55 protein-coding genes and 1 pseudogene (2 of these 56 cut by a window edge) are annotated in these 56152 nt (G+C 55.4%); 25 read left to right on the forward strand and 31 right to left on the reverse strand.

Annotated elements, in window-relative coordinates; translation table 11 throughout:
* The 6 genes in view from ACOOFE_RS01110 to pobA are tightly spaced (at most 32 nt apart) and all read right to left on the reverse strand, a layout consistent with a single transcriptional unit that may run on beyond the window.
* Window positions 1-103, reverse strand: the beginning of a protein-coding gene (locus tag ACOOFE_RS01110; protein ID WP_420413283.1) for a 3-keto-5-aminohexanoate cleavage protein. It extends 734 nt beyond the left edge of the window; the window shows 103 of its 837 coding nt (coding positions 1-103); it begins with the start codon at window positions 101-103; its stop codon lies beyond the left edge, outside the window.
* Between the two features lie 7 nt (window positions 104-110).
* Window positions 111-731 (reverse strand): protocatechuate 3,4-dioxygenase subunit alpha, encoded by a 621-nt coding sequence (gene pcaG / locus ACOOFE_RS01115; RefSeq protein ID WP_420413284.1) that lies wholly within the window; start codon window positions 729-731, stop codon window positions 111-113.
* A gap of 2 nt (window positions 732-733) precedes the next feature.
* A complete protein-coding gene (gene pcaH, locus ACOOFE_RS01120) occupies window positions 734-1459 on the reverse strand; it encodes a protocatechuate 3,4-dioxygenase subunit beta (RefSeq protein WP_420413285.1) in 726 nt (241 codons plus the stop codon).
* Window positions 1460-1491: 32 nt separating this feature from the next.
* Window positions 1492-1881: a 4-carboxymuconolactone decarboxylase gene (pcaC, locus tag ACOOFE_RS01125; protein WP_420413286.1), complete on the reverse strand. Its 390-nt coding sequence runs from the start codon at window positions 1879-1881 to the stop codon at window positions 1492-1494.
* Window positions 1874-2665: a 3-oxoadipate enol-lactonase gene (gene pcaD, locus ACOOFE_RS01130; protein WP_420413287.1), complete on the reverse strand. Its 792-nt coding sequence runs from the start codon at window positions 2663-2665 to the stop codon at window positions 1874-1876. Before pcaD ends, pcaC begins: the two co-directional genes overlap by 8 nt.
* Entirely contained in the window at window positions 2665-3834 is a 1170-nt protein-coding gene (gene pobA, locus ACOOFE_RS01135; protein WP_420413288.1) for a 4-hydroxybenzoate 3-monooxygenase, read from the reverse strand. The genes pcaD and pobA overlap by 1 nt, the downstream gene beginning before the upstream one ends.
* A 94-nt stretch (window positions 3835-3928) precedes the next feature.
* Between pobA and pcaQ the strand changes: the two genes are divergently transcribed.
* From pcaQ to ACOOFE_RS01155, 4 genes are all read left to right on the forward strand, one after another.
* Window positions 3929-4849 carry a pca operon transcription factor PcaQ gene (pcaQ, locus tag ACOOFE_RS01140; RefSeq protein WP_141184725.1) on the forward strand — a complete coding sequence of 307 codons (921 nt, stop codon included), beginning with the start codon at window positions 3929-3931 and terminating at the stop codon, window positions 4847-4849.
* A gap of 104 nt (window positions 4850-4953) precedes the next feature.
* Window positions 4954-6606 carry a thiamine pyrophosphate-requiring protein gene (locus ACOOFE_RS01145; protein WP_420415657.1) on the forward strand — a complete coding sequence of 551 codons (1653 nt, stop codon included), beginning with the start codon at window positions 4954-4956 and terminating at the stop codon, window positions 6604-6606.
* A gap of 207 nt (window positions 6607-6813) precedes the next feature.
* Window positions 6814-7635, forward strand: a complete 822-nt coding sequence (locus ACOOFE_RS01150) for a response regulator (protein ID WP_420413289.1) — start codon at window positions 6814-6816, stop codon at window positions 7633-7635.
* Window positions 7636-7827: 192 nt separating this feature from the next.
* Entirely contained in the window at window positions 7828-8643 is an 816-nt protein-coding gene (locus tag ACOOFE_RS01155) for a hypothetical protein (RefSeq protein WP_209010947.1), read from the forward strand.
* A 53-nt stretch (window positions 8644-8696) separates the two neighbouring features.
* On the opposite strand, the gene ACOOFE_RS01160 is transcribed toward ACOOFE_RS01155, so the two are convergent.
* The 9 genes from ACOOFE_RS01160 to ACOOFE_RS01200 are packed head-to-tail and all read right to left on the reverse strand — an operon-like array spanning window position 8697 to window position 17913.
* Entirely contained in the window at window positions 8697-9482 is a 786-nt protein-coding gene (locus ACOOFE_RS01160; RefSeq protein WP_420413290.1) for a crotonase/enoyl-CoA hydratase family protein, read from the reverse strand.
* Window positions 9479-10339 (reverse strand): hydroxymethylglutaryl-CoA lyase, encoded by an 861-nt coding sequence (locus ACOOFE_RS01165; RefSeq protein ID WP_420413291.1) that lies wholly within the window; start codon window positions 10337-10339, stop codon window positions 9479-9481. Before ACOOFE_RS01165 ends, ACOOFE_RS01160 begins: the two co-directional genes overlap by 4 nt.
* 17 nt (window positions 10340-10356) lie before the next feature.
* Window positions 10357-11988, reverse strand: a complete 1632-nt coding sequence (locus ACOOFE_RS01170; protein ID WP_420413292.1) for an acyl-CoA synthetase — start codon at window positions 11986-11988, stop codon at window positions 10357-10359.
* Window positions 11975-13969 (reverse strand): acetyl/propionyl/methylcrotonyl-CoA carboxylase subunit alpha, encoded by a 1995-nt coding sequence (locus ACOOFE_RS01175; protein WP_420413293.1) that lies wholly within the window; start codon window positions 13967-13969, stop codon window positions 11975-11977. Before ACOOFE_RS01175 ends, ACOOFE_RS01170 begins: the two co-directional genes overlap by 14 nt.
* Window positions 13970-14482, reverse strand: a complete 513-nt coding sequence (locus ACOOFE_RS01180) for an O-acetyl-ADP-ribose deacetylase (RefSeq protein ID WP_420413294.1) — start codon at window positions 14480-14482, stop codon at window positions 13970-13972.
* On the reverse strand, window positions 14479-14898 hold the full coding sequence (locus ACOOFE_RS01185) for an ASCH domain-containing protein (protein WP_420413295.1): 420 nt from the start codon (window positions 14896-14898) through the stop codon (window positions 14479-14481). Before ACOOFE_RS01185 ends, ACOOFE_RS01180 begins: the two co-directional genes overlap by 4 nt.
* On the reverse strand, window positions 14895-15668 hold the full coding sequence (locus tag ACOOFE_RS01190) for an alpha/beta fold hydrolase (RefSeq protein ID WP_420413296.1): 774 nt from the start codon (window positions 15666-15668) through the stop codon (window positions 14895-14897). The genes ACOOFE_RS01185 and ACOOFE_RS01190 overlap by 4 nt, the downstream gene beginning before the upstream one ends.
* A 2-nt stretch (window positions 15669-15670) precedes the next feature.
* The gene (locus ACOOFE_RS01195; RefSeq protein WP_420413297.1) at window positions 15671-17278 is read right to left on the reverse strand and encodes a carboxyl transferase domain-containing protein; all 1608 of its coding nucleotides are present in this window, start codon (window positions 17276-17278) and stop codon (window positions 15671-15673) included.
* Complete coding sequence (locus ACOOFE_RS01200; protein WP_420413298.1) at window positions 17275-17913, reverse strand: TetR/AcrR family transcriptional regulator; 639 nt, start codon at window positions 17911-17913, stop codon at window positions 17275-17277. The genes ACOOFE_RS01195 and ACOOFE_RS01200 overlap by 4 nt, the downstream gene beginning before the upstream one ends.
* A gap of 184 nt (window positions 17914-18097) precedes the next feature.
* Here ACOOFE_RS01200 and ppk2 point away from each other — a divergent pair, with 184 nt between their 5' ends.
* Together ppk2 and ACOOFE_RS01210 are read left to right on the forward strand one after the other, a co-directional pair.
* On the forward strand, window positions 18098-19003 hold the full coding sequence (ppk2, locus tag ACOOFE_RS01205; RefSeq protein WP_420413299.1) for a polyphosphate kinase 2: 906 nt from the start codon (window positions 18098-18100) through the stop codon (window positions 19001-19003).
* Between the two features lie 68 nt (window positions 19004-19071).
* Complete coding sequence (locus ACOOFE_RS01210) at window positions 19072-20082, forward strand: Gfo/Idh/MocA family protein (RefSeq protein ID WP_420413300.1); 1011 nt, start codon at window positions 19072-19074, stop codon at window positions 20080-20082.
* 5 nt (window positions 20083-20087) lie between these two features.
* Here ACOOFE_RS01210 and ACOOFE_RS01215 read toward each other — a convergent pair whose 3' ends face one another.
* The gene (locus ACOOFE_RS01215; RefSeq protein ID WP_420413301.1) at window positions 20088-20930 is read right to left on the reverse strand and encodes an MBL fold metallo-hydrolase; all 843 of its coding nucleotides are present in this window, start codon (window positions 20928-20930) and stop codon (window positions 20088-20090) included.
* Window positions 20931-21039: 109 nt separating this feature from the next.
* Between ACOOFE_RS01215 and ACOOFE_RS01220 the strand changes: the two genes are divergently transcribed.
* Complete coding sequence (locus ACOOFE_RS01220) at window positions 21040-21942, forward strand: GlxA family transcriptional regulator (protein WP_420413302.1); 903 nt, start codon at window positions 21040-21042, stop codon at window positions 21940-21942.
* A 50-nt stretch (window positions 21943-21992) separates the two neighbouring features.
* Here ACOOFE_RS01220 and infC read toward each other — a convergent pair whose 3' ends face one another.
* A complete protein-coding gene (gene infC, locus ACOOFE_RS01225; protein ID WP_141184740.1) occupies window positions 21993-22532 on the reverse strand; it encodes a translation initiation factor IF-3 in 540 nt (179 codons plus the stop codon).
* A 310-nt stretch (window positions 22533-22842) separates the two neighbouring features.
* Here infC and ACOOFE_RS01230 point away from each other — a divergent pair, with 310 nt between their 5' ends.
* Entirely contained in the window at window positions 22843-23304 is a 462-nt protein-coding gene (locus ACOOFE_RS01230) for a translation initiation factor IF-3 (protein ID WP_420413303.1), read from the forward strand.
* Here the strand turns inward: ACOOFE_RS01230 and ACOOFE_RS01235 are convergent.
* Entirely contained in the window at window positions 23299-23679 is a 381-nt protein-coding gene (locus ACOOFE_RS01235) for a YkvA family protein (protein WP_420413304.1), read from the reverse strand. The two genes, ACOOFE_RS01230 and ACOOFE_RS01235, sit on opposite strands and share 6 nt — an antisense overlap.
* Before the next feature lie 171 nt (window positions 23680-23850).
* On the opposite strand from ACOOFE_RS01235, the gene ACOOFE_RS01240 reads away from it, so the two are divergent.
* On the forward strand, window positions 23851-24285 hold the full coding sequence (locus tag ACOOFE_RS01240; protein WP_420413305.1) for a DUF4399 domain-containing protein: 435 nt from the start codon (window positions 23851-23853) through the stop codon (window positions 24283-24285).
* A 366-nt stretch (window positions 24286-24651) separates the two neighbouring features.
* Window positions 24652-25866, forward strand: a complete 1215-nt coding sequence (locus ACOOFE_RS01245; RefSeq protein ID WP_420413306.1) for a serine hydrolase domain-containing protein — start codon at window positions 24652-24654, stop codon at window positions 25864-25866.
* A 109-nt stretch (window positions 25867-25975) separates the two neighbouring features.
* Here the strand turns inward: ACOOFE_RS01245 and ACOOFE_RS01250 are convergent, their stop codons facing one another.
* Window positions 25976-27664, reverse strand: coding sequence for an acyl-CoA dehydrogenase family protein (locus ACOOFE_RS01250; protein ID WP_420413307.1), 1689 nt, complete (start codon window positions 27662-27664; stop codon window positions 25976-25978).
* 169 nt (window positions 27665-27833) lie between these two features.
* On the opposite strand from ACOOFE_RS01250, the gene ACOOFE_RS01255 reads away from it, so the two are divergent.
* Window positions 27834-28703 carry a YihY/virulence factor BrkB family protein gene (locus ACOOFE_RS01255; protein ID WP_420415658.1) on the forward strand — a complete coding sequence of 290 codons (870 nt, stop codon included), beginning with the start codon at window positions 27834-27836 and terminating at the stop codon, window positions 28701-28703.
* Here ACOOFE_RS01255 and ACOOFE_RS01260 read toward each other — a convergent pair.
* On the reverse strand, window positions 28700-29575 hold the full coding sequence (locus tag ACOOFE_RS01260) for a DMT family transporter (protein WP_420413308.1): 876 nt from the start codon (window positions 29573-29575) through the stop codon (window positions 28700-28702). The two genes, ACOOFE_RS01255 and ACOOFE_RS01260, sit on opposite strands and share 4 nt — an antisense overlap.
* Window positions 29576-29781: 206 nt before the next feature.
* On the opposite strand from ACOOFE_RS01260, the gene ACOOFE_RS01265 reads away from it, so the two are divergent.
* Window positions 29782-31725: a methyl-accepting chemotaxis protein gene (locus tag ACOOFE_RS01265; RefSeq protein WP_420413309.1), complete on the forward strand. Its 1944-nt coding sequence runs from the start codon at window positions 29782-29784 to the stop codon at window positions 31723-31725.
* Window positions 31726-31842: 117 nt separating this feature from the next.
* Window positions 31843-33027, forward strand: a complete 1185-nt coding sequence (locus tag ACOOFE_RS01270; RefSeq protein ID WP_420413310.1) for an NAD(P)/FAD-dependent oxidoreductase — start codon at window positions 31843-31845, stop codon at window positions 33025-33027.
* A gap of 18 nt (window positions 33028-33045) precedes the next feature.
* On the opposite strand, the gene ACOOFE_RS01275 is transcribed toward ACOOFE_RS01270, so the two are convergent.
* From ACOOFE_RS01275 to secA, 7 genes are all read right to left on the reverse strand, one after another.
* Window positions 33046-33843 carry an alpha/beta fold hydrolase gene (locus tag ACOOFE_RS01275; RefSeq protein WP_420413311.1) on the reverse strand — a complete coding sequence of 266 codons (798 nt, stop codon included), beginning with the start codon at window positions 33841-33843 and terminating at the stop codon, window positions 33046-33048.
* Window positions 33840-35087, reverse strand: a complete 1248-nt coding sequence (locus ACOOFE_RS01280; protein WP_420413312.1) for an adenylate/guanylate cyclase domain-containing protein — start codon at window positions 35085-35087, stop codon at window positions 33840-33842. Before ACOOFE_RS01280 ends, ACOOFE_RS01275 begins: the two co-directional genes overlap by 4 nt.
* 56 nt (window positions 35088-35143) lie before the next feature.
* The gene (locus ACOOFE_RS01285) at window positions 35144-36652 is read right to left on the reverse strand and encodes a glycosyltransferase family 39 protein (RefSeq protein ID WP_420413313.1); all 1509 of its coding nucleotides are present in this window, start codon (window positions 36650-36652) and stop codon (window positions 35144-35146) included.
* 22 nt (window positions 36653-36674) lie between these two features.
* On the reverse strand, window positions 36675-37106 hold the full coding sequence (locus ACOOFE_RS01290; protein ID WP_420413314.1) for a GtrA family protein: 432 nt from the start codon (window positions 37104-37106) through the stop codon (window positions 36675-36677).
* Window positions 37096-38115, reverse strand: a complete 1020-nt coding sequence (locus ACOOFE_RS01295; protein WP_420413315.1) for a glycosyltransferase family 2 protein — start codon at window positions 38113-38115, stop codon at window positions 37096-37098. The genes ACOOFE_RS01290 and ACOOFE_RS01295 overlap by 11 nt, the downstream gene beginning before the upstream one ends.
* 224 nt (window positions 38116-38339) lie before the next feature.
* Complete coding sequence (locus ACOOFE_RS01300; RefSeq protein ID WP_420413316.1) at window positions 38340-40118, reverse strand: B12-binding domain-containing radical SAM protein; 1779 nt, start codon at window positions 40116-40118, stop codon at window positions 38340-38342.
* 271 nt (window positions 40119-40389) lie between these two features.
* The gene (gene secA, locus ACOOFE_RS01305) at window positions 40390-43158 is read right to left on the reverse strand and encodes a preprotein translocase subunit SecA (protein WP_420413317.1); all 2769 of its coding nucleotides are present in this window, start codon (window positions 43156-43158) and stop codon (window positions 40390-40392) included.
* 269 nt (window positions 43159-43427) lie between these two features.
* On the opposite strand from secA, the gene ACOOFE_RS01310 reads away from it, so the two are divergent.
* The 4 genes from ACOOFE_RS01310 to ACOOFE_RS01325 all read left to right on the forward strand — a co-directional run bounded on the left by ACOOFE_RS01310 (window position 43428) and on the right by ACOOFE_RS01325 (window position 46421).
* Window positions 43428-44291, forward strand: coding sequence for a peptidylprolyl isomerase (locus ACOOFE_RS01310; RefSeq protein WP_420413318.1), 864 nt, complete (start codon window positions 43428-43430; stop codon window positions 44289-44291).
* Between the two features lie 161 nt (window positions 44292-44452).
* Window positions 44453-45694 (forward strand): bifunctional glutamate N-acetyltransferase/amino-acid acetyltransferase ArgJ, encoded by a 1242-nt coding sequence (argJ, locus tag ACOOFE_RS01315; protein ID WP_420413319.1) that lies wholly within the window; start codon window positions 44453-44455, stop codon window positions 45692-45694.
* A gap of 83 nt (window positions 45695-45777) precedes the next feature.
* On the forward strand, window positions 45778-46185 hold the full coding sequence (locus ACOOFE_RS01320; protein ID WP_420413320.1) for a (deoxy)nucleoside triphosphate pyrophosphohydrolase: 408 nt from the start codon (window positions 45778-45780) through the stop codon (window positions 46183-46185).
* Between the two features lie 20 nt (window positions 46186-46205).
* Complete coding sequence (locus tag ACOOFE_RS01325) at window positions 46206-46421, forward strand: Flp family type IVb pilin (RefSeq protein WP_420413321.1); 216 nt, start codon at window positions 46206-46208, stop codon at window positions 46419-46421.
* Window positions 46422-46441: 20 nt separating this feature from the next.
* Here ACOOFE_RS01325 and ACOOFE_RS01330 read toward each other — a convergent pair whose 3' ends face one another.
* Complete coding sequence (locus ACOOFE_RS01330; RefSeq protein ID WP_420413322.1) at window positions 46442-47341, reverse strand: class I SAM-dependent methyltransferase; 900 nt, start codon at window positions 47339-47341, stop codon at window positions 46442-46444.
* Between the two features lie 185 nt (window positions 47342-47526).
* Between ACOOFE_RS01330 and ACOOFE_RS01335 the strand changes: the two are divergent.
* From ACOOFE_RS01335 to ACOOFE_RS01355, 5 genes and pseudogenes are all read left to right on the forward strand, one after another.
* Window positions 47527-47622 (forward strand): annotated as a pseudogene (locus ACOOFE_RS01335) (double zinc ribbon domain-containing protein); the annotation flags it as partial.
* A gap of 216 nt (window positions 47623-47838) precedes the next feature.
* Window positions 47839-48264 (forward strand): ComF family protein, encoded by a 426-nt coding sequence (locus tag ACOOFE_RS01340; RefSeq protein ID WP_420415659.1) that lies wholly within the window; start codon window positions 47839-47841, stop codon window positions 48262-48264.
* A gap of 108 nt (window positions 48265-48372) precedes the next feature.
* Window positions 48373-48627, forward strand: a complete 255-nt coding sequence (grxC, locus tag ACOOFE_RS01345) for a glutaredoxin 3 (protein ID WP_420413323.1) — start codon at window positions 48373-48375, stop codon at window positions 48625-48627.
* A 51-nt stretch (window positions 48628-48678) separates the two neighbouring features.
* A complete protein-coding gene (locus ACOOFE_RS01350; RefSeq protein ID WP_420413324.1) occupies window positions 48679-49533 on the forward strand; it encodes a carbon-nitrogen hydrolase family protein in 855 nt (284 codons plus the stop codon).
* A complete protein-coding gene (locus tag ACOOFE_RS01355; RefSeq protein WP_420413325.1) occupies window positions 49530-50063 on the forward strand; it encodes a DUF1178 family protein in 534 nt (177 codons plus the stop codon). Before ACOOFE_RS01350 ends, ACOOFE_RS01355 begins: the two co-directional genes overlap by 4 nt.
* An 84-nt stretch (window positions 50064-50147) precedes the next feature.
* Here the strand turns inward: ACOOFE_RS01355 and ACOOFE_RS01360 are convergent, their stop codons facing one another.
* The 3 genes from ACOOFE_RS01360 to ubiG all read right to left on the reverse strand — a co-directional run bounded on the left by ACOOFE_RS01360 (window position 50148) and on the right by ubiG (window position 52302).
* Window positions 50148-50642: a hypothetical protein gene (locus ACOOFE_RS01360; protein WP_420413326.1), complete on the reverse strand. Its 495-nt coding sequence runs from the start codon at window positions 50640-50642 to the stop codon at window positions 50148-50150.
* 203 nt (window positions 50643-50845) lie between these two features.
* Window positions 50846-51541 (reverse strand): alpha/beta fold hydrolase, encoded by a 696-nt coding sequence (locus ACOOFE_RS01365; RefSeq protein ID WP_420413327.1) that lies wholly within the window; start codon window positions 51539-51541, stop codon window positions 50846-50848.
* On the reverse strand, window positions 51541-52302 hold the full coding sequence (ubiG, locus tag ACOOFE_RS01370) for a bifunctional 2-polyprenyl-6-hydroxyphenol methylase/3-demethylubiquinol 3-O-methyltransferase UbiG (protein WP_420413328.1): 762 nt from the start codon (window positions 52300-52302) through the stop codon (window positions 51541-51543). The genes ACOOFE_RS01365 and ubiG overlap by 1 nt, the downstream gene beginning before the upstream one ends.
* 191 nt (window positions 52303-52493) lie before the next feature.
* Here ubiG and ACOOFE_RS01375 point away from each other — a divergent pair, with 191 nt between their 5' ends.
* From ACOOFE_RS01375 to prfA, 3 genes are all read left to right on the forward strand, one after another.
* Entirely contained in the window at window positions 52494-53744 is a 1251-nt protein-coding gene (locus ACOOFE_RS01375; RefSeq protein WP_420413329.1) for an aspartate kinase, read from the forward strand.
* A 70-nt stretch (window positions 53745-53814) separates the two neighbouring features.
* A complete protein-coding gene (gene ptsP, locus ACOOFE_RS01380) occupies window positions 53815-56082 on the forward strand; it encodes a phosphoenolpyruvate--protein phosphotransferase (protein ID WP_420413330.1) in 2268 nt (755 codons plus the stop codon).
* 54 nt (window positions 56083-56136) lie between these two features.
* Window positions 56137-56152, forward strand: partial view of a peptide chain release factor 1 gene (gene prfA / locus ACOOFE_RS01385; protein WP_420413331.1) — the start only. It continues 1058 nt past the right edge of the window; the window shows 16 of its 1074 coding nt (coding positions 1-16); its start codon is at window positions 56137-56139; its stop codon lies off the right edge, out of view.

Below are 56152 nucleotides of genomic sequence, written 5' to 3' on the forward strand. Positions count from 1 at the left end.
TGCTTTCCAGCTGTTCGGCAACTGTGATCGGCACAGCCGGATTGTCTTTTTGGGTCGGTACTGAGCCGGTGATGGCAACGCAAATAATGCAAGGTTTGGTCATTTTGGCCTCAAATATCAAAAAACACCGTCTCGTCTTCGCCTTGCAGCTTGATATCGAACCGGTAGACAGGTTTACCGTCTTGTTCTGTCCGCGCAGCGATCAGTGTTTGACGGCGCCGTTCCCACTCTATCAGGTTGAGCACGGGATCCGCTGCATTGGAAGCTTCTTCATCGGAAAAATAAAGCCGGGTTTGCAAACCGACATTGATGCCGCGTGCGACGATCCAAAGGCTGATGTGCGGCGCCATGGTGCGGCCATTCTGATCCGTCACGGCGCCCGGTTTGATGGTGTCAAAACCCCAGTCGCCGGTGTTGAAATCCGTGATGATACGGCCCCAGCCGCGAAATCCATCTTCAACAGCACCTGGATGTTCCGGATGCGCGTAAATACCGGCCGCATTCGCTTGCCAGGCTTCCAGCATCACGTCCTTGATGGGGGAACCCATGCCGTCGATCACCCGGCCTTCAATCCGGATGCGCTCGCCCTTGGCATTCGGTCCGGCGATGTCTTTACCGAGTTCCTGTTTGTAGATGTCAAATCCGGCTGCCCCTGGTGCCAGGCCAATATGCACATAGGGTCCTGCGGTCTGGGACGGTGTTTCTTTAAGATAGTCCAGTGTCTGGCGCATAGTCAGTTGCCCTCCGGACGGTTTTCAAACAGTGTCGAGCGTCGACCGCGCAGAACGATGTCGAATTTGTAGGCAATGGTGTCGAGAGGTACGGTCGCATTGAGATCCAGAACGGCCACCAGCTGATCCACGGCATCTGGATCTGGAATGGAGTTCACAATCGGGCATTTGGCGATCAGCGGATCGCCCTCAAAATAACACTGTGTGATCAGCCGCTGAGCGTAGGCTGAGCCGAAGACCGACATATGCACGTGGGCCGGGCGCCAGTTGTTGACCCAATTGCGCCAGGGGTAGGCGCCGGGCTTCACCGTCCGGAAGGCGTAGTAGCCGTTTTCATCCGTAAGGGTACGGCCGCAGCCACCAAAGTTTGGGTCGATCGGCGCCAGATAGGTGTCTTTTTTGTGCCGGTAGCGTCCGCCGGAATTGGCCTGCCAGATTTCCACTAGAGTGTTTGGAACCGGTTTGGCATTTTCATCAAGAACCCGGCCATGCAATATGATGCGTTCACCGATCGGGCTTTCACCAGGTTTTGCGTAGTTCACCAGGAGATCGTTGTCGATCGGGTCGATGTCGTTGTGCCCGAAGACCGGTCCCGTGATTTCGCTGACCGTCGTTTCCAGACTGATCAGTGAATATTGCGGTGACCGGGAGATGCTGGTTTTATAGTCCGGTGTCAGCGCAGGCGGCTGCCATTGCCGGTCGCGCTGAAAGTAGGGGCCTGGTTTCATCAAAGTCTCCCTCGATACAAAGCAGCTGGACTTCAGCGCTTTGTATCCTCCTGTTCCATTTCCGCGTAGGTGTCTTTGGCGATCTTGAGCGCCTGATTGGCTCTTGGAACTCCAGCATAAATCGCGACATGCTGAAAGGCCTCCAGTACGTCTTGCTTGCTGGCGCCGGTGCGGGCTGTTGCCCGGATGTGCATAGCGATTTCTTCAAAATTTCCAAGGGCAGCCAAAAGCGCCAATGTCAGCATGGACCGCTCACGTGCACTGATGCCGTCCGACGCCCAGACTGTTCCCCAGGCCCCTTCCGTGATCAAGGTTTGAAAGGGCGCGTCGAGATCTGTCTTGCTGGCTTCTGCCCGCTCCACATGGGCATCGCCAAGAACCGCCCGGCGAACTTTTAGGCCCTGCTCATACCGGTCAGACATGAGCGCTCTCCTCAAAAAATTTTTGAACATGGGCCGTAAACAGATCTGGCTGTTCGACACAGGGCAGATGACCGGCATCTGGAATTTCAATGAACTGGCTGCCGGCGATCAAATCGGTGGTGGCACGCACCTGTTCCGGCGGACTGGCAAGGTCTTGTGAACCCGCAATCCCAAGTACTGGCAAGGACAGGCTCGCAGTCGTCGCTGAAAGATCGGCTGCGGCAAGGGCCGTACTGCAGCCGATATAGCCCTCTGCGGGCGTGCGCGTCAGCATATGCATCCAGGCCAGGCATTCGTCTGAATGGCGGAATGGGCCGGAAAACCAGCGGTCCATCACAGCATCCGCGAGGCTCTCCAATCCGCCTGTTTGGATGGATTTGATCCGGTCCTGCCACATCTCCGGCGTGCCCATTTTGACCGCTGTACAGGCGAGAACCATGCAGGTCACACGATCTGGATGGCGGTGTGCGAGCAGCTGGCCGATCATGCCGCCAAAGGAGAGACCGATGAAAGCAAAGCGCGTTACGCCAATTTGCTTCAACAAGCCTTCTAGATCATCAACCAGTTCGGTGATGGAGTACGGAGCCGGTGGACAGGACGACAGGCCGTGGCCGCGCTTGTCGAAACGGATGTACCGGTAGCCGTCCTTGGGCAAGCGTTTGATAACGCTGTCCCAAAGCCTCAGGTCTGTTCCGAGGGAATTGGCAAAGACAATTGGTGCACCATCCGGGTCACCATCTTCGCGCCAGTGAATGTCTGCGTTTTTGAGCCTGGCGATCCGCATCAGTAAGGCAGCCCCACATAATTTTCGGCGAACCATCTCTGAGCCGTCTCGTTAAAATGAAGGGATTCGATCTCTGCGCGCTGCATCTTCAAATCAAATTCGGACTGATCCGGGAACCGGTGCAGTAGATTGGTTGTTGCCCAGCTGAAGCGTTCGGCTTTCCAGACCCGTGCCAGCGCTTTTTCAGAATAGGTATCCAGGCCGCGGCTGTCCTTGTCCAAATAGAAGCCGGTGAGCGCATGATAGAGATACTGCACGTCGGAGGCCGCCGTGTTGAGACCTTTGGCCCCGGTCGGCGGGACGATATGAGCAGCATCGCCGCACAAGAACAGCCGGCCCCATCTCATCGGTTCGCTGACAAATGACCGCAGAGGTGCGATCGATTTTTCAATCGAGGAGCCGGTCACCAGTTTTTCGGCAATGTCTTCCGGCAAGCGCCGTTTCAACTCGTCCCAGAACGCGTCATCGCTCCAGTCTTCCGCTTTGTCGCTGAGGTCACATTGAACGTAATATCGGGAGAGATTTTCATTGCGCATGGAGCAAAGCGCAAAACCGCGCGTCGAGTTGGCATAAATCAGTTCATCATGCACCGGCGGCGTTTCAGACAAGATACCGAGCCAGCCGAACGGAAAGACCTTCTCATAGTCCTTGCGGACAGTGTCTGGGATTGTCTGGCGGCTGACGCCGTGAAACCCGTCGCAACCAGCAACGAAGTCACAATCAATCCGGTGTTCTTTGCCATCCTTGAGATAGGTGACATAGGGCGCATCGGTATCCGCATCGTGGATTGAAACGCCGTCGGCCTCGAAGATTGTCTTTGCACCGGCAACCTCCCGGGCGTCATAAAGGTCGCGGGTGACTTCTGTTTGGCCATAAACGATGACATTCCGGCCGATCAGTTTTTCAAAGTCGATCGAAAACAACTCGTTTTCATAAGAAATGCTGGTGCCGCTGTGGACAAAACACTCCTTGTCCATGCGCTCCGATACGCCTGCCTCGCGCATCAGATCAACTAAGCCGGTTTCTAATATTCCCGCCCGGATCCGCGCCAGAACGTAGTCTCTGGTCTTGCGCTCAAGAACAATCGCTTCAATGCCTTTGAGATGAAGAAGTTGTCCCAGCAGGAGCCCGGACGGGCCGCCGCCGACAATGACAACTTGAGTACGCATCTAGACCTCCCGAGATTTTTGAGCATATTGTTTGCCTGAAATGGTGAAGTAAAATGACAAATTGGGTCATTTGATTTCCGATATGGATAAGTAAATGATCGATCGGCGAATAAAGTTCCGGCATATCCAGTGTTTTGTTGAGATCGCGCAAGAGCGCAGTCTCAAGCTGGCTGCCGACAAATTAAACCTCACCCAGCCCGCGATTTCCAAAACGCTGAAGGAGCTGGAAGAGATCATCGGTGCGGTTTTGATGACGCGCAGCCGGGCGGGCATTTCCCTGACGGCTCAAGGCAAAATGTTTTTGCATTTCGCGCAGATTTCGCTCGCCAGCCTGCAGCAGGGTTTGGACGGGGTTGAACAAGCCGGGGAGGAGGCGAAGGCAACGCTGAAAGTCGGCGCTTTGCCAAGTGTTTCAGCCAGTTTCTTGCCGTCCGCCGTGCGCGAGTTCGCTGAGTTGGCGCCGAACGTGATGCTGAAAATCTTGGATGGGCCGCATGGGTACCTCATCGAGCGGCTGCGGCTGGGCGAAATTGACCTTGTGATCGGCCGTCTTGGGCGGCCGGTGACGATGGAGGGGGTCTCCTTCACCCAGCTTTATTCCGAACGGGTCGATTTTGTTGTCCGGGCCGGCCATCCGCTTCTGGAGGCGCCAGACATCAAGCGGATTGGCGAATGGCCGGTACTTTATCCGCCCGAAGGGTCTGCAATCCGACCGCTGGTTGAGCGGTACCTGATTGCCAATGGCGTTGGTGAAATCCCAAACCGGATCGAGACCGTGTCAGGCGCGTTCGGGCGGATCTTCACGCGCCAGTCGGATGCCGTCTGGATTATTTCCTCCGGCGTTGTGCGTAACGAAACCGTGGACGGTAATCTCGTGCGGCTGCCGTTTGACAGCGACATTACAAAAGGCCCGATCGGTCTGATGACCCGGCCAGATACCCAACCGAGCCCGGAAGAGCAGGTGTTCCGCCTTGCCGTGCAATCCGCCATTGAAAAACTGGAATTGACCTCATGAGCGACACCAACGCGACCGTAGCAAACCCTAAAAATCCGACTAACGAAGATGGCGTCCAGACCGGCGCAGCCACTCTAACGTCCGGTGGGGCGCTGCTGAGCCGGATGAAGGCTTTGGGCATTGAGTACATTTTCGCCAATTCCGGCACGGACTTTCCGCCGGTCATCGAAGGTCTGGCCGAAGCGGAAGCGAAAGATATCGACTTGCCGCAAGCGATTGTCATTCCGCATGAAAGCGCGGCCATGGCAATGGCTCACGGCTACTATCTGGGAACGGGCAAGACTGCAGCTGTGATGGCGCACACCAATGTCGGCCTTGCAAATTGTGCAATCGGGGCGATCAACGCGTCCATCGAAAACATTCCGATGATGCTGTTTTCCGGGCGCACGCCAACAACGGAAAAAGGACGGTTTGGCTCGCGCACTGTCCCCATCGGCTGGGGGCAAGAGATGCGGGATCAAACGGCGCTCGTGCGCGAAGCCTGTAAATGGGATTACGAACTCCGGTTCCCGGAACAGGCGATCGAAACGGTGGACCGGGCGAAAGCTTTGGCCGAAACCACGCCGCGCGGCCCGGTGTATGTCAGCTTGCCGCGAGAGGTTTTGTGCGAACCCTGTCCGGCCGGTCAGATTTCATCCCCTGCACTCATGAGCGCACCGAAACCTGGTGTAGATCGTGATGCGTTCCACCAAGCTGCTCAGTGGATTGCCGAAGCAGAGCAGCCAGTCATCTTTGCGCAAAGGGGCGCCGGTGGAGAAAAGGGGTTTGCTGCGCTGGCAGAGATTGCGGAACGCTGGGGTATTCCGGTCTGCCAATATTGGGCGGTACGTCTTGCCATGGATCTCGATCACCCAATGGCAGCTGGGAACAATCCGGCGGATGTATTGGATCAAGCGGATGTGGTGCTTGTCGTTGACAGTCTGGCGCCTTGGTCGCCGGACAAACACACATTGAAACCTGGCTGCAAGGTGATCCATCTCGGGCAGGATCCCTTGTTCAGTAAGGTGCCGGTGCGCAATTTCCAATGTGATCTCGCTCTTGCGTCAGATGTGGAAGCTGGACTTCTTGTTCTCAACGCGGCATTGAATGAGTTTGATGTTCCGGGGCTCGCAAAATCTCGGCAGGATATGTGGGCGGCCGCAAATTCGGAAAAACGGCGGGCGGTTTTATTGGCTGCTGCGAAAGCGGGAGCGGGAGGCATCACAAAGGAGTGGGTGAGCTTGTGTCTGTCCCGTGCCCTGGACGGAAGAAAAGCCTCAATATTGTCAGAACTCGGTTGCCCGCCGGCGCCGATGACCCTCAATCACCCGGCCGCTTGGTATCAGGAGCCGCATGCTGGCGGCCTTGGCTGGTGCTTTCCGGCAGCTTTGGGCATGAAGCTCGGTGATCCGGAGCGTACCGTTGTCGCCACGATGGGGGACGGATCTTATATGTTCTCCAATCCAGTGGTTTGCCATCAAATTGCTGAAGCTTTGGAATTGCCTATTCTGGTCGTCATTTTGAACAATGCGGAGTGGGGGGCTGTGCGCCAATCCGTGCTTGATCATTATCCTGATGGCTACGCCGCGCGGAGCAACCAAATGCCGCTGACCCAGTTGTCGCCTGTACCAGATTTTATGCAGGTAGCCAAAGCTAGCCGCGCCTATGCAGCGAAAGTAACGCAGGCAGATGAAGTGGAAAATGCTTTGCGGGAAGCATTGAGGCATGTCGAAAAAACAAAAAGCCTCGCTTTAATTGACATTTCAATTACTCGCTAAAGTCGCAACGCATAACACTTGGGGCGATGTAAGCGCTTTACCTGAAAAAATCTTAAAAGTTGGGCGTTGAATCATGTATTTTGCTGAGCTAGCTAACTTTTAGTAACCGAAATTATACCAATGGCAAGATAAACAATCAGGAGAGAATACAGAGGGTTTGAGCCTAATACTCAAAAGGGTTCGACCAAGTCCGGCGAGGGGGAAGCCGTGCTACATAAAATAATAAGAGTACTTATCGCCGACGACAGTTCTGTTGCGCGTGAAGTTGTTGCGCAAGGTGTTAAAACTCACCGCAAGGAACGGTATATTGAAGTTGACGTAGTCGACAATGGCCGTGCAGCGCTTGAGACGTTGCGCAAGAAATCAATCGATATTGCATTCATCGACATAAATATGCCGGGGTTGAATGGCCCCGAAGTGGTGTCGGCCATGCAGGAAACGCAATCGAACGAATGTTTGACAGTGGCAATGTCGGGAAGTCTTGATGACAAGCTCGAAGGGGTCCTAAAACGCTTCGGTGCCTACCATTTTCTGCAAAAACCTTTTTTACCCGAAGATGTGGCTGAAATCGTCGGCACCTACCGAATGATGGTGCATGACTATCCAATTCTGATCGTTGATGATTCAGGGACAATGCGCAAAATTACCCGGAAGGTTTTAGAAAGCAGCCGGTTTAATTTTGAGATTACTGAAGCCGATAGCGCCGAAAATGCCCTTAAAAAACTGGCAGGAAGAGAATATGCGATCGTCCTGACTGATTTTCATATGCCCGGCCTGGACGGGTTGGAACTGGCAGGGTCGATACGGGATCTTTCGAGCAAAATCGCGATCTATATGATGTCAACCAACGACACGACCTATTTGGAGCGATCGGCTGCGTTCATCGGAATAAACGGGTTCTTGAAGAAACCCTTTAATGCCGCGGATATCGACACGCTCATGCATGAGTATCTGGAAATCGATAAGCCGAAATTTGGTAAAGTGCGGGATATGTTCAGTTTCGTTTCCCGGGAGCGGAAGGCCTCTTAAGTATCGGCCTTCCTATTCTCCGTACTCCGAAGCATTTTCTTCAAATTAGCTGTGTAATAATTGCCTTCTGATTACATTCATTTTGGATAGTTTTTCCTGCGCCTTGATTAGCGTGCTCCAAGTTGATTCAATGGCAGAATCAGTACTTCCGCGAGTTTATAGCGATTTCGCCCCGGTACGATGGAGCGCGGTGTGGGCAAAACAGCACGACTTGAATATCTAAGGCGTATCTTACCTTTGAGCTTGGCAGTGCTCGGCATTGCTGGCTGGTTCTTTTTCATGACCGTGCTCAGCAGTGTGATGTGTTTGATCGCCGCAGCGGCTATTTATGCAGCTCTGCCCAGCCCCCAACCTGCATCCGGTGCTATTCGGCCTGTTTCCAAACCATCGGTGTTGGTTTTGGATATGATCGGGTTTGGATTTGGGCTTATCTTCCTTCCGCCAGCCATCATAGGCATGGCGACTGCGCATGGCGTACTTGCTGTTCTTGCACTTCTGTGTCTTGTTCCGGCCAGCCTCTCGCTGGTGTTTTTTACCGTGGCTGTGCGCCAGGAAACGTCCTGGGTGCGGTTTTTCGGCAATGGATTTGAATTCACCCAATTCGGCCTGCGGGTTCGTGTTCCCTACAACGAACTGGAAAAAGTCAGCGTGCGGCAGTGGCATGCTTCGGGCGCTGTCGCCTGGTTTCAGTCGACGATTGGGTCCAGCGGCCGGAAAAAAGCCGTTCTGCTGAATGGAGAGCAGACAACAAAAACGCTGGTTTTCCGGCGCAAGGACGGTTCAGTTTTCACGATATCCTCCGAGCTCATTCCCGATTTGCAGCGGGTTCTGATCGGCATGGACCGTGCGGAGATCGAACTGCCGGAAGGCATCAGCGAATGGCAGCGCAAAAAGATTCGCCGCCGCCGCGAGAAGATGTATGCCGAACCACGGCCGGAACCCAAATCAGAGCAGCTTGACGTTGCGCGGATTGCAGCCCTAATCGAGCATGCCCGGCGCAACGCCTAACTCGTCCTCGTAAATTGTGGTCTGGCGCAGAGCCTCATATTGAAATTAGAATCTTAGCTGGCCCAGGCCGGTTTTCTCTTCTCAAAAAACGCTGATGTGCCTTCATTGGCTTCCGGTGTTTCCCAGGTGTCTGCCAGACGTTTGATCGTGTCATCGATGACGGCATCCGTAATCACCGGGCCAAGGGATCTGGCAAGCGCTTTAGAGGCGGCGACAGCTGCCGGAGCTGCGCTCAGATAAGGTTTGATTTCTTTTTCAATCGCCGCATCAAGCTCTTCTGCACTGACCACCTTAGCGGCCAGGTCGAGATCGCGAGCTTCTTCAGCACCAAAGATCCGGGCAGACATAAAGACACGTCGGGCCTTGCCTTCGCCCATGCGAGCCAGGACATAGGGGCTGATGGTAGCCGGAATGAGACCCAAGCGGACTTCGGTCAGACCGAATTTTGCGGTGTTCACCGCGACAACGGTATCGCAGACACTCATCATGCCGGTGCCGCCACCAAAAGCCTGGCCCTGAACCCGACCGATGACCGGTTTGGGCAACTCGTTGAGCGCTTTAAGCATCATGGCAAGTTTTCGGGCTTCGGCCATCCGGGTGGTCCGGTCGGCGGCCATTTGTTCGCGCATCCAGGCAAGATCACCACCAGCGCAGAAACTTTCGCCCGCGCCAGTCAGTACCACGACACGGACGGCATCATCTGATCCGAGTTGTGCGGCCGCTTGGGTGAGTTCGTCGATCATCTTAGCGGACAGGGAATTGTGTTTTTCTGGCCGGTTCAGTGTGAGTGTGGCGACGCCGCGGGCATCGGTTTCAATTGAAATAGTTTCAAAGCTCATGCGGTGTCACTCCGAAGGGATTTGGCGAACTCGGCAAGCTCAGCCAGGTTTTCCAGTTTCAAGCCGGTTTCAAATCCCCGGCGCTGCATTAGGCCGGCAACGGCTTCTGTTGCCACGTTGCCCTTTGCGCCCGGCGCATACGGGCAGCCGCCGAGACCAGCAATCGTGCTGTCGAACGTGCGAAGACCCTTGTCCAGACTGACTTCGATGTTCTCTAGTGCCCGGCCCTTGGTGTCGTGATAGTGCCCGGCGACTTTTTCCGCTGGCACCACGTCCAAAACTGCGTCGAGCATCCGGCCGATGGTTTCCGGTGTTCCGGCCCCAATCGTGTCACCGAGGGAGATTTCATAGCAGCCGAGGTCAAACAGGATCTTGGCAACTTCTGCGACCTTCTCCGGCGGTGTCGGACCATCATACGGGCAATCGGTGACGCAAGAGACATAGCCGCGCACCGGCATTTCATCCTGCCTGGCTTTGTCCATCAGTGGTTTGAACCGCTCGATGCTTTCAGCAACAGAACAATTGATGTTCTTTTTCGAAAAACCTTCCGATGCAGACCCGAAAATGGCGACCTCGTCGGCGGAGACTTTTAACGCGGCCGTATAGCCCTTCACGTTGGGTGTCAGAACGGAGTAAATGACGGCCGGGTGGCGGTAGATGCCTTCCATCACCTCTTGCGCGTCGGCCATTTGCGGCACCCATTTCGGGCTGACAAAACTGGTGACTTCAATCTTGCGGAAACCGCAATCCGACAAACGGTCGACAAGTGCAATCTTGTCTTCGGTCGGGACAAACCGCTTTTCATTCTGCAGCCCGTCGCGCGGGCCCATTTCGAAGATGGTAACAAAGTCAGACATATCTTTGGGGTCTTTCTTCAAACGTCGTCGACGGCACGGTCACGGAGTTCGCGGCGGATCACCTTGCCAGTGGTGGTCATCGGCAGGGCATCGACGAATTCGATTTCCCGGGGGTATTCATGAGCAGCGAGGCGGATCTTGACGAAGCCGGCAATCTCCTTCGCAAGATCGTCGGACGGTTCCACGTCTTGCTTTAGGATGATGTAAGCCTTGACGATTTCCGTACGCTGAGCGTCGGGCTTGCCGATCACCCCAGCCATGGCAACGGCCGGATGTTTGATCAGGCAGTCTTCGATTTCGCCGGGACCAATCCGGTAGCCGGAGGAGGTGATGACATCGTCATCCCGGCCAACAAAGCGGATCCAGCCGTCGTCGTCCATTTCGCCGGTGTCACCGGTCAATAGCCAGTCGCCCGCGAACTTTTTCTGCGTAGCTTCTGGATTGTTCCAGTACTGCAGGAACATCACAGGATCCGGACGTTTCACAGCGATGTTGCCGAAGGTCCCATTTGGCAAAACCTCTCCAGAGTCGGAGACAATTGCCAGTTCATGTCCGGGAACAGCCTTGCCCATGATGCCGGGGCGGGCGTCCATAATTTCAGAGCAGCTGGATACGATCATGTTGCATTCGGTCTGGCCGTAAAACTCATTGATCGTCTGGCCAAACGTCTTTTGACCCCAGGCGATCAGTTCCGCGCCAAGCGTTTCGCCGCCGGAGGCAACGGTGCGCATGTTCAGCTGCCAGCGGTTTTCCGGGTCTTCGATCTGGCGCATCATTTTGAGCGCCGTTGGCGGGATAAAAGCGTTGCGGATCTTCTGGTCTTGCAGGAGCTGGAAGGCCGCTTCCGCCGTAAATTTCTTGAACCTGCAAGCAACGACGGGAACGCCGAGGAAAAGCGCCGGCATCAACACGTCCAGAAGGCCGCCGATCCAGGCCCAGTCCGCAGGCGTCCAGATGCGGTCGCCCTCTTGGCCAAGAAAATCATGGCTCATTTCAACGCCCGGCAAGTGACCAAGCAGCACACGGTGGCCGTGAAGAGCGCCTTTCGGCTGACCAGTAGTACCCGAAGTGTAGATAATAATCGCCGGATCATCAGGCGCTGTATCAACTGGATCGAACGTCTCTTCGTGAGCCTCCATGGAGGACCAGAGATCGTCTGCCCCACAATGCGCGCCATCTGCGCAAAAGACAGTTGTCAGCTCCGGCAAGCTGCCATGGATCTTCTCGATTTTTGCAGCGCCACTTTCATCGGTAATGACCGCTTTGGCACCAGAATCTTTAAGCCGGTACTCCAGCGCCTCTTCACCAAAGAGCGTGAACAGTGGAATAGAAATTCCGCCGAGCTTTAAGGCGGCGATATGAGCGAAAGCCGTCTCGGGCCGCTGCGGCATCAAGATGCCGACACGGTCGCCTTGCTGGATACCGCGGCTTTTCAAAAGATTGGCCAGCTGGTTAGAAAGGCGTTTCAAGGCGCCATAGGAATAGGACGTTGCCGGGGCGCCTTCCTCCGCATAGATCAACGCTTCGCGGCGCGGGTCTTTGTCCGCCCAGGCATCACAGACAGCAACGCCAATGTTGAACCGCTCCGGGATCTGCCAGGAAAACCTCTTGGTCAGCTCCTCATAGCTGGTGGCCTCAGGCAGCAGCATCGGTTTCCTCCGCCAGCACGAGGAGGATAGTACCGTCGGTGACCTGTTCGCCTTCGCTGACAAACACTTCGCCAATGACGCCGTCGCGTGGAGCCTTCAAAGTGTGTTCCATTTTCATGGCTTCCAGGATGATCAGCGGCTGATCTTTTGTGACCGCATCCCCGGCCGTAGCGGTGAGCACTTTCACAAGACCCGGCATTGGCGCGATCAGTTGATCGCCTGCACCCGCAGCTTCTTCATCGGAGCTCAACGTATCCGGCAGGCCGACGGTGAACGTGTGGCCATTCATAAACACCGTCAGTCCCTTGCCATCTTCGACTACCGCGCCGGATGCCCGGTGGCCGTTGCTGTCGTAGGTGAGTGTGTTGCCATCCACCTGGACCAGGCTGAAGTCCTTGGGGCCGCTTTCCAGATGAACCGTAAAGCGGTTGTTGCCTTGGGCATGAACTTCAACATCCTGGCGTTCCCCGCCAATCTCCAGAAGGGCAAATTGGCGGGAAGCGCTCCAGATCCGCCAGCCGGCCAGAGATTCGAATGGGTCGGATCCGTCTACCGGACGGGTCAGGCCAAGGGCGGTCAGAGCTGCAAGCGCAATCGCGTCTTCGGGCATCGCCGGTTCCGCGATCAACTCGTCCAAATCCCGGTCAATGAGGCCGGTGTCGACGTCGCCCTTGGAAAACCCGTCATGGCGGCAGAGCGCTGCCAGGAAGTCCGCATTGGTGACACAGCCGGCAACTTCCGTTGCCTCCAAACTTGCCAGCAGCTTGCCGAGCGCGGCGTCGCGAGAGGGCCCATGGACAATGACCTTGGCGATCATCGGATCATAGAAAGGCGAAATCTCATCTCCAGCCCGGACGCCGCTATCGACACGGGCCTGGGTTTCCGGAAGTACCAGGTGCTCCAAAGTGCCGATGGCGGGTAGGAAACCTTTCGGCGCGTCTTCTGCATAGAGGCGGGCCTCAAATGCCCAGCCATCAAAAGAAAGCTGATCCTGCGTCTTGGGCAGAGGTTCGCCGGAGGCAACACGGAGCTGCCATTCGACGAGATCTTCGCCGGTGATGAGTTCGGTGACCGGGTGTTCCACCTGCAGGCGAGTGTTCATTTCCATGAAATAGAACCGGTCGGCGCGCAGCCCTTCGGAAACGTCAACGATGAACTCGATGGTGCCGGCCCCGGAATAGTTGATCGCCTTGGCGGCCTTTACCGCAGCATCGCCCATGGCTTTTCGCATGTCTTCGGGCATGTCGGGGGCTGGCGCTTCTTCGATCACCTTCTGGTGGCGGCGCTGCAGCGAGCAGTCGCGTTCGAACAGATGGACGGCATTACCATGGTTGTCGCCAAAAACCTGGATCTCGATGTGGCGTGGCTTGGCGACGTATTTCTCGATGAGAACCTGACCGTCACCAAAACTCGCTTCACCTTCGCGCTGGGCGGATTTGAGCGCTGAAATGAAATCTTCCGCCCGTTCCACCTTGCGCATGCCTTTGCCACCGCCGCCGGCGCGCGCCTTGATCAAGACCGGATAACCGATCTTGCCGGCCTGGATCTGTAGAAACCCAGGATCCTGAGTCTCGCGGTGATAGCCGGGAACGACCGGAACACCCGCCTTTTCCATCAAGGCTTTTGCGGCATCTTTCAGGCCCATCGCCCGGATGGCATCGGCGCTCGGTCCGATGAAGGCAATTCCGGCAGCGTCCAACGCATCGACGAAGTCCGGGTTTTCCGAGAGAAAACCATAGCCCGGGTGGACGGCTTCCGCGCCGCTTTGTTTGCAGACCTCAATGATCTTGGCAACTTGCAGATAACTCTCGGAAACCGGCGCCGGGCCAATGCGGTAGGCCTCGTCTGCCATCGCCACGTGTTTGGCGTTGGCGTCCGCATCCGAATAAACGGCAACAGTTTTGACGCCAAGCTTTCTGGCGGTTTCCATCACGCGGCAGGCGATCTCGCCACGGTTGGCAATGAGGATTTTCTTGAACATTCAGGTGTCCTCCCCGAGGGCGGCTGTAAGATGGTGTTCACTGGCCGCATCGAAAGCGACCAATGTGACCAATTCAATTGTCTGGAGTTGTGCCGTGGTGCGGCGGATGGTGGTCACAGCGATTTTGGCCGCGCTGTCGGCGGGATATCCGTAGATGCCGGTTGAAATGGCCGGAAAGGCAAAGGTGCGGCAGTTGTGGCTAACGCCGAGCATGAGGGCGGTTTCATAGCAGCTTGCCAAGAGATCAGCTTCACCCGCAGAACCGCCGCGCCAGATGGGGCCGACCGTGTGCACAATGAACCTGCAAGGGAGCCGGTAGCTCCCGGTGATTTTCGATTGGCCTGTCTCGCAGCCGCCGAGGCCGCGGCATTCTTCCAAAAGGTCCGGTCCAGCTGCCCGGTGGATTGCACCATCGACTCCGCCGCCTCCGAGCAGAGATGAATTTGCTGCGTTGACGATGGCGTCTGCTTCAAAACGGGTGATGTCCCCGGTGTGGATTGCGATCCTGGTCATTTTTCAAGATCCTCAATCAGTTTGAAGCGTTCACAAACCAGCATCATCTCGGGGTCAAACCCGCCATTGCGTTCAAAATATGCCTGGTGATCGGTCCGCCAGCCCACGAGGTCTTCATTTTCGCCTTCTGCTAGGGCAAAATCTTCGTCGACGTCGCAATAACGGGTGGTTGTCACTTCAACCGTCTCGATGACGAGTGCGGGTGTGCCGTCCCAATGAAGGACGATATCCTTCCGTCCCTCTTGAGGCAGAGCTTCACCGCCGTCGGTGAAGTCACGGAGCGCGCCGCATGTCGCTTTCTTTTTCCCCGCTCGGACCAATGCAATCAGCTGGGCACTCAGCTCCGGTCCATCACCGAACTTGAAGGTTTCTGCGCCGGGATATTTGTTTTTTAATCTGTCCAGCAAAGCCGTCATGCCGATGCCCTCGCTGCCGGAGGCAAAACTTGGACGACGAGTTCCGAAATTGCGGACGCAACGACATCTGGCTCGGTCATCTGGGGAAAATGACCGCTTTTTTGCGCAATGATCTGTTTGCCCGGATGCCCCAGTTCCACCAACTTTTTCTGACCTTCCGCCCGGATTTCCAGGGCCGCTTTTCCGGCAAGCCATGAGGGGATGGATTTGCCACCGGTCACGACAGAGACCGGAATTTGCGGAAAGGGCGAGATCGCCCTGAATTCCTGCAAGGTCTGCAAAGCCGTTGCGCGTTCGCTCAATGGATCCGGTTTCCAAAGGGTGTCGAGCACCCTTTGCAACAGTACTGGTTTTTGTGCCGTGCTGAATTCAAGATCTTCGACTGTTCCAGCTTCCAGAAAAGTTACGCTGGCGACTTGGCCCGGGTTTTTCCGGGCAAACATGTTGGCGATCAAACCGCCAAAAGAGTGGCCAACCAAATGCAGTGGGTGTTTTAGGCCAATAGTGCCGATGAGCTCTTTTAGCTGAACCGCACCGTATTCCGCTGTTTGCGGTTTTGAGGCCTTGGCGGTCTTTCCGATCCCGGCTCGGTTGTAGGCAAGAATTTGAAATTCGTCTGACAAGCGTTCAACGACGGGATCCCAGGCGCTGAGCGGGCCGCCTGCTCCATTGATCAAGACAACAGACGGCCCTGCCGAATTGCCAGTCAAAAGATATTCGACGGGTCCATCAGGTGTCTTCGCCAGAGATGTCTGTTGCTGCTGGCTCATCATTACATCCGGAAGAGGCCGAACTTGGTGTCTTCGATCGGGGCGTTGAGCGATGCCGAGAGTGACAAGCCAAGAATGTCGCGGGTCTTGCGCGGATCGATGATGCCATCGTCCCAAAGCCGGGCCGTCGCGTAGAGCGGGTGTCCCTGTTCTTCAAACTGGTTGATGATCGGCTGCTTGAAGCTGGACTCTTCTTCGGAAGACCAGCTGCCGCCCTTGCGCTCAATGCCGTCCCTGCGGACAGTGGCAAGAACGCCGGCTGCCTGTTCGCCGCCCATGACGGAAATGCGGGAGTTCGGCCAGGTCCACAAGAAACGTGGAGAATAGGCGCGGCCGCACATGCCGTAGTTGCCAGCGCCAAACGAACCGCCAACCAGCATGGTGATTTTCGGAACTTTTGTGGTGGCAACGGCTGTGACCAGCTTGGCGCCGTCCTTGGCGATGCCGCCGCTTTCATACTTCTGGCCGACCATGAAGCCGGTGATGTTCTGCAGGAAGACCAAAGGCACCTTGCGCTGCGAGCAGAGCTCGACGAAGTGTGCGCCTTTGACCGCGCTTTCAGAGAACAGCACACCGTTGTTGGCGATGATGCCGACTGGCATTCCGTGGATGTGGGCAAAACCGCAAACGAGCGTCGTGCCGTAACGCGCCTTGAACTCGTCGAAGCGGGAGCCGTCAACGACGCGGGCGATCACTTCACGGATGTCATAGGGCGTCTTCAGATCAGCCGGAACCACGCCGAGGATTTCATCCGGGTCGTAAAGTGGATCTTCCGGAGTCTGCAGGGCAAGTTGAGAGGCTTTGGTGCGGTTGAGGCTCGCGATCGACCGGCGGGCGAGGGCCAGCGCATGCGCATCATCGCGAGCCAGATGGTCGGCCACACCAGAGAGGCGCGTATGAACGTCGCCGCCGCCAAGGTCTTCTGCAGAAACTTCTTCACCCGTTGCAGCCTTCACCAAAGGGGGGCCTGCCAGGAAGATCGTTCCCTGGTTCTTAACGATGATCGTCTCGTCCGACATCGCTGGGACATAAGCACCGCCCGCGGTGCATGACCCCATGACAACCGCGATCTGGGCAATGCCCTTGGAGGACATGTTGGCTTGATTGAAGAAGATCCGACCGAAGTGATCGCGGTCCGGGAAGACCTCGTCCTGGTTCGGCAGGTTGGCGCCGCCGCTGTCCACCAGATAGACGCATGGCAGATTGTTCTGCTCGGCGATTTCTTGGGCACGTAGGTGTTTCTTGACGGACAGCGGATAATAGGTGCCCCCTTTGACGGTCGCGTCATTGGCCAGGATCATGACTTCCTGCCCTTCGACACGGCCAATGCCTGCGATCATCCCGGCAGACGGGGCCGCACCGTCATACATGTCATGAGCAGCCAGCATGCCGACTTCAAGAAAAGGAGAGCCCGGATCAAGCAAGCGCGAGACCCGTTCACGCGGCAGGATTTTGCCGCGGGAGACATGACGCTGGCGGGCTGTTTCGCCGCCGCCGTCCAGGGCGGTCTGTGCAGCGTCCTTGATTTGCGCCATGGCATCTTCATGGGCTGCCTTGTTGGCAGTGAAGTCTGCGCTTTTGGGCGATAAGCTCGATTTGAGGATGCTCATGTCATCCGGTCTCCGTTGGGTGAAATCTCCCCGGTTTCCGGGGCAATGGTCTTGTGCACCATCTTCAAGTAAAGCGTTTCGATGTCGTCTTTCGACAGGCCGCCGCCAGAACGATACCAAGCCGGTATGCCGGTCAGCATGGCAATGATGGCCCGGGTTGCGACCTTGGCGTCGTCCACCTGATAGCGGCCGTTTGCGGCACCCTCGGTCAAAATGCCGGTGAGGATCTCTTCATAGCGCCGCCGCTCGGTCTCGATCACCTCGAAGTTTTCCGGGTCGAGGCTGCGCAATTCCATGTATGCGATGAAAACCTCGTCGGCCCGCTCCAAGTGGTAGCGAATGTGGAAGCGCACGAAACGCTCGATCGGATCCATCCCGTCCGGAAAGCCGGCGTTTTCCCACGCGGCCATGAGGTCGGCCATATGGGTCAGCATCAGATCTTTCAGGATGTCTTGCTTGGTCGGGAAGTGATTGTAGAGCGCGCCGGGTTGAACACCGACTTGGGTGGCAATGTCACGCATGGAAACGGCCGCATAGCCGGAGGCGGCAAACAGGCGGAGCGCTGTTTTTCGAACCCTTTCGGCTGTTTCCAGCCCTTTTTGTCGCGGCTGCGTGCGGGCATTTAATCCCATCATCAACTCCTCTTGTCTTAGTCAAATAAATGAACGTTCATTCATTTACAAGTTAAATTTGAGCCCTAGGTTTTGAGCCAGCGCATTGCGGACCGGATTCTGCTGCCTTTAGTGTCAAACTCCTGTCATGGAATTTGGGCTCTCAGTGCATGTGAGTGGGTATTGATCAGCAAGTAAGGACAAGCGGATGATGAAGGACGCCAAGACTTGGGTGGAGAATGAGTGGGCTGACAGCATGGATGAAGAGCTGGAGATGGAAATCGATGATTTCCTGATCGCCAAGGATCTTCAATTCATTGCTGACAAAAAACACAAATCCCCGCTCGACCGGCGGACTTACTTTCATGAATTGCTGATGCTCCAGGCAGAACTGGTCAAGTTGCAGGACTGGGTGCAGCACAGTGGTGAAAAGATCGTTGTCATCTTTGAAGGTCGGGATGCGGCCGGCAAGGGCGGGGTGATCAAACGCATCACTCAGCGGCTAAATCCGCGTGTTTGCCGTGTGGTTGCTTTGCCGGCACCGTCCGACCGCGAAAAGAGCCAGTGGTATTTCCAGCGTTATGTGCCGCATCTGCCGGCAGCTGGTGAAATCGTGCTCTTTGACCGCTCTTGGTACAACCGTTCTGGCGTCGAGCGGGTGATGGGCTTTGCTTCAGACGACGAGGTCGAGCAATTTTTTAATGACGTGCCCGAATTTGAACGCATGCTGGTCCGCTCCGGCATCCGGCTGATCAAATATTGGTTCTCCATCACCGACGAAGAACAACAGTTGCGCTTTTTAATGAGGGTTCATGACCCGCTCAAACAATGGAAGCTGTCGCCGATGGATCTGGAATCCCGGGTCCGTTGGGAGGATTACACCAAGGCCAAGGAAGAGACCTTTGAGCGGACCAACATTCCCGAAGCGCCCTGGTTTATTGTTGAAGGCAATGACAAGAAGCAGGCGCGGCTGAACTGCATCAACCATCTTCTCTCCGTGATGCCCTATGACGAGATCCCGCACGATCCAATTACATTGCCCGAGCGGCGGTTTAAGCCGGACTACGAGCGCAAAGTTTTGCCGGAGCATCTTTACGTGCCCGAAAAATACTGATTGTGTTCATACACAAAACGAGATCCCGGCCATCGGCCGGGATTTTCATTTAACGATAGGAGGCAATCATGAACGCAACTAAGAAAATCCGGTGGGGCGTCCTGTCGACTGCGAAGATTGGCCGGGAAAAGGTTCTGCCTGGCATTCAAGGCTCCGAGACCGGCATTGTCGCTGCCATTGCCTCACGCGGGCTGGAACGGGCACAGGAGGTCGCTGGACAGCTCGGGATTGGAAAGGCCTATGGGTCCTACGAAGACCTGTTGGCCGATCCGGACATCGATGCCATTTATAATCCCCTGCCAAATCACATGCATGTACCGCTGACGCTGCAGGCCGCTGCAGCCGGGAAACATGTTTTGTGCGAAAAACCGATTGCTCTCAACGCGGAGGAGGCAAGGCAGTTGCTTTCCCGGTCTGATGACCGGTTGATTGCCGAAGCTTTCATGGTCCGGGCGCATCCGCAGTGGATCCGCGCGCGTGAGATTGTTCGATCTGAGCAGCTGGGGGAATTAAAAGCGATCCAGGCGTTCTTCAGCTATTTCAACGATGACCCGGGAAATATCCGCAACAACGCTGAGATCGGCGGTGGTGCACTGCTAGATATCGGCTGTTACACCATGCTGGCCGGCCGGTATTTCTTTGATGCCGAGCCGCAACGGGTTGTCTCCCTGATTGACCGAGATCCGGAATTTGGAACCGACCGCATAACCAGCGCGATGCTGGATTTCGGTCAGGGGCGCCAGCTCAACTTTACGGTCTCGACCCAATTGACGGCTTATCAGCGCCTCCATTTGGTTGGCACAAAAAAGCGGCTGGAACTCGTCATACCGTTCAATGCGCCGCTTGGCGGGGAAGTGTCGCTGCGTCTGGACGATGGATCTCTTCTTGGAGATCAATCAGCAGAAACTGAAACTGTCGCCCCTTGCAATCAATACAGCGAAATGGCCGATGTTTTCGGGCGGGCCATTCTGGGTGAAGAAGGCCTGCCCTATGGGGTTGAGGATGCCATCCAGAACATGGCGATTCTGGATGCTCTGTTCAAATCCGCCGAAACTGGTGGCTGGGTGAGCGTCGACTGATTGCGTTAGGTTATCGGCTCAAATGAGTAGCCGCCGCCGACGCGGGCCTGCAAAACACCGAAGCTGGTGGTGTCTAGATGTGTTGCCGCAAACGGGGTCTGATCCGCAGCCAGTTTTTCAAAAAGGGTTTTGCGCGTTTGAGCGGCGGTCTCAGGAGCGCTGTCCAGGGCATAGTGCACTTCTGGATTGGCGAACTGCAAGGCTCCGGACACAAGTGCATCGCCCAATAAAAACGCCTGTTTGTCTCGGCTGGCAACCTGAACGATTTGATGGCCAGGCGTGTGACCCGGCGCGAAGGCCAATTGAATCCCTTCGCCAAGATCACTGTCGCCGGTATGCAGTTCGACTTGCGAGGACATCGGGCGCGCCAGTGATTGGATCAGCTCCACAATAGGCCGTTGATCTTCCTCTACAGAGTTGAGCAGGTTTTCATCTGTCCAGAACGTCCACTCGCTCTCCTGGAGATGCAATTTGGCGTTCGGAAACAAGCACTGGCCGTTGGAAATCAAACCGCCAATATGGTCGGCATGCATATGGGTGAGGATGATATCGGTAATTTCGCTGGACGCGCTGATGAGTGCGGTGCCGGCGTCGGTGACATGGCCGGTGTCTGGAAACCGCGCTTTCAGCCAGTCTCCGGATCCTGCATCAACTAGGATCTTCCGGGTGCCGGTTTCGATCAGCCAGCAATTGGCGCCGAAACGGGCGCTCGGGCTCACCAATTGGAGCTCAGTCTCGCTGATATTGGAAAAATAGGCGGCCGGGATGTCGAGGTGTCCATCAGATAGCGTTTTGACAGTGATGTCTCCTACGGCAAACGAAGAGGACTGAGGGGTGGGCGTGTGCATGAGTGCTCCGTGTATTTGGGATTTGTCCGCAAAATAAAGGGAGCGCTCATGGTTGGGCGATTGGCGCAAATGACAAATTATGTGTTAAATACGCCAGATGGCTTCTCGTATGTATCAGTTTGCAATTCTGGCCTATCCTGGCTGTCTTCAATCGGCTGTGCTGGGCCTTCAGGATGTTCTGGGATATGCCGCCACTGTTTCGGACAACACAGTAACGGTGGACGTGGTTTCGGTGTTTGAAATCGGCAAACACTCGTATGATGCAGTGATCTTGCCGCCATCCGCAGCGGAAGTGGAAGCGAAAGATGTTCCTGAACTGGCGGGTTTTATCGCCCATCAACATGGTGAGGGTGCGCTCGTTTGTTCCGCCTGTACAGGTGCGACTTTCGTCGCTGAAGCCGGTTTGGCCCAAGGGCGTGCGCTAACAACTCACTGGGGTTTGGAGCAGAGATTAACATCCAGGTACCCGGACGTGGTGTTTGATACCGATCAGCTTCTGATCGAATACGGGGACCTTGTCACGGCAGGTGGGTTGATGGCCTGGATTGATCTCAGTTTGGCGGTGATCGAACGATTTTTGGGATATGCTGTTGCTGCGCGCACTGCCGGGTATTTTGTTGTCGACATGCGCCGCCGGGATCAGCGTCGGTTTCGCCGATTTTCTCCACAAATGCGCCATGGCGATGCTGTCATTTTAAAGACCCAACACCTCATCGAAGCCCAATATGCGGACGCGTCAAACGTTAGCGATATCGCGCGTGCGTCGGGTTTGCCAAGCCGCACCTTTTTAAGGCGCTTTAAGCTGGCGACAGGATTGACGCCCAATGCCTATCTGCAAGAGCTCCGGATCGAGCGGGCCCGGGATCTGTTGATCGAGACTGACAAAAGCATTTCGGAAATTTGTTTTGTCGTTGGTTACCAGGATCCGCCGTCCTTTGCGCGTCTGTTTGCAAGGCTGACGGGTTTGTCGCCTGGGGCGTTCCGCAAACACTTTGCCCGGCAAAGGCTCTGAACAAAAAACCCCGCCGGTTGGCGGGGTTTGAAACGTATTTGGGTCTGCGCTTATTTGATCGGAGCGAGAACCATGACCATCTGGCGGCCTTCCAATTTCGGATGAGACTCCACCTTGGCAATCTCGGCAGTTTCATCGCGAACCTTGTGCAAGAGTTTCATGCCCAAGTCCTGGTGCGCCATTTCGCGGCCCCTAAAGCGGAGCGTGACCTTAACCTTGTCGCCGTCGTTGAAGAAGCGCAGCATGTTCTTCATCTTCACCTCATAGTCATGGGTGTCGATGTTCGGACGCATCTTGATCTCTTTGATCTCGACGGTCTTTTGTTTCTTGCGGGCTTCTGCAGCTTTTTTCTGAGCCTGATACTTGTATCGGCCGTAATCCAGAATCTTACAGACCGGCGGATTGGCATTCGGCTGGATTTCAACAAGATCCAGACCGGCATCCATAGCGATATCCATCGCTTCTTCGGTCGCTATGACACCACGGTTGGCGCCTTCATGGTCGATCAACTGGACTTCGCGTACGCGAATTTCTTGGTTGGTGCGCGGGCCTTCCTTTGTAGGAGGCGGGGCGCGGAACGGACGGCGAATGGTCGCAATCTCCTCTGCGATTTAAACTATAGTGGCTCTCAAGTGTTGGCTCATACGCAAAAGTCCTCGGGACGTTCGTACCAAGGGCCACTACGCGTTTTCTTGAACGCCGGCCCATAAGCTCACGCTAAATGTACAAAAAGTCAACAGAAAACAGCGGTATTTGCGCCATTTCATCCAACCTTTCGGCATCTGGCAGTAGCTGATATCAATGGAGCCTAGCCGGGTGCCAAGGTTCACCGGCTTGTTGCAATCTGGTTTAGATACCGCCAAGTAAGTCCTGGGTTTGAACGGTGCGAAAGAGAATCGGGTGAACGGTACACAATTTGTCTGGCAACTCTTGAAAATCGTCTGCGGGTTTGTGCTCGCAGTCGTGGCCAGTGGCGTGTTCCTGTCCTGGGGGCTATTCCGGCCAGGTCACCCAGACAGTGATCCTGTGGCCATGGCTGCTATGATCGGCACAGGCCTGGTGACAGCAAGTGTCATTGGGGCTGTCGCCTTAGTCCCGGCTGGTTGTGCGGTTGTGCTGTCCGAGCTTGGCCGTCAATCCAGCGTGATTTTTCACGTCGCAGCTGGTGGCCTTATCGCGTTTCTTCTATGGACGCTGGATGAAACAGCCGGAGAAGGATTGAGGCCTGGAAGCCCTGTTGCCCTAGCCGCGGGCTTTATTGCCGGTGCCGTCTACTGGGGTGTGGCTGGCCGGACTGCCGGACGCTGGCTGGGTGTGCGTCTGCATCAAAACACAGACCCCAACTCAGACAGCGGTCTATAACTCGTCTTCTTTGAGAGCTTCTTTTGCCGCCTGGTAGTGGTCGGGACGCATATGTGCGCGGATCATTGCGATCGTTGCCATCAATATCGTTGCATCATCGCCAAAGCCGACACCCAATATAAAATCTGGAATGACATCGATCGGCAGAACGAAATAGGCAAGTGCTGCCAAAACTGTGGCGCGGACTTTTGCCGGTGTTGCTGGGTCCAGCGCACAATAATAACCGGCCACAACATCTTCCATAAATGGAACTTGTTTTGCAGCCCGTCGGGCCGTCCCGAGGAGTTTCTGGCGGACCGTTTTCTGCTGGTCCTCTTCCGGCCCCAGAATTTCTGGATCAAAGCCCAGGTCTTCAAAGGGGGATGAGGAGTTCATGTATCAATACCTTTCAACGATGCCTTAGCAACATATGTGGTGATTTTAGAGGGATCTTCAACTTCACGCCAAGCGCCCTATGTGTGATCCTTGTCACTTCAGACAGGAATGAGACGTCTGATGTTTCGGTCATTGGGAATTCGGGGATGAATTTTTGAAAGGGACATGACTATGAAAAATATCGGTTTTGTTGCAGCTCTCGCTTTGTCACTAGCGCTACCAGCGACCGTTGGCGCGATAGCGGGGGAAACGCCGGCTCCAGACGGCGCAAAGGTCTATTTCATCAATCTGAAGGACGGCGATGCGGTTAAAAGCCCGGTCACTATCCAATTCGGCTTGGAAGGTATGGGTGTTGCGCCGGCCGGCGTTGAAAAAGAAAAAACGGGCCATCACCATCTGATCATCGATGAAAAGATTGAAGGCGAAGAACTCAACGAAGCCATCCCGGCTGATGACAATCACAAGCACTTCGGCGGCGGGCAGACGGAAACCACAGTTGAGCTGGCGCCTGGAGAGCACACCCTGCAATTGGTTCTCGGTGATTGGAGCCATATTCCGCACAACCCGCCAGTGATGTCCGAGCGCATCACGATTACCGTCGAATAGGATTTTTGATCAGGGCGCCTCGGGCGCCCTGAGGTTGCTGACAAACCGTGGACATCGCAATCGTTATCCTCGGCCTAGTGCCGAGGACCCACGTTTTTCAACGTATGTTGGATGGCTGTGCTTGCCTCAGGTCTATCCGGCCGAGATTTGGACCGGCCATTTCTATCGAGCGCTGCCTTGTATACCCTTCTTCTTCGCAAGGGAGGGAGAGGATACGGAGTGTACAGCAGATCTCGTATTTCGATTTGCGGTGAGAAATTCTTCTTCTGAGAATTTAGCCCGCAGTCCAAGCAAGCCGAATGTATGCTGGAATGTAATCTCAGGTTGTGATAATCATTGCTTTTCGTTTCGGTGGTGGTGGCCGCAATGAGATCAGCGTTCTTTCGTGTATGGACGACCTTCCTGTCTGCGATAGTCTTGGCAGGGGTGACATGGCATGCAGCTATTGCCGGACCTGCTCCGCGTCTTTGCGAGCCGCAGGGGACAACCCAAGACCGGCCGGATGATGTTCCGATCCGTATTCATGCATTGGACGAACCGCCGGATCAACTCGATGATGGTTTGCCAGTGTCGACCTTGGCCGCGGAAGGTTTTTCTATTGCACCTATCAAGGAAATGGTTGCGGATCTCCAAAACGGGACTTACCGCAACGTTGATGGGGTCCTGATTGCCCGGCATGAGAAGCTGGTGTTCGAAGGCTATTTCAACGGGTTTGACCGCAGTACCAAACACGAGACCCGATCCGCGTTCAAAAGCATCACGTCAACGCTGACAGGGATTGCGCTTGATCAGGAGCTGATATCAGGTGTCGATGTGCCGATATCCCGGTTTTTCCAGAAGAATTGGCCGGCGGCTTCCGGCGACCGTGAGCTGAAGGACGCGATCACACTCGCGGATATGCTGACGATGACACCCGGTTTCGATGCCGAGGAAGCTTTTGGTGCCGGCCCCTGGCGTGAGACCGCCATGTGGGCAGCGGAGGATTGGATCCGCTTCTCTCTGGATATTCCGATGGCGGATCAGCCGGGTCGGCAGTTTCGCTACAGTTCCGCAACGACCTTTCTGATTGGTGTTGCTGTGGCGCGGGCCGCGTCGCCGCCGCTGCCGGAGTTTGCGAAAGCCAATCTGTTCGAACCGTTGGGGATTTCCAACTATTGCTGGACGCTCAGTCCAAAGGGGCATGCCATCGGTATGGGCAGTTTCTATATGCTGCCGAGGGACATGCTGAAGATCGGACAACTGTTTTTGGATGGCGGATCCTGGAACGGCCGGCAGATCGTTTCAAAAGAATGGGTCCGCCAGGCAACTCAGCATCTTGTCGATGCGGTACCGCCGGGCACACAATCAGAAAAACCCGCGACTTCCGGATATGGCTATCAATGGTGGACCTACACCCCGCGGTCTTTCGAAGATCCGCGTGTTGCGTATTTTTTTGCCAGCGGCAATGGCGGGCAGGAGATTTTTGTGTTTCCGAAGCTTGACATGGTCGTTGTCTTCACAGGCAGCAACTACGACAGCCCGATTGCCCATAGGCAGCCGATTCAAATCTTGAACCGGTCGATTTTCTATTCGGTGCTTTAAAAACAGCGTCTTGCTCAGCCGCTGGAGTTATTGGTGATAGTATGAGGATCCCGGCTCTCAAACATCGAGCTGTCTGTTGGCCGGGATTTCGTCGGTTCTGTGAGACCGCTTAGGCGTTGCCGCGGGTTTCCAGCAGACGGCGCGCGATAACCTGGGCCTGAATTTCCGCTGCACCCTCAAAAATGTTCAAAATGCGGGCATCGCACAGAACGCGGGAAATGGCGTATTCAAGTGCAAAGCCGTTGCCGCCATGGATCTGCAGCGCGTTGTCTGCCGCCGCCCAGGCGACACGAGCGCCGAGAAGTTTGGCCATGCCGGCTTCCAGATCGCAGCGTTTACCGGAGTCTTTTTGCCAGGACGAGAAATAGGTGAGCTGACGTGCGATCATCAGTTCGGCGGTCATGAGGGCCAGCTTGTCCGACACGCGCGGGAAGTTGATCAGGGCTTTGCCAAATTGAATGCGCTCTTCGGCGTAACGCAGACCCAGATCAAGCGCGGCCTGGGCGACACCAAGCGCGCGCGCCGCTGTCTGGATACGTGCGCCTTCAAACGTCTGCATCAACTGCTTGAAGCCTTCCCCCTCGACCTGGCCAAGCAGGTTATCGGATTTGACCTCAAATCCGTCGAAGGCAATCTCGTATTCCTTCATGCCTCGGTAACCGAGCACCTCGATTTCACCGCCGCTCATGCCCTCTGCCGGGAATGGATCTTCATCGGAGCCACGCGGCTTTTCGGCGATGAACATCGACAGGCCCTTGTATCCGGGTTCATCCGGGTTGGTACGGGCCAGCAAGGTCATGATGTCTGCGCGCACCGGATGGGTGATCCAGGTTTTGTTGCCGGAGATCTTCCAGGTATCGCCATCCTTGACCGCGCGGGTTTTCAAGGAGGCCAGATCGGAGCCGGTATTGGGTTCGGTAAAGACAGCGGTCGGGAGGATCTCTCCGGACGCGATTTTGGGTAGCCAATGCGCTTTTTGTTCATCGGTGCCGCCGCACAAGATGAGTTCGGCCGCGATTTCCGACCGGGTGCCCAAAGATCCGACGCCAATGTAGGCGCGCGAAAGCTCTTCGGAGACCACGCACATGGATTCCTTGCCGAGGCCCAAGCCACCGTACTCTTCGGGAATGGTCAGGCCAAACACACCGAGTTCAGACATCTGTTCAACCACGTCCATTGGAATGTAGTCGTTCTTCAAATGCCACTCATGTGCATGGGGCGTCACATTGTCTTCAGCGAATTTCCGCATCTCGTCGCGGATTTGCTCATAGGTTTCTTCCAGGCCGCAGTCGCCGAACGTTGAGTGGCCGGCCTGATGGCGGATCAGCTCGGTCAAGCTTGCACGGATCTCTGTTGTGTTGCCAGCGGCAATCAGCTCGTCCATATCTGCAGTGCGATGCGCCTGGGCTTCTTCATTTGAGATGCCCAAATCCGAAAGGCGGACGAACTCGCCTTGGTTCATCGGGATGCCGCCGAAAATCTGGGCCGTGTATTCGGCAAATCCGAGCCGGACAATCTTGTCCTCAAGGTCGCCATACCGGCCTTCGTCTTTCAGGCGCTGGGCGTAGGCATCGAGTTGGCGCAGAGCCTCGACATAGGTTGCGAGCCAAGCCAGACCGTGCGTTGCTCTTTGCTCTTCTTCCATCCGGCTTGACGAAATCCGGCCATCCACTGTCACCTGTTCCCGCACACGCTGCGCTGCAAGATCAAGCAGGCGGTCAAGCTCGCTGACAACGGCGCTCGTGCGTTCAGAAAAGTTGGGCTGCGACTCTGCAGCCGTCATGGCGGCGGTGGACATAGGCATCTCCGTATTCATTTGTTGCGCGTGCGCGCTTTTTCTTGAAGCTATGTTGCGTTGCACACCGCCATTTGTCGAGCCGGAAATTGTTCGCCTTTCGGAGGGGGCGCAGTTGAAATGCGGATGACTTGACGGCAGCCCCGGTCCGGGCGACATGAAAAACATGAAATTGCAACAACTAATCAAAGTCACCTATTCTGTCCTGAAGGATGCCATCGGCCACTTCTCTCGCGATGATGGATTCGCGATGGCCAGCCATGTTGCCTTATCCGGACTGCTAGCAGTTTTTCCGCTCTTGATTTTTATCGCCTCGCTTGCCGCCTTTTTTGGAATGGAGGGGGCAGCCGATACAGTCTCTGAATTGGTATTTGAGGCCTGGCCGGAAACGGTTGCCGCACCTGTGGTCAGGGAAATCGAAAATGTCCTGACCGTCCGCCGTAGCGATCTTTTGACCTTTGGTGCGGTGGCTGCGCTTTGGTTTGCATCCAATGGTGTTGAAGCGCTCAGAACGGCGCTCAACAGGGCTTACCGGCAAATGGAAAACCGGTCTTTTCTGCTTTTGCGCCTGCAATCGCTGGCGCTCGTCCTTCTCGGAGCGGCCATTTTGCTGGCTTATACGTTTTTAGTGGTGTTGGCGCCGCTTGGTCTGGAAGCCTTGAAACAAGTCGTGCCGAAAGTGGAAGCTTTTCTGTTTTCGATCAACATTGCCCGCTACACGCTGGCCGGTTCGCTTTTGATCCTCGGCTTGTTCATGACTCATTGGCTGTTGCCATCCGGCAAGCGGTCGTTCGGGGACATCTGGCCTGGTGTGGTCGCCACGCTGGTGTTGTGGATCATTTCCGGCAGTGCCTTTGGCGCCTATTTGGCCCGCTTTGCCAATTATGTTTCCACCTACGGCGGCCTGGCCGGGATTATGACGGCCCTGATCTTTCTTTATATCTGCGCGCTGTTTTTCATTCTGGGCGCTGAGCTGAATGCGGCCATCGCCCGCCAGCGCTCCTATTGGGAGCGCCAGAAGCAACGGCATATGACAGCCTAAGTCTTTTTGGGTGCATTGCGGATCATTAGAACCGCGCCAACAACGAGGGCCATCCCGGCAACCTGGACCAGCGACAAGGTTTCGCCGAAGAGAAAGTAGCTCTCAATCGCCGTGGCAACCGGGACCAGATAAAACAGGCTGGCCACCTGAGAGACCGCGCCCTGCCGGATCAGCAGCATCAATAGCAAGATTGCACCAATTGACAGCACCAGCACCAGCCAGGCGAGTGCGAAGATGAGTTCACCCGACCAGATGATTGTCCAACTCTCAAAAAAGCTGAGTGGTAAAGTGATTAACAAGGCACCGACATATTGCCAGAGCGTGGCGGCCATGAGGTCGGTGTCCTGGACAAAGCGCTTTTGGTAGACGGTGCCGAGGCTGATCGCGATTACGGCGCAAAACAGTACTGTTACGGTGACCAGTGTAATTCCTGACCCGTCGAGATCGAATTTGGGGCCTAATACGAGGCCAAGGCCAGCCAATCCGATTGCCATGCTGATCCAGTGTTTGCGAGTGATAACTTCACCGAGCATTCCAACAGCAAAGATCGCCGTTAGGACCGGCTGTAGTCCAACAATGATGGCAGATGCGCCCGCCGGCATGCCTTGCTTGATCGCCCAAAAAACCCCGCCAAGATAGATGCCGTGAACAAGAGCGCCTGTAACGATGCAGTGTCCAATTGCGCGGCCCGTATCGGGCCACGCTTTTACAAGAAAGAAGCCAAGGAGAAGTAGGACCGGGAGCACTGCCGCGAATCGCACGGTGAGAAAAACCATTGGGTCGATATAGGGCGCCCCAAGTTTGGAGCCGATAAACCCGGTCGACCACAAGAGGACAAAGATCGCGGGCGCAAACTTGGCCAAATACGCCATATATTCTCCAGAAGATTGTGCATGTAAAATTTCGCTATGTGCGGTAGCGAAAATTGGTGAGGAATTGGCAGTTTGGTTAACTGGAAATTGGCAATTTTAGCTAACCCTACGGCAATCAAGCGCCTCTAAAAGGAAATAAGCCAGTGGGAAATCGAGCGCAATCAACTTTTGGACTCTTGTCCAAACTCTCTGTCAAAGTGCGGGTTATGGCACTTAGTCTGATCACGGTGGTGGGCCTTCTTGTGATTGGCGGTGTCTATTTCTGGAGCCAAGGTGAACTCAATACCGCGTTTACACGCATGAGCCAGAGTTCCGGATTGGCTGAGGATGTCGCTGCATTGTCCAAAACAGCTGGATCTCTGGAGGTTATTCAGAACCGCTACCTGGCGACTCCATCGGCTACGGTATTTGAGAGTTTCTCCGCAGAGATGGCCAATGCCATGGAGAATGTAGCCAGTTTGGAAGCCAATCCGGCAGCGACAGCTTATTCAGCGGAAGTCGGTGATGTCAAAGACACACTTGAAAGTACCGGCGGTGCGTTTGCCACGCTGAATACGGTCCGCCAGCAAATTGGCTATACGAAAGATGATGGCTATCTGGCAAAACTCAACTCCCTGACCAAAGCTGTTAAAGATCGCCTGTTTGAAGAGATGAAGTTTGGTGGTGGGCCAGACTTTGAAAAACTCGCTCGCGCGATCCTGGCGGTTCAGCTGGCCGAGAAGGAGTTCACTCTCAACAGTACGCCGGAAGCGATCGGCGGGTTCGATGAGCAGTTCGCTGCTTTCGAAAAGCTTTTGAAGAAGGTGTACATCTCCGACACGATCAAGAAGGAATTGGCGGACAATATGGCCGCTTACCGGGAGACCTTCACACTGTACACAGCGGCGAATGCAGAGGAAACCAAGAGTGTCTCGCTGTTGGAAGACTTGTTTCAACTCGTCCCGCCGCACATCGAATCTCTGAACTCAGCCGCTAAGGAACTGCAAGCCCAAGCCGCCGCACAGCTTGATACTGCACGGTCGATTGCGACCTTTGCTATCGGCGGAACAATTTTGGGTTTGCTGCTGTTACTTCCCGCGATCGCTTTTGTCGTTGGCCAGTCTGTGGCCCGACCGCTGGCGCATTTGCAGAAAGCGATGGAAGCCCTTGCAGGTGGCCAAACCGACATCGCTTTGCCTGAAGCTGAGGGCAAAACCGAGCTCGCGGCGATCAGCCGGACAGTTCAAGTCTTTCGCGACAATGCGGTTGAGCGCGCCGAATTGGCAGCGGCACAAGAGCAGGAAAACAGAGCGCGCGAAGAACGGGTGGCCCGCCTCGAAAACATTATTGGCCGGTTTGAAGGGACGGTCACTGAGGCGCTTGGAAGCCTTGACAATGCAAATGGTGAATTGCGCCAGACATCCAAGTCTATGGAACAGGCGGCCGATGATGTTGCTGGTCAGTCGGGAGGTGCGGCAGACGCTGTTCGAACCGCCGCTGAAAATGTAACGTCTGCGGCTCAATCTGCTGACGAACTGGCTGCCTCGATCGCAGAAATCTCCGGTCAGGCAACCAAGTCGACAGAGGTTGCGCAGCAAGCTGTCTTGAGTGCTTCCTCGACGGTCTCAACGATGCAGGAGCTGTCCAGCGCTGCAGAGCGGATTGGCGAGGTAATGAACCTGATCCGGGATATCGCCAATCAAACCAACCTCTTGGCCTTGAATGCCACCATTGAGGCAGCCCGGGCCGGAGAAGCAGGCAAGGGCTTTGCTGTTGTTGCGGCGGAGGTCAAACAGCTGGCGGATCAAACATCCAAAGCAACGGAAGAAATCGCGGTTCAGATCGAAGCGATCCAGGGGTCTTCCGGCCAAGCCGTTCAGGCGATCGAGGATGTCAGCACCATCATCTCCGATATGGAAAACCTGGCATCTTCCGTGGCAGACGCAGTGCAACAACAGGACCAGGCGGTGCGGATGATTTCCGACAACGTCACCAGCGCGTCGCAGCGTTCGGATGAAGCGGCAGACCGCATGACGACTGTTGGATCAGCTGCCGAACTTGCCCGCACCAATGGTGCAGAGGTCGACCAGCTGGCGCAATCTCTGTCGCAGCAGGGCGGGTTGATCCGGCAGGAAATCGCGACCTTCTTGCAAGGTGTGCGCAGCGCGTAAGGCACCGCTACAAAGACCGCTTTTGGCTGTCCGTCCGCCAGGTCGCTTAACCTGGCTGGCGGGCAGCTTTTCTTCGTGCTAGGGACGTTCCGGTGGTCTTGAGGAAGGCGGAACGGAATGCAGGAAGAAATCGTTATTGTCGGTGCTGGCCAAGCCGGTGCGCAGGTCACTCAATCCCTTCGCCAGGGTGGATTTGAAGGTCCGTTGCGGCTGATCGGAGACGAGCCACACCCGCCTTACCAACGGCCGCCACTTTCAAAGAAATTCCTTGCGGGTGAAGTTGGATCTGAGGGGCTATGGCTGCGCCCTCCGGCATTTTATTCCATCAACAACATCGATCACATTCCAAGCACCCTTGTAACGGGTATTGATCGCATGGCCAAGCGGCTGGTGCTCGAGAACGGCGATACTCTGTCTTATGGAAAGCTTGTGCTGGCCACGGGGACCAATGCACGGCTGTTGCCGCTGACCGGCGCAAACAAGGCTGGTGTGGTTACTCTGCGCTCCATCGCTGACGTTGATGCAATTCGTGAACGGCTCTCCAAGGCCAAACACCTTGTTATCATTGGAGCTGGTTACATTGGCCTTGAAGTGGCTGCGGTCGCACAAGGAATGGGCAAAGACGTTTCAGTTGTCGAAGCCCAAGACCGGCCAATGAAACGTGTCGTCAGCAAAACCGTATCGGACTATTTTGCAAAACTTCATGCAGATGAGGGCGTTAAGCTGCTTCTGGAAACAGGCATCGAAGCGATTGAAGGTGGGGAGAAGGTCGAAGCCGTGCGGTTGAGCACAGGTGATAGCCTACCGGCAGATCTGGTTCTTGTCGCTGTTGGGGCTGAACCAAATGACAAGCTGGCTGCGGATTCCGGACTTGATACCGACAATGGCATTCTTGTTGATGGGGCAGCTCAGACCAGCGATGCCAACATTTATGCGGTCGGTGACTGCACCCGCTTTTATTCCGGCCGGTATGCCCGCTCAGTGCGGATGGAGAGCGTTCAAAACGCGATCGATCAAGCCAAAGCCGCAGCGCAGGCGTTGCTGGGCGGGGAAGTGGACTATGATCCGCTGCCGTGGTTCTGGTCGGACCAATATGACATCAAGTTGCAGATTGCCGGGCTATCAGAGGGGTACGACGACACGGTTGTCGTTGGAGAGCCGGCAGCGAATAAATTCTACGTTGCTTACCTCAAAGACGGCACTCTCATCGCGGTCGACAGCATCAATTCGCCCCGGTCACATATGATGGCCCGCCGGGTCATCGGAGAACCCTGGCGGGATGATCTGTTGCCCGACGCCTAAAACCGGTTAGCCCTGTCCCTAGTCGGCAGCCGTGTTCTGCAAAATGAGCCTTGTGGTTTCATTCGGAATTTCCAAATGAACCATATGGCCGACGCGCTCAAAGATATGCGTTGCAACGATCCCGGGGAGCTTGTGAGCCTGCCGGGTCGGCAGTACGCGGTCCTGTGTTCCCCAAAGAACTTTGATGGGCATCGGTAGGGCGGCCATATCGTCCCGTGGCAAAGTCTTTTGCACGGATCCGTCGATGATCTCATCTGCAATGGCTTCTAGCGTGGCCGCGCCGCCTGGCCGGGCCCGGCTTTCGGCGGCGGTTTTCGCCAAGAATTTCGGAAGTTTGAATTCCCAGCCAAAAAACTGTTCGAGCAAGACTTCCATTTCTGCTGCTTCCGAGGCGACCGCATACCGGCGGAGCAGCCGGTGATTGATCTCCGGGCCAAATCCGCCCGGTGCCAGCAGTGTTAGGCTGGCGACCAGCTCTGGCGCGCGCAAGGCGACCAATGCGGCGACAGCGCCGCCCATGGAATGGCCGACCAGATGGACCCGCTTAAGATCGAGCGCTTCCATCGACTGGCTGACGGCTTTGGCTGAGATGCCCGCATGCCCGACCTTGGGCCAGTCAAGCGCCTCGCCGTGTCCGGGAAGGTCAAAGGCCAAGGATCGTTTCTTAGGGGCAAGGGCCGTCTGAATGTTTTGCCAGGTTTGCCGGTCACCACCGAACCCATGCAATAAAATGATTGGTGCGCCGTCTTCCCCGTTTTCAGCAGCTTGTTCACGGAAAGGCAAATGTGGGCGTGGGTTGGGGCGAAGATCGGTCATGTAGGTCCAGTTTGTTCTGATGGGTTGTTTGTTGTCGTTTGGAGAAGGCCGGATTGGTCCAGAGCAAAAAGCGGTTGCCGGGTGGTGAACCCATCCAGTTCGTAAGCGCCTGCATTTCGGGCGCGATTCCCTGCGAATGCGGCGACTTCTCCAGTCATAAGGACGTCGGATTTGACCCGTTTGGTCAGGCTTTCAATGCGCGCTGCTGCATGTACTGTCTGGCCAACAACTGAAAAAGTTAGCCGGTTCGCAACACCGATATTGCCGAACATGACTGAACCGGTGGACAGCGCGATCCCTGCCTTCATTTCCGGGCCACCGTTTGTGTGTTTGTTTGCGTCCGCCAACCGCAGCCGGGTTTCATCGGCTGCTGCGATCGCTTTTTCGACGGCTTTTGCCAAAGAATCCTTTTCGGTCGGAAAGACGGCTAAAACGGCATCGCCAATGAAATCGAGAACTTCACCACCGTGTTCCAGAACTGCCCCGGCCGTTGCTTGAAAATAGGTGTTGAGCCAAGCGAGATAGGCTTCCGGACCGAGCGCTTCAGCGATGGCCGTCGAATTGCGCATGTCGCTGTAATAGATCACCGCATCAATGGTTTCGCCATCGCCGTGGCGGATTTGTCCGTTTAGAACCTTGGTGCCGGCAAACGATCCCAGATATGTTTTGGCAATGATCCGGGTAATGTCGCCTTGCAGCACTGCGCGCGCTGCAATCGCAAGCCGTTTTTGAATGTATCGGATCGCGGTGAGCGCTTCTTCGGAAAATCCACCCGGTTCCCGGGTTGCCCAGCTGAGGATGATCCCCGTGTTCGGATATTCCCCGCGGATTGCAGGGATTTCAAATGCTGTCGGGATCACCATGTAGTCGGTGTAGCCCTCAGATTGCAACCGGACCAACAATGGAAACTCTATCGGCGCGTTGGCGTTGCTCAGGCGCCGCCGGAGCATCGGCTCCTGACTAACCAGAACAGCCCTGACCGGGCTTTGAAGCCAATCGTCCGTGTCTTCGTCAGAGTGCTCAATCTGTTCGTGGTAGACAGTTCCGCCTCTTTCCCAAAAGGCGATTTCCGCTTCGATCATTGGATGGAGCGTCGACCAGACAAGCATCGCCCGATCAACCGGGACATTGCATTGGCGCAAACGTTCACACAGTTCGGCAAAGAGCTGAGTCATATCCGGGTCGCCGAGCGCTTCCCCGATTAGCCAGTCTTCAACCGCGTCAATGTCCATCATGTCGATCATGTGGGAACGTTAAATACCTTTCACAGCTGACACCAGAGATGGTGTCAAATTGCGGTCTATTCATCCCCTGTCATGGCAACTTTGCCGGGCGGAATGATTAACCAATTGATCTTTAGATCGCGGAAAGTGCCATAGGTGTGAAACGGAAGTGTTTTGGTGCCGCTGCGCACTGCATCCGGATAAAGGGTTTGGATATGCCCGTCCGGCTGGGCACTGTCGCCGCGCCAGATGATCATCACACCCTTATCCTGAACATCTTCAAGATCTATCCAGGGGCTCAGCAAGGGATCATGCTCGAGGAACATGGACGGCCGTGAGGGGGCGTGCAGGGTCACATTCGCTGTGGTCCACATGTCGCCTGCCACATAAGCGAGATCCGTCCCCACTTTTTCTTTCCAGATGTCCACCAGCACATCGGCGGTACTTTGACCTGGATAGTGAATGCGCGAGTGTTTGGTTTTCCAAAGGGGTTCCAGGACTGCTTGGCCGAACAGAACTCCGAGAAAAATCAGTTGAATGACGACAGCGCCAGCCAATGACCGTTTCGGGGCTGACCAAAGGACCGGCAAATGCAGGAAACGAACGGCTACCAGGCCTGACAGGACAAAGAGTGGTGTTCCCCACATATGCTTGAATTCGCTGCCGGTGACGGCCGAGATCAGGAGGACCACGGCAAGGGGCAGAAACGCAAACCACAGAAGGAACCTGTCTGCATTTGCCGCTGGTTCGGGTCCAACTTGTGATGTCAGTGTGGCTTTAAAGGTTCTTATCGTCTGCCAGCTGAGACCTAGGGCGATGACAATGAACAGCCCGGCATGATTGGCGACCTGCGCCAGGAAAAAGTTCACCGGATTATAGACGTGATCGAACAGCGACCCTGCCGGGTTGCTGCGTCCCAATGCGTACCGGAAAGTTAGAAATTCCGTTTCATAGAGCCAATAAAGGTGTGGGCCTGCGAGCAGCAGAAAGACTACTGCGCAGATCCAGGGACCCGGCTTGGTAAGGTGCTTTCTGGCATCAGCATAGAGCAGAACATAAAGACCGATGGTGCCGATCAGCAGCACAACGAAGTATTTCGTATAGAAGCCGAAGGCCGCCAGAGCGCCGAGAAGCACCCAGTCCAGAAGTGCGCCCTTTGAGGTTGCTCTTAAGAAGAAAAACATCATGCCGGCCCAAACCGGGATCTGCAGGATGTTCGGATTAAATTCTGGTAAGGGCAGGGTAAAATAGAAAGTGACGCTCGTCAGAACAATCGCCCAAAAACCCTGCCAGCCGCTGAGACCCAGCTCCTTGGCGATCAACCAGATAAACCAGTAGCCGAGGGCGGCGCAAAGGGCGCTGAGCCAATAGGCGCCAAAACTGTGACCGCCTGTTAGGAGGTAACTGGCCTCTAGCAACCAGGCCTGCATCGGCGGGTGTTTGGTGTAGCCCAGCTGCAGTTCCCGGCCCCAGGCAAAGCCTTCCACGACGTCCAGCGGTGGATTGGGAAACGTCAGGCTGGGCAGCAGCGCATAACAGAGGCACAAGAGGCCGGAATAGAGGATCGCAGCACGGGCAGCGGTCATAGGTGGAAGCTCCAGAACACTCTTAAGGGTTTTCTGCTGTGTGCGAGAAGGCCCACATGCGAGCCGCAACAAAAGTGAGCGCCGGGACGATGGCGATCGCGATCATCAATCCCAGCAAATCCGGCCAGGGCGTGAAACTGAGCCACAATGCAAGCACACTTGAATTGAGCGCAAACCCGGAAACGGCGATTAGAAAGAACCGCAGCATCGCCTTGAGCGCTGCGTTGTGCTGGCGCAAATGTGAAAAACTCCAGTAATAGTGCCCGGAAAACGAAACCCCAAAGGCAATCACAAACCCGGCTAAATTCGCCAGCATGGCCGGTAGCCAGCCGGTTTCCAGAAGAACACCCGAGACACCAGCGTGGGTCAGCGTGGCAGCAATGCCAACAATCGCGAATTTCCCTGCAGCACCGGCTTCGGTTTTGAGAGATTGCCGGCTTCGGTCAGTTGACATCCGGTTTCCCGTCTTTGGCGGGACCGCCTTCGATGACGTCTTGAAGCAGATAAACCGGCCGCTGTTTGGTTTCGTTGAAGAGCCGCGAGATGTATTCGCCGATCATGCCGATCGACAGCAGCTGGACACCTGAGAAGAACAACACGGCGACCATCAGGGATGTATAACCAGGCACATCAATGCCGAAGAACAAGACCCGAAGGGTCAGGTACAGAGCGTAGGTGAAGGCGATCAGTGAAACCAGAGCGCCACCATAGAACCAGATCCTGAGTGGCATCGTCGTGAACCCGGCAATGCCATCCAGCGCAAAATTCCAAAGTTTCCAATAATTGAATTTCCCAGTGCCTGCTTTGCGCTGCGGGCGTTCGTAAGGAACCGCCATGGATGGAAACCCGACCCAGGCAAACAGGCCTTTCATGAAGCGGTTGCGTTCTGGAAGACGCAGCAAAGCGTCGATCACAGTCCGGTCGATCAGCCGGAAATCGCCTGCATTGGCAGGCATGTCGATGTTCGAGAGCTTGTTAAAGACCTGATAGAACATCCCCGCCGTTGAGCGTTTCATCAGGGTGTCGGAGGTCCGGTCGACACGCAGCCCATAGACCACATCATAACCGGCGCGCCAGCCATCGATCATCTGATGGATCAGTTCCGGCGGATCCTGGAGGTCTGCGTCGATTATGACGGCAATGCCGCCTTTTGCAGCTTCCAGGCCGGCCGAAAGGGCGGCTTCCTTGCCGAAGTTCCGCGACAGACCAAGCAGCCGCCCGGGCAATCCGTTGGCCAGTTCTTCTGTGAGAATGTCGGCTGTGCCGTCCCGGCTGCCATCGTCGATAAAGACGTATTCGAACGGAAAACCCGTTTCTTCCAAAACGGGACGGGTCGCCTCGAGAAAGTGCCGGATGACGTCTTCCTCGTTGTAGACCGGGACAATGACGCTCAGAAGCGGCCGGTCTGGGCGAATTTGTTTCCGTCTGGAGACGTAGATTTGGGCGGCGGGTGTGGGCTGCATGGACACGGGTGTTGTTGGAATCTTTGCGGCAACCTGCCGGAAAAGACACAAAAAGGCCAGCCCTTATGGATGCGGCTGGGCAATAGCTTCATCGCACTGCCATCCCGGACCAAGCAACGCTGAGATATAGGATTAATTCGGTGTTCTGATGAGTTGGAAACCGATGTGTCTGTGAAAGACAAAAAAGGTCCCGGCTCAGAGGCCGGGACGGCAGTGACTTTGACCTATTGTGCCGGTTCCATTGGCTGATCGTTGTCCTGGCGCGTCTTTTCGACGATTTCCTTTTGGCGCTTGGCCTTGGCCACCGCTTCGCGCGAGGCTTCGTTCAGGTTGAAGATTTCGAGGTTTTCTTCCTCGGCATCCTCCACCGGTTGAATGGCAAAGTCCGTGTAGGTCTTGCTGGCCGGATCCTTCTGGATCCGCTTGCGCATCCGATGAAGTTTCAAGCCGTAAAGGCCGAAGCGGGCGTATTTGATCAGGCTTTCCAGAGCAAAGCGTGGGTAATGAATGAAAGCAGGCCAGCGGCGGAAGCCAGGACGGCGCTGAAGTGGGTCTTTCAGGCGGAAATAACCGCATTGCTGAGGGTGAACGCCCTCGAATTTCATCGCGCCATAGATCTGTAAGCAAAGCCGCCAGACGCGAACCGGTTTGATGCCATAGGCGACATTGCGCTTCATCAGCGTCTCAATGTGCTCTTTGGTGTAGTACCACTCCCAGATATCCCAATACGTTTGTTGCCAAACTTCCGGGCTCATGAGGGGGTGTTCGCAGGTCGTGTGCTCCAGATCGTAACGGTTGAGGTCCGGATCGAGCCAAGTACCCTTTTCATAGAGCACTTTATGGTCCTCAGAGCCCGGCAGCGGAGTAAGCATGGTGAACTCGAGCATGTCGACGGGCAATTCCCGCTGGATGATCTCAATGTCGCGCTTGATGCTCTCCGGCGTGTCGCTTGACAGGCCCATGATGAACCCGGCATAGGTCATGATGCCGGCTTCCTTCCACAATTGGAACATCTTGCGGTATTCGGTAATCCGGTTCTGGCCCTTCTTCATATGCTTCAGATTTTCCGGATTGATGCTTTCCAATCCGATGAAGACATGGGTGCAGCCGGCCTTGGCCGCTTTTTCGATGAAATTGGGCAAACGGTGCGCGAGCGTGTCGATCTGAATCAGGAAATGGATGCAGATATCATCCTGTTCCTTCAGCTGGATGATCCGGTCGAATATCGCTTCCCAGTTCTTGTTGCGGGCAAAGTTGTCATCGGTGATGAAAAACGCGGTGATGCCTTGTGCATGGTTGGCCCGGATCAGGTTCTCAATGTCATCAGCATCCCGCCAGCGGGATTTCCGCCCTTGCACGTTGATGATCGTGCAAAACGAGCACTGGAACGGGCAACCCCGGCCCGCATCGAACGAAGATAAGTTCCCATCGTATTTGCGGACAATGCTTTCCGGCAGTAGTGGCGGGACCTGGTTTTGCAGGCCTGGAAGATCATGCATGACGTTGTAGATCGGCTGCAGATCTCCGTTGGCGGCATCTTTCAAGAGATTGGCGAAATGTTCTTCTGCTTCACCTGCAAACAACGTGATGCCAAGGTCCAGGGCTTCTTGAAGGTCAGGGGGCACGTCTTTCAGCATCGATAGACAGCCGGAAACATGGAAGCCGCCGAGCAGCACGGTGACGTTTTCCTTGCGCAGTTGTTTGGCGATTTCCAGGGCCCGCGGGTATTGGTTGGACTGAACGCCAACCAGGCAAACGACGCCGTTGTTTCCTTGAGTTTTCTGGATAATCTCGGCGAGAGGCACTCGCATCGTCATTTCATCGTAAGCGTTGACCGAGATGTCCGTATCTGCGCCCAGAACCTTTTTGGCAGCGCAATCTTGGGCAATGGCATAAAGGCAGGCCATGGAATTTGAAGGGATCCAGGCTTTCCACCATTGCAAAACATATCCGTCATCGTCGTAGTGCGACGGTTTGATGATTTCGATATGAAACGTACCCATACAGCGCGACCTCCGCAGGATTATGTCGCGGTGCAGCTCTCACATGAGTGGCACTGTTTTTTATTTTGTTCGCCGTAAGGAGAACCTCACCCCCATCAATATTTCTGCAGCGTAAGTCAGGTCTTTTGTAAGAACAAGGCAGCAAAGCAATCCGCTATCTTCCAATCGAATACGCGATTGGAAAGATTTTTTGCAAGATGTTGTGTTGAAAAGAAAAACCGGCGCCAAATTATTGGGCGCCGGTTTGTCGTTTTCGAAAATCGTCTGATGATCAGACCAAAGCGCCATGGCAGTGCTTGTACTTTTTGCCAGACCCACATGGGCAAGCTTCATTTCGCCCGACCTTGCCCCAGGTCTCCGGATTGTTCGGATCCCTCTGTCCGGCCGGTTGCATCGGTGCATTTGCAAGCGCCACTTCATCCTCGCCGGTCAGCGGATTGATGTGCTGGGCGTGCATTTCCGGAGCTTGCGGCATTTCCGGCGGCTGCTCTGTCACCAGTTCTACCCGCAGAAGCTGTCCGGTGGTGATCTGACGCAGCTGGACCAGCATGGTCTCAAACAGCGTAAAGGACTCGGTCTTGTACTCCTGCAAAGGATCGCGCTGGGCATACCCACGGAAACCAACGACAGACCTCAAGTGGTCGAGGTTGGCTAGATGTTCACGCCATAAGTTGTCGAGGGTTTGCAGAAGGATTGCCTTTTCCACCTGACGCATGATGTCCGGTGTATATTTGGCGACTTTTTGAGCCATGGCTTCATCCGCCGTGCGGGTGAGCCGGTCCTTGACCTCTTCGTCTGCAATTCCTTCTTCTGCCGCCCAATCTTTGATCGGCAGGTCCAGATTGAGGTACTTGCGCACCTCTTCTTCAAGGCCTTCGGTGTCCCATTGTTCCGGATATGCCTTTTCCGGAATATGGCGTGCCACCAAATCGTCGATGACGTCGTGACGCATATCCGAGACGGCGTCCTGAATGGCTTCGCTGTCCATCAGTTCGATGCGCTGATCAAAAACGACCTTGCGCTGGTCGTTCATGACGTCATCGAATTTCAGGAGATTCTTACGAATGTCGAAGTTGCGCGCCTCAACCTTCTGCTGAGCCTTTTCCAAAGCCTTATTGATCCACGGGTGGATAATAGCTTCGCCTTCTTCGAGGCCGAGCTTTTGCAGCATGGAGTCCATGCGCTCAGAGCCGAAGATCCGCATCAGATCGTCTTGCAGCGACAAGAAGAATTTCGAATGGCCGGGATCACCCTGACGGCCGGAGCGGCCGCGCAGCTGGTTGTCGATCCGCCGACTCTCGTGGCGTTCGGTGCCAATCACATAAAGGCCGCCAGCGGTGAGAGCTTCTTGCTTCAGGTCTTCGACTTCAGAGCGGATCGCAGCTTCTTTTGCAGACCGTTCTTCGCCTTCTGGCATGTCGCCAAGGACCATCTCGATCTGCATGTCGGCATTGCCGCCGAGCTGAATATCTGTGCCGCGGCCGGCCATGTTGGTTGCGATCGTCACCGCGCCCGGCAAACCTGCCTGGGCGACAATGAAGGCTTCCTGTTCGTGGTAACGCGCGTTCAGAACGGCAAAGACTTTGGATTTGCCGTCGTCCTTCTTCTGAGCTGCTGCGAATGCAGCCGGATCGCTCAGATCGGTCTGCTTATAGCCGTGTTTCTTCAGAAGGTCGGCCAGATACTCGGATTTCTCGATCGATGTGGTGCCGACCAGGATCGGCTGGCGGCGTTCCTTACAGTCGTCAATCAGCTCGACGATCGCATTGAATTTCTCCTGGAACGTCCGGTAAACCTCATCGTCGTCATCAACCCGTTTGACAGCGACATTGGTCGGAATTTCAACGACTTCCAACTTATAGATGTCGGCAAATTCGTCGGCTTCCGTGGACGCGGTGCCTGTCATGCCGGCAAGCTTGCCGTACATGCGGAAATAGTTCTGGAACGTGATCGAAGCCAGTGTCTGGTTTTCCGGCTGGATGCGGACTTTCTCACGCGCTTCCAGGGCTTGGTGAAGGCCTTCAGAGAAGCGGCGCCCCGGCATCATGCGGCCAGTAAACTCGTCAATGATGACGACTTCATCATTGCGGACGATGTAATCCTTGTCCCGCTGGAACAGTTTGTGCGCCTTCAGAGCTTGCTGCAGGTGGTGAACGATGGAGACGTTCTCGACATCGTAGAGCGACTCGCCCTTCAGCAATTCAGCTTCGGCCAAAAGGCCTTCGAGTTTTTCATTACCCGCTTCTGTAAAAGTCGCCGAACGCGCCTTCTCATCAAGCTCATAGTCTTCTTCGGTCAGGTTCGGAATGAACGCATCAACCGTGTTGTAGAATTCTGAGCGGTCTTCCAGCGGACCGGAAATAATGAGCGGTGTCCGCGCTTCATCGATCAGGATCGAATCAACTTCATCGACGATTGCAAAGGCATGACTGCGCTGAACCATCGACGGGCGGTCGTGTTTCATGTTGTCGCGCAGATAATCGAACCCGAATTCGTTGTTGGTGCCGTAAGTAACGTCGGCTTCATAAGCTGCGCGGCGTTCTTCATCGGACAGGCCGTGGGTGATGCAGCCAACCGTCAAGCCGAGGAACTTATAGACTTGGCCCATCCATTCGCTGTCGCGCTGCGCCAGGTAGTCGTTGACGGTGACCACATGGACACCATCGCCTGACAAAGCGTTGAGGTAAACCGGAGCGGTCGCAACGAGGGTTTTACCTTCACCAGTCCGCATTTCTGCGATCTGGCCAGAATTCAGAACCATGCCGCCAATCAGCTGAACGTCGTAGTGACGTTGGCCGAGCGCACGTTTGGCCGCTTCGCGAACTGTTGCGAATGCTGGAACAAGAATGTCGTCGAGGGTCGCGCCATTTTTGAGTTGTTCGCGGAATTTCTCAGTCTGTCCGCGCAGGTCTTCATCCGACAAAGCCTGTATTTCAGGCTCCAGAGCATTGATCTGCTCAACCTTTGCCCGGAATGATTTTATTATCCGGTCGTTTGCAGACCCGAACAACTTACGTGCTAATGCGCCAAGGCCAGCCATGTGGCGGTCCTTCCCTTACCGGCTGCGTCACTGGCAATCTGACGCCTGCCCATGAAATCGTCTCAATTTGCTGTACACGTTGTGCATGATACACAGCGCGTTGGCCGGTGAACGCGGCCGAAAAGATGCCATCCCAACCTCGCAGCAGGGCCGCCCGACAGATAAGAGGGGGCTGTATGCTTGTCAACGCTGCTGGAATAGGCAATGTACCCAAGCCCTCGTTCTAGGAGGGTAAAAAGAGACATGTTCCCATAGGTAAAGGTTTTCTTATGCTCCGAAATTCCTTGCGCAGGCCAGTCAAAGCGCTTGCTGTTTCCTTTCTGGCCCTGACGCTCGGATCGGCTTCTCTGTCCGCGGCCGAACCGGACGATGTTGTTGCAAAAGTTGGTGGTGCAGTCATCACCGAAGCCGATATTGCATTTGCCGCCCAGGACTTGGGCCAGGAGCTTCAGCGGTTTCCACCGGCACAATGGCGCCAATTGCTGCTGGATGTAATGATCGATATGGAATTGCTGGCCTTGGCTGCCAGAAAAGATGGACTTGACCAGGATCCTGAGTTCCAGAAACAGCTTGAATTTCTTGAGCTGCGGGCGCTTCGCAACGCTTATCTCGGCCAGAAGATTAACAGTGCCATCACCGATGACGACGTCAAAGCCGCATACGAGAAAGAGTTTGCGGATTTCGAAGGTCCTGAAGAGATCAATGCTCGTCACATTCTGGTGAAGGAAAAGGCGGAAGCTGAAGCCATTATCAAAGAACTGGATGGCGGTGCGGACTTCGTCGAGCTGGCGAAAGAAAAATCCACTGGCCCGTCCGGCCCGGGTGGCGGAGATCTCGGCTACTTCGGCAAAGGCCAAATGGTGCCGCCGTTCGAAGAAGCTGTTTTTGCTTTGGAGCCAGGGTCTTACACCAAGGAACCGGTTGAGACCCAATTCGGCTGGCATGTCATCAAACTGGAAGACAAGCGCCGCCAGGAAAAGCCGGCTCTGGATTCGGTAGAAGCGAACCTGCGCCAGCAGCTGATGCGGGAGCGGTATGACGCCCGCATGACCGAGTTGAAAGACGAATACGCGGTCGAGATTCTAGACGAGAAACTGGCAAATGCTGGAAACGAAGCACCGGCATCTGAATAACTACATTTAGTTCGATCCGAGAAATGCCCGGTGGCACGCGCCTGCCGGGCATTTTTGTTTTTCCGGAGCGATGCTTGGATTTTCGCGAAAAGACTTGCGGACTGGACAGCTGGTGGCTAGGGACATTTCCAGCTTCATTATGACAGTTTGGAACCGATCCCATGTCGACCAATGTTTCTCCGCTTGCCCCAAAATCCTACCCCGATATGCCGGACATTGCTGGGGTGACATTTGCGACGGCTGAAGCCGGGATCAAGTATTCTGGCCGTACAGATGTGTTGCTCGCATCACTTTCCGAGGGAACGACGGTTGCGGGTGTATTCACAAAGTCCAAATGTTCGTCTGCGCCGGTCGATTGGTGCAAGGATATTTTGTCTGGCGGCAAAGCTCAGGCACTCTTGGTCAATTCGGGCAACGCCAACGCCTTTACCGGAAAGAAGGGCAAGGCTTCGGTTGAGCTGTCCGCCGCTATCATCTCCAAGGCAATGTCCTGTCCGCTGAACAGCATCTACCTTGCCTCGACTGGTGTCATTGGTGAACCGCTGCCTGCGGAAAAGTTTGAAGATGTGGCCGCGCAATTGGTTGCTTCTCAAGGTAGTGCGAGCTGGCTGGAAGCGGCTGAGGCGATTATGACCACCGACACCTATCCCAAGGTGGCAACTGCAAGTGTTGAGCTGGACGGCAAGGCCATCACCATTAACGGGATTGCCAAGGGCGCGGGCATGATTGCGCCTGATATGGCGACGATGCTGTCGTTCATCTTCACCGACGCCGCTATCTCCCCAGCGGTATTGCAGGCGCTCTTGAGCGAAAAAACCGAAACCTCCTTCAATGCGGTCACGGTGGACAGCGATACGTCGACTTCGGATACGGTTTTGTTTTTCGCCACCGGTGCTGCCGAAAACGAAGGTGTTGAGCCGGTTGTTACTATAGACGATCCGCGCATTTCTGTCCTGCGTGAAGCGTTGTCCGATGTCATGACAGACCTGGCACATCAAATCGTTCGGGATGGGGAAGGGGCCCGGAAGTTCGTGGAAGTACGGGTCGAGAGTGCAGAAAGCGACCAGTCCGCTAAAACAATCGCTCTGGCAATTGCGAACTCACCTCTGGTGAAGACGGCGGTTGCTGGAGAAGATGCCAATTGGGGCCGTGTGGTCATGGCTGTTGGTAAGGCCGGTGAACCGGCGGACCGGGATCGCCTCGCGATCTGGTTTGGCGATGTTCGGGTCGCGGTTGAAGGTGAGCGGGATCCCGACTACAGCGAAGACGCAGCCTCGGCTGTCATGAAGGAAGATGAGATTGTAATCCGTACTGACCTTGGACTTGGGAATGGTTCAGCGACGGTTTGGACCTGCGATCTGACCAAAGAGTACGTCGCAATCAATGGTGATTACCGGAGCTAATGACACTGTCAGAAGTTTTTAGGACGTCACTTCGGAAATTCCCGTAGTTTTTCGCAGTTGTTTCAAAATCGGACACTCATGACATGACAAAAATAGTCCTTGTGGCCGCATGTGCGCTCGTCGATGTGGATGGGCGAATCCTGCTGGCGCAACGGCCAGAAGGCAAATCAATGGCAGGTTTGTGGGAATTTCCGGGTGGAAAGGTCGAAGATGGTGAGCGGCCGGAAGAAACTTTAATCCGCGAATTGTATGAAGAGCTCGGGATTGAGGTTAATGAAGCGTGCCTGGCGCCCTTGACCTTCGCCAGCCATACTTATCAAGACTTTCATCTTCTTATGCCACTTTTTATCTGCCGACGGTGGGACGGTTTTCCTCAAGGGCGGGAAAATCAAGCTCTGAAATGGGTGCGCGCAGTAAGGTTGCGGGATTATCCGATGCCAGCGGCAGATGAGCCGCTGATACCGCACATTATGGACGCTGTTTCGGGCTGAGGATTGGCAGGGCTGATTGAATGTTTTTTAAGATTGGCAATTTTTTAAATCGTGAATTGACCCGGTTTCTTGCCGACCGCAGCGGCGCGACCATGGTCGAATACGGACTCATGGTTGCATTTATCAGCGTTGCGATTCTGATCACATTCGTCAGTATTGGAGAGACGATGCGCGATGATATCTTCACCGCAATCTCTGATGCGATGCAATCCGGGTCTTCCCAAGCCTCTCCATAAAACGCTTCAAGCGCCTTAATTTACGGTTTTTCGGTCAGTTTCACTTCTTGCGTCTTCAGCGCATCCGCCAACCGGGTTTTAGCCGAGCCGGGCTTCATCGGCTTTTGCTGGCTTTCATGTGGAGCCCAGCCAAGCAGAGTTACCAGATTAAAACTTGCCCGGATGCGCCCGTCTGGGTCTGAGTAATCTTGGGCATATAGCTCCGCAGCGCGCAAGAAGATCTGGTGGCTGACCGGTGTCCGGCTGCGGTCTCTCAGAATTGAAGTTGCCCCCATCGCTTTCAGGTCGGCCATCAGATCGAACATCGTGTCGTAGCGCACGGTCAGCGGATCCATATCGGTGACCGGCAAGGCAAAGCCTGCCCGCTGCATAAGGCCCCCAAGGTCGCGGGTATCGGCAAACGGTAGAACTCGCGCTGCTGCACCTCCGGTTATCTCCAGTTCTGCCCGTGTGAGGCAATCTCTCAATTCAGTCAGCGTTCCGGCGCCGGCAAGCGTAGCCAGAAATAGCCCGTCAGGGCGCAGTGCCCGCCGAATCTGAACGAGTGTTCCGGGCAAGTCGTTGATGAATTGCAGGTTGAGTGCTGAGACGATCAGGTCGACGGACTGATTTTTGAATGGGAGCACGGCATCATCAGCAACCAGGGTAGGCGGAGCAAGGTTGGGATCTCCCGACCAAAGGTCTACCCGGCAAATAGTCTGTGTTTTGGCAGACGCTTTCAGCATTTCCGTGACATGCCCGCCATGGCCCCCGAGGTCGATTGCAATATCGAACATCCGGGTGATTGTCGACAGCCGTTCACCGAGGTCTTGGGCAACTGCAGCAAGCAGAAAATCCGAGCCAGTTTTCGCGTTTTTCAGAGCGACCTTGCGCCGGTGCCGCAGAAGTGTGCGATCGAACAATTCAGGCTGCGTGGTCACAGACAAGACTTTCCTTGGTGCCAATTTGAGGCTGACATATGCCATAATCAGCCTGGGGTCAAAACGGCTGCTGACCGGAAGAAAGCCGTCTCTGCTGTTCGTCTGCATTTTGGGTTGTGGTATCGTTTTCCACTTGGGGAACGTTTATGATCTTAAAACCTCTTTTCGATTTTCCGGGCGCAGCTATGGAGCTGCTTCTGGATGCACTGTTGCCGCGGCGCTGCGTCTGCTGTGAACAAACAATTGCTCACGAAAGTGGATTATGCGGATCATGCTGGCGGAAAATGCGGTTTCTGGAAAAACCATGGTGTCAAAGGCTGGGAACCCCTTTTTCGCACGATGTTGGCGAGGATGCGCTCAGTCCTCGAGCCCTGACGTCACCGCCAGATTTTGACAGGTTGAGAGCTGTTTCCTTTTATTCCGGCCCTGCGCGAGATCTTGTTTTGGGACTGAAGTTTGGCAGGCGGCGGGACTTGGCTCAGCCAATGGGGCGATGGATGGCACGTGCCGGTAGTGAGGTGTTGCCGGACAGCCTGCTTGTTCCAGTTCCCCTGCATTGGACCCGCATTTGGCAAAGACGTTTCAATCAGGCAGCCGAACTTGCACGAGCGATTTCGAGCATTGCCGGCGCAGAATATGCCCCAGCTTATCTAACCCGCACCCAGCGGACACGCCAGCAAGTCGGTTTGCCCGCTAAGGAACGGAAACGGAATGTGCGGAGGGCTTTTAAAGTGCCGGAAAATGCGCAGCCGGCCATTGTTGGCCGGCACGTGGTTCTTATCGATGATGTGTATACCACTGGGTCTACGGTAAGTGCCTGTACAAAAGTTCTCAAAGCTGCCGGGGCAAGATCAGTCGATGTCCTGACTTTTGCGGTTGCAGACCTCACCAATCACGAAGACGTGGGATATTCTGATTGGTAGGCACTTTCAGCCGTTCTTGAGTTTTCATCCCTCTATCGCATATATCCGCTGCAAATACTGCTATAGGCGTGGGGATTTGATCCTGGCGCGCGAGAAGGAATGAACTGAATGCCTGATGTGACGATTTATACCCGCCAGTTGTGTGGCTTCTGTACCGCTGCAAAGCGGCTTTTGGACAAAAAAGGTGTTTCCTTTAAAGAACACGATGCCACGTTTGATCCTGAACTGCGTCAAGAAATGATGCAGCGATCGAATGGCCGGTCAACATTCCCGCAGATCTTTATCGGCTCAAAACATGTCGGTGGTTGCGACGATTTGCATGATTTGGAGCGGGCAGGCAAACTGGATCAATTGCTTGCCTGACGATGTCATGGGCAGCTGTATCATTGATACTTGATGGGTAAGGACCAGGCGATGGCTACTTTTACGGCTGCGTGCATTCAGCTTCGGAGCGGAAAAACTGTTGCCGAGAACGCTGTAGCCGCTGAACAGCTGATCCGGCAAGCTGCGGGTGACGGGGCTGCCTATGTCCAAACACCGGAAATGTCCAACATCCTGGTGCGCAGCCGTGATGAATTGATGGACCGGATCGGGCCGGAGGAAACGGATCCATTTCTTGCGATGGCCCGCCGGGTTGCTGCGGAGCTCTCGATCCACCTCCATCTTGGTTCATTAGCCATTTTGAAGGAAGGTGGAAACGCCGCGAACCGCGCTTTTCTCATCGGTCCGAACGGAAGCGTCCAGGCATCCTACGATAAGATCCATATGTTCGATGTGGATCTTCCGAATGGCGAAAGCTGGCGGGAGTCGGCGACCTATGACCCGGGACATGACAGTACTTTGGTGGATCTGCCATTCGGCCGCTTTGGTATGGCTGTGTGCTATGATGTGCGCTTCCCGGCGATCTTCCGAGAGCAGGCAAAACGCGGAGCTGAGGTGTTAACCGTACCTGCGGCTTTTACGCGGCAGACTGGTGAAGCCCATTGGCATGTGCTACAGCGCGCCCGCGCCATCGAAAATGGCGCCTATGTGATTTCTGCCGCTCAAGGCGGGTTGCATGAGGACGGACGGGAAACCTACGGGCACAGCCTCATAGTCGATCCCTGGGGGCAGGTGATCGCCGAACTGGACCATGATGCGCCCGGTTATGTACTTGCCGCCGTCGATACAGAGAATGTTGCCAAGGCACGGGCACGCATTCCCGCTATTGCCAACGAGCGGGGTTTTGCTTGCAGGCTTGCTGATGGCCTGAAGGAGATACCGGCGTGATCAAATACACGCTCATTTGCGATGCGCCGCACACGTTTGAAGGCTGGTTCCGGAACTCGGACGACTTTGATGCGCAGTGCGCCCGCGGATTGGTTATGTGCCCGGTGTGCAACAGCACTGACGTTAAAAAGGGTTTGATGGCACCGGCAGTGTCCACATCGCGGAAGAAAGACGCCATGGTGGTTCCTGATGTCAGTGAACCGGCCCCGGCTCCTCCTGCCGTTGCGCCAGAAACCACCCCACAGGTTCCGGCTCCTGCCAGCGACGTTAAACCGCAAGCTTCTGCGCTGATGCCCAATGATGTGCGTCAGAAGGAGATTGTAGAGGCGTTGCGGCTTGTGCGCGCCAAAATGACCGAAAATTCTGAAAATGTTGGATCTTCTTTTGCCTCCGAGGCGCGCAAGATCCACTACGGCGAAGCCGAAGAACGCAATATCTACGGTGAAACCTCACCGAAAGAAGCCATGGACCTTCTGGACGAAGGAATTTCGGTCCTGCCGCTGCCTGACCTCCCAGACGATAAGAATTAGACAAAATAATAGGGCAGCCAGAATTGGCTGCCCTACCGATATACAATGGCCACAACAATGTCTGGCCAATGGGTAGTTTAACACCTAGCCAGCTGCAGCGGTTTTGCGGCGTGATTTTGGTTTTTGAACTTCCTTGATGCTTTCTTCCGCAGCTTTGCTGAATTCGCTCACGGTTTCCATCGCCGTATCATTGAGCTCTTCAACTGCCGCCGCATTTTCACTGTAGCTTTCGCGAAGCAGTGCAGCTTGTTTTTCGAAGTGTGCCTGATACTCGCTGGACATCTTGGCGTAGAAGGCCTGAAGCGTTGAAAAGGTTTCCTCGGGAGCACTGCATTGGCTTAAGGATTTTGCGCATTCAAAATCTTCGTGAAGCCGGTGGCTGACAAAGTCCATGTGATCTTCAAACGCCTTACCAGCATGAGACCACATTGTTTCACCGATTTTTTGGAAACTGGCGACAGCCTTGGCTTCCATCCGGTCTTCTCTTTCAGCAAATGCCCAATTTGAAAAAGCCGGGATCGGCCAGTCAGGTACCTTGCCTATGAAATCGAATCCGCCGGTATTACGTTTTGTCGGCATTTGAAACCTCCGCTTTTGAGTGGCAGTCAAGCGAACGCCGGCGGGGTGATATTTTGTGCCGGCGTTGTTTCCGGTCTATGCGCGCTGACAAGCGCACAACGTCAGAGTTTATCTAACTCTACGTAAGACGGAACTCTAATCGTTGACCTAGATCAAAAGCAAGCGTGGCGGAATTGTCGCAGTCTTTCACTTGCGTTGGCAAACTACGGCCTGTTTAGGAAATCGCGCAATGTGTTGGTCACTTTCTCCGGTTCTTCCAACGTCGATAGATGGCCGCTGCCCTCAATAACAGCCAGCTCGCTGTTTGGGATAAGGGAATGAATTTCCTCGGAAATCTCGAGTGGTGTTAATCTGTCGCCCTCACCGACCAGAACCAGCGCTGGGCAGGTAATTTCCGGAAGACGTGACCGGGCATCCGGCCGGTTAATCAAAGCGGTCTGCTGGTGGATAAAGCCTTCAGGTCCGGTGTCGTTGGCCATATCGACCACGATGGCCTTCAGGTCAGCATCCTCTTCCCGGCTTTCATGAACAAACCCCGGATAAAGTAGATGTGGAACCTTTTGAAAGCCCCGTTCCCGGGTCATCTTGATCATGAATTTCCGGCGTTCCGTTTGATCGGCGCTGTCCGGCCGCGCATTTGTATCCAGGAGAGCCACCTTGCCGACCCGGTGTGGGGCTTCCCGCAGAATTTCCATGGCGATGTACCCGCCCATGGACAGGCCGGCGAGGGTGAAGCGCTCTGGCGCATTTTCTAAGATGCTGGCAGCGATTTTTTCGATACTGTCATGCTCACGGTGATTGGCGACCATGATTGGACGGTCCGCGAAGGCAACAATCTGCGGGGCAAACAAGGCCTCGGTGCACAACAACCCTGGCACAAAAACGATTGGATCACCCATCAGGATGCCTCGGACCGCTCGGAAAGCAGCATGTAATTGACATCCATGTCGCGCGAACGGCTCCAGGTGTCCGTCAGAGGATTAAAGCTGACACCGGACCGGTCAATGATTTTTAGCCCCGCGGCATTTAGAGGCGCTTCGATTTCCGACGGCCGGACAAGCTTTTCATAAGAATGCGTGCCTTTTGGCAGCCAGCGCAGGACGTACTCGGCGCCAACAATCGCTAGAGCATAGGCTTTTAAGGTCCGGTTGATCGTTGCAACGAACATCAAGCCGCCCGGGCGTACCATGCGGCTGGTGGCAGTCAGGAACAACGGCACATCGGCAACATGTTCGACAACTTCCATATTCAATACAACATCGAAGGTTTCGCCTGCATCGGCCAGCCCTTCGGCCGTTTCTGCGCGGTAGTCTATTTCAAGCCCGGAACTCTTCATGTGAAGACGGGCGATTTCGATGTTTGTTTCGGAAGGATCTGCCCCTACGACTTCGGCGCCGAGGCGGGCCATTGGTTCACTCAGCAGGCCACCGCCACAGCCGATGTCCAGGAAACGTAGTCCTTTGAAAGCGTCAGGCGCATTCGGGTCCCGGTCAAATTTCCGGCAGACTTCCTGTTTGATATAGGCAAGGCGGACCGGATTGAATTTGTGCAGCGGCTTGAACTTGCCGGTCGGATCCCACCATTCGTCGGCCATTGCGGAAAAACGGGCAACCTCGTCGCTGTCGATGGTGCCGCTGGTCATTTTTGCCGTACCTGTCATTTGTTGATCCTCAAAGGGAGTGCAGCTGGCCGCAACTCCACCCATCTAGTTTGTCTTACCTGTCGTTCCAAGGTCGCAGCCTATTTGTCAAGGCACCCGGTTGCAGCATGGCGACGCAGCCTGTATGCATGTCCGCCGATCCAACCGGCGCGTTCGGCGCCTCGGGAAGTCATAACTAGAATACGAGTGGAATGGCCCGACTGGTTTTAAAATTTGGCGGAACATCGGTTGCCGACCTTGATCGCATCCGGAATGTCGCCCGCCATGTCAAACGGGAAGTGGATGCCGGCCACCAGGTTGCGGTTGTTGTTTCGGCGATGTCCGGACAGACCAACAAGCTGGTACAGTTCTGCCGCGAAGCTTCACCACTGCACGATGCCCGCGAGTATGACGCGGTCGTTGCTTCAGGCGAACAGGTGACGTCAGGCCTTTTGGCCATCGTTTTGCAAGATATGGGTGTCAACGCCCGATCTTGGCAAGGATGGCAGGTGCCGATCAAAACCGATGAAAATCACGGCGCTGCCCGGATCCGGGAAATCGACAGTGAGTTTTTGTGCGAACGCCTTGGACAAGGCCAGGTCGCCGTGCTTGCCGGATTCCAGGGTGTCGCGCCTGATAACCGGATTTCGACACTCGGCCGGGGCGGATCTGACACCAGCGCGGTTGCAATCGCGGCAGCCATTAAGGCGGACCGCTGCGATATCTACACCGATGTAGATGGTGTCTATACGACGGACCCGCGCATTGTACCTCAAGCTCAACGGCTGGCCCGCGTTTCATTTGAAGAAATGCTCGAAATGGCCTCGCTTGGCGCCAAGGTCCTTCAAGTCCGGTCGGTCGAAATGGCCATGGTCCATGGCGTGCGTACGTTTGTACGTTCCAGCTTTGATGACCCGGAAGCACCGCAGACCGGCGAAGGCAATCTTCCCCCAGGAACTCTTATTTGCGACGAGGACGAACTCGTGGAACAGCAAGTTGTCACCGGCATTGCATATGCCAAGGACGAAGCCCAGATCTCGATCCGTGATGTTGCGGACAAGCCGGGGGTGGCGCAGTCGGTCTTTGGACCGCTGGCCGATGCCAATATCAATGTTGATATGATCGTCCAGAACATTTCGCCGGACGGCAAGACAACCGATATCACGTTCACCGTGCCGGAAGCTGACTACGACCGCGCGCAGAAAGTCCTGAATGACAATCGGGAAGAAATCGGTTTTCAGAACATTGAAGGCGCAACCGATGTCGTCAAAGTGTCGGTTATTGGGATCGGTATGCGTTCCCATGCCGGTGTGGCTGCTCAGTGTTTCAGCGGTTTGGCGAGCAAAGGTATCAACATCCGCGCGATCACCACTTCCGAGATCAAGATCTCCGTTCTGATCGATTCCGCCTACGCAGAACTTGCGGTGCGGACTCTCCATTCGCTATACGGATTGGACGGATAAGAATCCGTAAGACTGGTTCCGACCGATTCAGAACCAGCCAAACCAATGAGCGGGATCAATCGGGGGGGGAATGCGAAACAACCTTGCAGGACCACGCCTATTGCTCCGCCGGCTCCGGGAAGTCATGGCGGAGCCGATCAAGGCGCAGGAACGGCTCGACAAGATCGTTGTCCTGATCGCGTCGAATGTCGTCGCCGAAGTCTGTTCTGTTTACATTCTGCGGGCTGATGGCGTTCTGGAGCTCTATGCAACAGAAGGTTTGAAGCGCGAAGCAGTTCACAATGCGTCGCTCCGGGTTGGCGAAGGCCTTGTGGGCCTGATCGCTGCCGAAGCCCGTCCGCTCAACTTGCCGAATGCCAGCGCGCATCCAGGCTTTGCCTATCTGCCAGAGACCGGCGAAGAAGCTTACAATTCTTTCCTCGGTGTTCCGATCCTCAGGGCCGGGCGCACGCTCGGCGTTTTGGTTGTTCAGAACAAATCCCACCGGACCTACCTAGAAGATGAAGTTGAGGCGCTGCAGACCACCGCAATGATTATTGCGGAAATGGTGGCAGCTGGGGAACTCGAGGCGATTGCCCAGAAAGATACCGGTCTCGATCTGTCACGCCCGATAACCGCATCCGGCATTTGTCTGGCAGAGGGCGTCGGGCTTGGCCATGTGGTTCTGCACGAGCCACGCGTTGTCGTTACCAATCTGATTGCCGAGGATGCCGACAAGGAAAAACGGCGGTTGGACGGCGCAATCAACCGGCTGCGTCTTTCCATCGATGATCTTCTGGCCAGCGGTGAAATCGCGGCGACGGGTGAACACCGTGAAGTGCTGGAAGCCTATCGGATGTTCGCTTATGACCGGGGCTGGATTCGCAAGATTGAAGAAGCGATCCGAAACGGCCTGACCGCGGAAGCGGCCGTTGAAAAAGTTCAAAGCGATACACGCGCCCGGATGCTGCGCCAGACAGATCCGTATTTGCGCGAACGGTTGCACGATTTGGATGATCTGGCGCACCGTTTGATCCGCGAACTTATGGGCCGTGAGCACGGACCAGGTCTCGAAGAACTTCCACAAGATGCGATCATCGTTGGCCGCAACATGGGTGCGGCCGAGCTGCTGGATTATGGCCGTGACCGGATCCGCGGGCTTGTTTTGGAAGAAGGCGGACCGACCAGCCACGTGACCATCGTTGCGCGAGCGCTCGGGATTCCGACTGTTGGACTGGTGGAAGACATCGTCAGCCTCGCGGATGGCGGCGATGCCATCATTGTGGATGGCGACAGCGGCGAAGTGCATCTGCGTCCGGCTGCCGATCTTGAAAACGCTTACGCCGAAAAAGTCCGCTTCCGCGCAAGACGCCAGGCTCAGTACCGCCGGCTGCGCAGTAAACCCTCCGTCACCAAAGATGGCGTTGAGATTGCTTTGCAGATGAATGCGGGACTGCTGGTCGACCTGCCGCATCTGGAAGAATCGGGTGCCGCCGGGATCGGCCTGTTCCGCACAGAGCTCCAGTTCATGGTTGCCTCGTCTTTCCCTCGCATGCGTGAGCAGGAAGCTCAATATTCACAAGTTTTGGATGCGACCGGCGGTAAGCCAGTAACCTTCCGGTCTCTCGATATTGGCGGCGACAAGGTGCTGCCTTACTTGAGGTCAATCCTGGAAGAAAACCCAGCCATGGGCTGGCGGGCGCTGCGCCTTGGGCTGGACCGTCCGGGGCTTTTACGGACGCAAATCCGGGCGCTCTTACATGCCGCTGCGGGCCGGGATCTGAAACTCATGTTCCCGATGGTGGTTGAAGTGGCCGAGTTCCTCGATGCGCGTGCGCTCGTTGAGAAGGAACTCAAGCATTTGCGCCGCCATGGCCACCCGGTGCCTGAAACAGTGCGCCTTGGTGTGATGGTTGAAGTGCCATCCCTGCTGTTTCAACTGGATGAACTTCTGGGCCACGTGGATTTCATTTCCGTGGGCTCCAACGATCTGTTCCAATTCTTTTGCGCAGTCGACCGGGGCAACACTCGTGTAGCTGGCCGTTTTGATCCTTTAAGCCCTCCTTTCCTCAGGGCCTTGAAAATGATCGTTGATGCGGCAGATAAAGCACATGTCCCGGTTACACTTTGTGGCGAGATGGCGGGCAATTCGCTATCGGCCATGGCCTTGATTGGTTTGGGATATAGAAACCTCTCAATGTCGCCGGCGTCTCTTGGTCCTGTCAAAGCCATGTTGCGCACACTTGATGCCAGCCGGCTAAGGGCGCGGTTGTTGCCGCGTATGGAGCCGGAACATCGCGACAGCAATATCAGGGCCTTTTTGACCCGGTATGCTGAAGAAATGGACGTCGCTCTTTAGCGGCACTCTGCTTTTGCCACCCCAATAGTTGGGAATTCAGGAGAACCTGCGCGTATGCTGGCGCGTCATA

It is taken from the genome of Roseibium sp. (assembly GCF_965216085.1).
Lineage (GTDB): Bacteria > Pseudomonadota > Alphaproteobacteria > Rhizobiales > Stappiaceae > Roseibium.

Excerpts from the sequence above, each read along its gene's own strand:
- ACOOFE_RS01270 (WP_420413310.1), top strand. The coding sequence starts at position 31,843 with ATGCAGGAAGAAATCGTTATTGTCGGTGCTGGCCAAGCCGGTGCGCAG.
- ACOOFE_RS01295 (WP_420413315.1), bottom strand. The coding sequence starts at position 38,115 with ATGCAGCCCACACCCGCCGCCCAAATCTACGTCTCCAGACGGAAACAA.
- ACOOFE_RS01145 (WP_420415657.1), top strand. The coding sequence starts at position 4,954 with ATGAAGGCTTTGGGCATTGAGTACATTTTCGCCAATTCCGGCACGGAC.
- ACOOFE_RS01185 (WP_420413295.1), bottom strand. The coding sequence starts at position 14,898 with ATGACGGCTTTGCTGGACAGATTAAAAAACAAATATCCCGGCGCAGAA.
- ACOOFE_RS01375 (WP_420413329.1), top strand. The coding sequence starts at position 52,494 with ATGGCCCGACTGGTTTTAAAATTTGGCGGAACATCGGTTGCCGACCTT.
- ACOOFE_RS01240 (WP_420413305.1), top strand. The coding sequence starts at position 23,851 with ATGAAAAATATCGGTTTTGTTGCAGCTCTCGCTTTGTCACTAGCGCTA.
- ACOOFE_RS01285 (WP_420413313.1), bottom strand. The coding sequence starts at position 36,652 with ATGACCGCTGCCCGTGCTGCGATCCTCTATTCCGGCCTCTTGTGCCTC.
- ACOOFE_RS01170 (WP_420413292.1), bottom strand. The coding sequence starts at position 11,988 with ATGCTGCTGCCTGAGGCCACCAGCTATGAGGAGCTGACCAAGAGGTTT.
- pcaQ (WP_141184725.1), top strand. The coding sequence starts at position 3,929 with ATGATCGATCGGCGAATAAAGTTCCGGCATATCCAGTGTTTTGTTGAG.
- grxC (WP_420413323.1), top strand. The coding sequence starts at position 48,373 with ATGCCTGATGTGACGATTTATACCCGCCAGTTGTGTGGCTTCTGTACC.
- ACOOFE_RS01195 (WP_420413297.1), bottom strand. The coding sequence starts at position 17,278 with ATGAGCATCCTCAAATCGAGCTTATCGCCCAAAAGCGCAGACTTCACT.
- argJ (WP_420413319.1), top strand. The coding sequence starts at position 44,453 with ATGTCGACCAATGTTTCTCCGCTTGCCCCAAAATCCTACCCCGATATG.
- ACOOFE_RS01235 (WP_420413304.1), bottom strand. The coding sequence starts at position 23,679 with ATGAACTCCTCATCCCCCTTTGAAGACCTGGGCTTTGATCCAGAAATT.
- ACOOFE_RS01265 (WP_420413309.1), top strand. The coding sequence starts at position 29,782 with ATGGCACTTAGTCTGATCACGGTGGTGGGCCTTCTTGTGATTGGCGGT.
- ACOOFE_RS01260 (WP_420413308.1), bottom strand. The coding sequence starts at position 29,575 with ATGGCGTATTTGGCCAAGTTTGCGCCCGCGATCTTTGTCCTCTTGTGG.
- ACOOFE_RS01325 (WP_420413321.1), top strand. The coding sequence starts at position 46,206 with ATGTTTTTTAAGATTGGCAATTTTTTAAATCGTGAATTGACCCGGTTT.
- ppk2 (WP_420413299.1), top strand. The coding sequence starts at position 18,098 with ATGATGAAGGACGCCAAGACTTGGGTGGAGAATGAGTGGGCTGACAGC.
- pcaH (WP_420413285.1), bottom strand. The coding sequence starts at position 1,459 with ATGAAACCAGGCCCCTACTTTCAGCGCGACCGGCAATGGCAGCCGCCT.
- ACOOFE_RS01160 (WP_420413290.1), bottom strand. The coding sequence starts at position 9,482 with ATGAGCTTTGAAACTATTTCAATTGAAACCGATGCCCGCGGCGTCGCC.
- ptsP (WP_420413330.1), top strand. The coding sequence starts at position 53,815 with ATGCGAAACAACCTTGCAGGACCACGCCTATTGCTCCGCCGGCTCCGG.
- ACOOFE_RS01210 (WP_420413300.1), top strand. The coding sequence starts at position 19,072 with ATGAACGCAACTAAGAAAATCCGGTGGGGCGTCCTGTCGACTGCGAAG.
- ubiG (WP_420413328.1), bottom strand. The coding sequence starts at position 52,302 with ATGACAGGTACGGCAAAAATGACCAGCGGCACCATCGACAGCGACGAG.
- pcaC (WP_420413286.1), bottom strand. The coding sequence starts at position 1,881 with ATGTCTGACCGGTATGAGCAGGGCCTAAAAGTTCGCCGGGCGGTTCTT.
- ACOOFE_RS01320 (WP_420413320.1), top strand. The coding sequence starts at position 45,778 with ATGACAAAAATAGTCCTTGTGGCCGCATGTGCGCTCGTCGATGTGGAT.
- ACOOFE_RS01250 (WP_420413307.1), bottom strand. The coding sequence starts at position 27,664 with ATGTCCACCGCCGCCATGACGGCTGCAGAGTCGCAGCCCAACTTTTCT.
- ACOOFE_RS01245 (WP_420413306.1), top strand. The coding sequence starts at position 24,652 with ATGAGATCAGCGTTCTTTCGTGTATGGACGACCTTCCTGTCTGCGATA.
- ACOOFE_RS01340 (WP_420415659.1), top strand. The coding sequence starts at position 47,839 with ATGGCACGTGCCGGTAGTGAGGTGTTGCCGGACAGCCTGCTTGTTCCA.
- ACOOFE_RS01350 (WP_420413324.1), top strand. The coding sequence starts at position 48,679 with ATGGCTACTTTTACGGCTGCGTGCATTCAGCTTCGGAGCGGAAAAACT.
- ACOOFE_RS01365 (WP_420413327.1), bottom strand. The coding sequence starts at position 51,541 with ATGGGTGATCCAATCGTTTTTGTGCCAGGGTTGTTGTGCACCGAGGCC.
- ACOOFE_RS01280 (WP_420413312.1), bottom strand. The coding sequence starts at position 35,087 with ATGATCGACATGATGGACATTGACGCGGTTGAAGACTGGCTAATCGGG.
- ACOOFE_RS01190 (WP_420413296.1), bottom strand. The coding sequence starts at position 15,668 with ATGAGCCAGCAGCAACAGACATCTCTGGCGAAGACACCTGATGGACCC.
- ACOOFE_RS01175 (WP_420413293.1), bottom strand. The coding sequence starts at position 13,969 with ATGTTCAAGAAAATCCTCATTGCCAACCGTGGCGAGATCGCCTGCCGC.
- pcaD (WP_420413287.1), bottom strand. The coding sequence starts at position 2,665 with ATGCGGATCGCCAGGCTCAAAAACGCAGACATTCACTGGCGCGAAGAT.
- ACOOFE_RS01300 (WP_420413316.1), bottom strand. The coding sequence starts at position 40,118 with ATGGGTACGTTTCATATCGAAATCATCAAACCGTCGCACTACGACGAT.
- pobA (WP_420413288.1), bottom strand. The coding sequence starts at position 3,834 with ATGCGTACTCAAGTTGTCATTGTCGGCGGCGGCCCGTCCGGGCTCCTG.
- ACOOFE_RS01310 (WP_420413318.1), top strand. The coding sequence starts at position 43,428 with ATGCTCCGAAATTCCTTGCGCAGGCCAGTCAAAGCGCTTGCTGTTTCC.
- ACOOFE_RS01290 (WP_420413314.1), bottom strand. The coding sequence starts at position 37,106 with ATGTCAACTGACCGAAGCCGGCAATCTCTCAAAACCGAAGCCGGTGCT.
- ACOOFE_RS01275 (WP_420413311.1), bottom strand. The coding sequence starts at position 33,843 with ATGACCGATCTTCGCCCCAACCCACGCCCACATTTGCCTTTCCGTGAA.
- pcaG (WP_420413284.1), bottom strand. The coding sequence starts at position 731 with ATGCGCCAGACACTGGACTATCTTAAAGAAACACCGTCCCAGACCGCA.
- ACOOFE_RS01165 (WP_420413291.1), bottom strand. The coding sequence starts at position 10,339 with ATGTCTGACTTTGTTACCATCTTCGAAATGGGCCCGCGCGACGGGCTG.
- ACOOFE_RS01180 (WP_420413294.1), bottom strand. The coding sequence starts at position 14,482 with ATGACCAGGATCGCAATCCACACCGGGGACATCACCCGTTTTGAAGCA.
- ACOOFE_RS01360 (WP_420413326.1), bottom strand. The coding sequence starts at position 50,642 with ATGCCGACAAAACGTAATACCGGCGGATTCGATTTCATAGGCAAGGTA.
- ACOOFE_RS01220 (WP_420413302.1), top strand. The coding sequence starts at position 21,040 with ATGTATCAGTTTGCAATTCTGGCCTATCCTGGCTGTCTTCAATCGGCT.
- ACOOFE_RS01215 (WP_420413301.1), bottom strand. The coding sequence starts at position 20,930 with ATGCACACGCCCACCCCTCAGTCCTCTTCGTTTGCCGTAGGAGACATC.
- secA (WP_420413317.1), bottom strand. The coding sequence starts at position 43,158 with ATGGCTGGCCTTGGCGCATTAGCACGTAAGTTGTTCGGGTCTGCAAAC.
- ACOOFE_RS01200 (WP_420413298.1), bottom strand. The coding sequence starts at position 17,913 with ATGATGGGATTAAATGCCCGCACGCAGCCGCGACAAAAAGGGCTGGAA.